This is a genomic window from Rhodococcus sp. NPDC057529 (assembly GCF_042802055.1).
Taxonomy (GTDB): domain Bacteria; phylum Actinomycetota; class Actinomycetes; order Mycobacteriales; family Mycobacteriaceae; genus Rhodococcus_F.
Genome location: NZ_JBHVEY010000002.1, coordinates 352,429 through 410,099 on the forward strand (window position 1 = coordinate 352,429; position 57,671 = coordinate 410,099).

General features: G+C 69.1%; 46 protein-coding genes (1 of these 46 running past the window's edge). 22 read left to right on the plus strand and 24 right to left on the minus strand.

All coding sequences use genetic code 11. From position 1 onward, the window contains the following. Window positions 1-123: 123 nt before the first annotated feature. Window positions 124-1,443, minus strand: a complete 1,320-nt coding sequence (locus tag ACFU5V_RS04705) for a hypothetical protein (protein WP_378697260.1) — start codon at window positions 1,441-1,443, stop codon at window positions 124-126. A gap of 224 nt (window positions 1,444-1,667) precedes the next feature. On the opposite strand from ACFU5V_RS04705, the gene ACFU5V_RS04710 reads away from it, so the two are divergent. Continuing rightward, entirely contained in the window at window positions 1,668-3,191 is a 1,524-nt protein-coding gene (locus ACFU5V_RS04710; protein WP_378697262.1) for an Hsp70 family protein, read from the plus strand. Window positions 3,192-3,247: 56 nt separating this feature from the next. Here the strand turns inward: ACFU5V_RS04710 and ACFU5V_RS04715 are convergent, their stop codons facing one another. After that, window positions 3,248-6,499, minus strand: a complete 3,252-nt coding sequence (locus tag ACFU5V_RS04715; protein ID WP_378697264.1) for a heterodisulfide reductase-related iron-sulfur binding cluster — start codon at window positions 6,497-6,499, stop codon at window positions 3,248-3,250. Between the two features lie 619 nt (window positions 6,500-7,118). On the opposite strand from ACFU5V_RS04715, the gene ACFU5V_RS04720 reads away from it, so the two are divergent. From ACFU5V_RS04720 to ACFU5V_RS04735, 4 genes are all read left to right on the plus strand, one after another. Continuing rightward, window positions 7,119-7,565, plus strand: a complete 447-nt coding sequence (locus ACFU5V_RS04720; protein ID WP_378697266.1) for a hypothetical protein — start codon at window positions 7,119-7,121, stop codon at window positions 7,563-7,565. A 292-nt stretch (window positions 7,566-7,857) separates the two neighbouring features. Beyond that, window positions 7,858-8,535, plus strand: coding sequence for an ammonium transporter (locus ACFU5V_RS04725; RefSeq protein ID WP_378697268.1), 678 nt, complete (start codon window positions 7,858-7,860; stop codon window positions 8,533-8,535). A 302-nt stretch (window positions 8,536-8,837) separates the two neighbouring features. After that, window positions 8,838-9,578 carry a hypothetical protein gene (locus ACFU5V_RS04730; protein WP_378697270.1) on the plus strand — a complete coding sequence of 247 codons (741 nt, stop codon included), beginning with the start codon at window positions 8,838-8,840 and terminating at the stop codon, window positions 9,576-9,578. Next, entirely contained in the window at window positions 9,575-10,276 is a 702-nt protein-coding gene (locus ACFU5V_RS04735; protein WP_378697272.1) for a hypothetical protein, read from the plus strand. Before ACFU5V_RS04730 ends, ACFU5V_RS04735 begins: the two co-directional genes overlap by 4 nt. Window positions 10,277-10,359: 83 nt before the next feature. On the opposite strand, the gene ACFU5V_RS04740 is transcribed toward ACFU5V_RS04735, so the two are convergent. The 5 genes from ACFU5V_RS04740 to ACFU5V_RS04760 form a co-directional block, all read right to left on the minus strand. Further along, on the minus strand, window positions 10,360-11,670 hold the full coding sequence (locus ACFU5V_RS04740) for a S1 family peptidase (protein ID WP_378697274.1): 1,311 nt from the start codon (window positions 11,668-11,670) through the stop codon (window positions 10,360-10,362). A 258-nt stretch (window positions 11,671-11,928) separates the two neighbouring features. Further along, window positions 11,929-13,248 carry a S1 family peptidase gene (locus ACFU5V_RS04745; RefSeq protein ID WP_378430159.1) on the minus strand — a complete coding sequence of 440 codons (1,320 nt, stop codon included), beginning with the start codon at window positions 13,246-13,248 and terminating at the stop codon, window positions 11,929-11,931. Window positions 13,249-13,360: 112 nt separating this feature from the next. Next, window positions 13,361-14,530 (minus strand): hypothetical protein, encoded by a 1,170-nt coding sequence (locus tag ACFU5V_RS04750; RefSeq protein WP_378697276.1) that lies wholly within the window; start codon window positions 14,528-14,530, stop codon window positions 13,361-13,363. A 120-nt stretch (window positions 14,531-14,650) separates the two neighbouring features. Beyond that, window positions 14,651-16,609, minus strand: a complete 1,959-nt coding sequence (locus tag ACFU5V_RS04755; RefSeq protein WP_378697278.1) for a LuxR C-terminal-related transcriptional regulator — start codon at window positions 16,607-16,609, stop codon at window positions 14,651-14,653. Between the two features lie 7 nt (window positions 16,610-16,616). After that, window positions 16,617-18,476 (minus strand): Hsp70 family protein, encoded by a 1,860-nt coding sequence (locus tag ACFU5V_RS04760; protein ID WP_378697280.1) that lies wholly within the window; start codon window positions 18,474-18,476, stop codon window positions 16,617-16,619. A gap of 358 nt (window positions 18,477-18,834) precedes the next feature. Between ACFU5V_RS04760 and ACFU5V_RS04765 the strand changes: the two genes are divergently transcribed. From ACFU5V_RS04765 to ACFU5V_RS04775, 3 genes are all read left to right on the plus strand, one after another. Further along, the gene (locus tag ACFU5V_RS04765) at window positions 18,835-22,212 is read left to right on the plus strand and encodes an IniB N-terminal domain-containing protein (RefSeq protein ID WP_378697282.1); all 3,378 of its coding nucleotides are present in this window, start codon (window positions 18,835-18,837) and stop codon (window positions 22,210-22,212) included. Window positions 22,213-22,382: 170 nt separating this feature from the next. Then, the gene (locus ACFU5V_RS04770) at window positions 22,383-24,227 is read left to right on the plus strand and encodes a dynamin family protein (RefSeq protein ID WP_378697284.1); all 1,845 of its coding nucleotides are present in this window, start codon (window positions 22,383-22,385) and stop codon (window positions 24,225-24,227) included. Then, window positions 24,224-25,720, plus strand: a complete 1,497-nt coding sequence (locus ACFU5V_RS04775; RefSeq protein ID WP_378697286.1) for a dynamin family protein — start codon at window positions 24,224-24,226, stop codon at window positions 25,718-25,720. The genes ACFU5V_RS04770 and ACFU5V_RS04775 overlap by 4 nt, the downstream gene beginning before the upstream one ends. A 6-nt stretch (window positions 25,721-25,726) precedes the next feature. On the opposite strand, the gene ACFU5V_RS04780 is transcribed toward ACFU5V_RS04775, so the two are convergent. Genes ACFU5V_RS04780 through ACFU5V_RS04810 form a run of 7 tightly spaced genes read right to left on the minus strand, consistent with a single transcriptional unit; the run spans window position 25,727 to window position 34,414 of the window. Continuing rightward, a complete protein-coding gene (locus ACFU5V_RS04780; RefSeq protein ID WP_378430152.1) occupies window positions 25,727-27,046 on the minus strand; it encodes a DUF2252 domain-containing protein in 1,320 nt (439 codons plus the stop codon). Between the two features lie 27 nt (window positions 27,047-27,073). Beyond that, a complete protein-coding gene (gene galE / locus ACFU5V_RS04785; protein ID WP_378697288.1) occupies window positions 27,074-28,066 on the minus strand; it encodes a UDP-glucose 4-epimerase GalE in 993 nt (330 codons plus the stop codon). 16 nt (window positions 28,067-28,082) lie between these two features. Next, window positions 28,083-29,165 carry an ABC transporter ATP-binding protein gene (locus ACFU5V_RS04790; protein ID WP_378430150.1) on the minus strand — a complete coding sequence of 361 codons (1,083 nt, stop codon included), beginning with the start codon at window positions 29,163-29,165 and terminating at the stop codon, window positions 28,083-28,085. 27 nt (window positions 29,166-29,192) lie between these two features. Further along, window positions 29,193-30,383, minus strand: coding sequence for a galactokinase (gene galK / locus ACFU5V_RS04795; RefSeq protein ID WP_378697290.1), 1,191 nt, complete (start codon window positions 30,381-30,383; stop codon window positions 29,193-29,195). Then, window positions 30,380-31,546, minus strand: coding sequence for a galactose-1-phosphate uridylyltransferase (galT, locus tag ACFU5V_RS04800; RefSeq protein ID WP_378697291.1), 1,167 nt, complete (start codon window positions 31,544-31,546; stop codon window positions 30,380-30,382). The genes galK and galT overlap by 4 nt, the downstream gene beginning before the upstream one ends. After that, the gene (locus tag ACFU5V_RS04805) at window positions 31,533-32,339 is read right to left on the minus strand and encodes a DeoR/GlpR family DNA-binding transcription regulator (RefSeq protein WP_083395591.1); all 807 of its coding nucleotides are present in this window, start codon (window positions 32,337-32,339) and stop codon (window positions 31,533-31,535) included. Before ACFU5V_RS04805 ends, galT begins: the two co-directional genes overlap by 14 nt. After that, window positions 32,336-34,414, minus strand: coding sequence for a beta-galactosidase (locus ACFU5V_RS04810; protein ID WP_378697293.1), 2,079 nt, complete (start codon window positions 34,412-34,414; stop codon window positions 32,336-32,338). The genes ACFU5V_RS04805 and ACFU5V_RS04810 overlap by 4 nt, the downstream gene beginning before the upstream one ends. Window positions 34,415-34,643: 229 nt before the next feature. Between ACFU5V_RS04810 and ACFU5V_RS04815 the strand changes: the two genes are divergently transcribed. Genes ACFU5V_RS04815 through ACFU5V_RS04830 form a run of 4 tightly spaced genes read left to right on the plus strand, consistent with a single transcriptional unit; the run spans window position 34,644 to window position 40,102 of the window. Next, window positions 34,644-35,939 (plus strand): ABC transporter substrate-binding protein, encoded by a 1,296-nt coding sequence (locus ACFU5V_RS04815; RefSeq protein ID WP_378697295.1) that lies wholly within the window; start codon window positions 34,644-34,646, stop codon window positions 35,937-35,939. 55 nt (window positions 35,940-35,994) lie between these two features. Further along, the gene (locus tag ACFU5V_RS04820) at window positions 35,995-36,918 is read left to right on the plus strand and encodes a carbohydrate ABC transporter permease (RefSeq protein ID WP_378697297.1); all 924 of its coding nucleotides are present in this window, start codon (window positions 35,995-35,997) and stop codon (window positions 36,916-36,918) included. Then, window positions 36,918-37,853, plus strand: coding sequence for a carbohydrate ABC transporter permease (locus ACFU5V_RS04825; RefSeq protein WP_378430144.1), 936 nt, complete (start codon window positions 36,918-36,920; stop codon window positions 37,851-37,853). Before ACFU5V_RS04820 ends, ACFU5V_RS04825 begins: the two co-directional genes overlap by 1 nt. Continuing rightward, the gene (locus tag ACFU5V_RS04830; protein WP_378697302.1) at window positions 37,850-40,102 is read left to right on the plus strand and encodes an alpha-galactosidase; all 2,253 of its coding nucleotides are present in this window, start codon (window positions 37,850-37,852) and stop codon (window positions 40,100-40,102) included. The genes ACFU5V_RS04825 and ACFU5V_RS04830 overlap by 4 nt, the downstream gene beginning before the upstream one ends. 75 nt (window positions 40,103-40,177) lie before the next feature. On the opposite strand, the gene ACFU5V_RS04835 is transcribed toward ACFU5V_RS04830, so the two are convergent. Next, window positions 40,178-40,720, minus strand: coding sequence for a DinB family protein (locus ACFU5V_RS04835; protein WP_378697304.1), 543 nt, complete (start codon window positions 40,718-40,720; stop codon window positions 40,178-40,180). Between the two features lie 315 nt (window positions 40,721-41,035). On the opposite strand from ACFU5V_RS04835, the gene ACFU5V_RS04840 reads away from it, so the two are divergent. After that, a complete protein-coding gene (locus ACFU5V_RS04840) occupies window positions 41,036-41,296 on the plus strand; it encodes a hypothetical protein (protein WP_378430141.1) in 261 nt (86 codons plus the stop codon). Window positions 41,297-41,315: 19 nt separating this feature from the next. On the opposite strand, the gene ACFU5V_RS04845 is transcribed toward ACFU5V_RS04840, so the two are convergent. After that, a complete protein-coding gene (locus ACFU5V_RS04845; protein WP_378430140.1) occupies window positions 41,316-41,882 on the minus strand; it encodes a hypothetical protein in 567 nt (188 codons plus the stop codon). Window positions 41,883-42,230: 348 nt separating this feature from the next. Between ACFU5V_RS04845 and dnaK the strand changes: the two genes are divergently transcribed. Genes dnaK through ACFU5V_RS04865 form a run of 4 tightly spaced genes read left to right on the plus strand, consistent with a single transcriptional unit; the run spans window position 42,231 to window position 46,336 of the window. After that, window positions 42,231-44,075 (plus strand): molecular chaperone DnaK, encoded by a 1,845-nt coding sequence (dnaK, locus tag ACFU5V_RS04850; protein WP_072937401.1) that lies wholly within the window; start codon window positions 42,231-42,233, stop codon window positions 44,073-44,075. Continuing rightward, the gene (grpE, locus tag ACFU5V_RS04855) at window positions 44,072-44,722 is read left to right on the plus strand and encodes a nucleotide exchange factor GrpE (protein WP_378430139.1); all 651 of its coding nucleotides are present in this window, start codon (window positions 44,072-44,074) and stop codon (window positions 44,720-44,722) included. Before dnaK ends, grpE begins: the two co-directional genes overlap by 4 nt. A gap of 22 nt (window positions 44,723-44,744) precedes the next feature. Next, window positions 44,745-45,929 carry a molecular chaperone DnaJ gene (dnaJ, locus tag ACFU5V_RS04860; protein ID WP_378430138.1) on the plus strand — a complete coding sequence of 395 codons (1,185 nt, stop codon included), beginning with the start codon at window positions 44,745-44,747 and terminating at the stop codon, window positions 45,927-45,929. After that, a complete protein-coding gene (locus tag ACFU5V_RS04865; RefSeq protein ID WP_378430137.1) occupies window positions 45,929-46,336 on the plus strand; it encodes a heat shock protein transcriptional repressor HspR in 408 nt (135 codons plus the stop codon). The genes dnaJ and ACFU5V_RS04865 overlap by 1 nt, the downstream gene beginning before the upstream one ends. Window positions 46,337-46,426: 90 nt before the next feature. Here the strand turns inward: ACFU5V_RS04865 and ACFU5V_RS04870 are convergent, their stop codons facing one another. Together ACFU5V_RS04870 and ACFU5V_RS04875 are read right to left on the minus strand one after the other, a co-directional pair. Continuing rightward, window positions 46,427-46,573, minus strand: a complete 147-nt coding sequence (locus ACFU5V_RS04870) for a hypothetical protein (RefSeq protein ID WP_378697306.1) — start codon at window positions 46,571-46,573, stop codon at window positions 46,427-46,429. 47 nt (window positions 46,574-46,620) lie between these two features. Beyond that, complete coding sequence (locus tag ACFU5V_RS04875; RefSeq protein ID WP_206006068.1) at window positions 46,621-47,097, minus strand: hypothetical protein; 477 nt, start codon at window positions 47,095-47,097, stop codon at window positions 46,621-46,623. A gap of 263 nt (window positions 47,098-47,360) precedes the next feature. Here ACFU5V_RS04875 and ACFU5V_RS04880 point away from each other — a divergent pair, with 263 nt between their 5' ends. Together ACFU5V_RS04880 and ACFU5V_RS04885 are read left to right on the plus strand one after the other, a co-directional pair. After that, window positions 47,361-47,996 carry a response regulator gene (locus ACFU5V_RS04880; RefSeq protein WP_378430166.1) on the plus strand — a complete coding sequence of 212 codons (636 nt, stop codon included), beginning with the start codon at window positions 47,361-47,363 and terminating at the stop codon, window positions 47,994-47,996. Window position 47,997: 1 nt separating this feature from the next. Beyond that, window positions 47,998-49,185, plus strand: coding sequence for a sensor histidine kinase (locus ACFU5V_RS04885; protein WP_378697308.1), 1,188 nt, complete (start codon window positions 47,998-48,000; stop codon window positions 49,183-49,185). Window positions 49,186-49,200: 15 nt separating this feature from the next. Here ACFU5V_RS04885 and ACFU5V_RS04890 read toward each other — a convergent pair whose 3' ends face one another. From ACFU5V_RS04890 to ACFU5V_RS04905, 4 genes are read right to left on the minus strand one after another with little or no spacing between them, the layout of a single operon-like run. Continuing rightward, complete coding sequence (locus tag ACFU5V_RS04890; protein ID WP_378697310.1) at window positions 49,201-49,764, minus strand: type 1 glutamine amidotransferase domain-containing protein; 564 nt, start codon at window positions 49,762-49,764, stop codon at window positions 49,201-49,203. Between the two features lie 25 nt (window positions 49,765-49,789). Beyond that, on the minus strand, window positions 49,790-50,971 hold the full coding sequence (locus ACFU5V_RS04895) for a zinc-dependent alcohol dehydrogenase (RefSeq protein WP_378430133.1): 1,182 nt from the start codon (window positions 50,969-50,971) through the stop codon (window positions 49,790-49,792). Continuing rightward, complete coding sequence (locus ACFU5V_RS04900) at window positions 50,968-51,375, minus strand: ChaB family protein (protein ID WP_378430132.1); 408 nt, start codon at window positions 51,373-51,375, stop codon at window positions 50,968-50,970. Before ACFU5V_RS04900 ends, ACFU5V_RS04895 begins: the two co-directional genes overlap by 4 nt. A 58-nt stretch (window positions 51,376-51,433) precedes the next feature. Further along, the gene (locus ACFU5V_RS04905) at window positions 51,434-51,928 is read right to left on the minus strand and encodes a CinA family protein (protein WP_378430131.1); all 495 of its coding nucleotides are present in this window, start codon (window positions 51,926-51,928) and stop codon (window positions 51,434-51,436) included. Between the two features lie 173 nt (window positions 51,929-52,101). Between ACFU5V_RS04905 and ACFU5V_RS04910 the strand changes: the two genes are divergently transcribed. Together ACFU5V_RS04910 and ACFU5V_RS04915 are read left to right on the plus strand one after the other, a co-directional pair. Next, the gene (locus ACFU5V_RS04910) at window positions 52,102-53,679 is read left to right on the plus strand and encodes an AMP-binding protein (protein WP_378697312.1); all 1,578 of its coding nucleotides are present in this window, start codon (window positions 52,102-52,104) and stop codon (window positions 53,677-53,679) included. A gap of 111 nt (window positions 53,680-53,790) precedes the next feature. Then, complete coding sequence (locus ACFU5V_RS04915; protein WP_378430129.1) at window positions 53,791-54,957, plus strand: FAD-binding oxidoreductase; 1,167 nt, start codon at window positions 53,791-53,793, stop codon at window positions 54,955-54,957. A 10-nt stretch (window positions 54,958-54,967) separates the two neighbouring features. Here the strand turns inward: ACFU5V_RS04915 and ACFU5V_RS04920 are convergent, their stop codons facing one another. Both ACFU5V_RS04920 and ACFU5V_RS04925 read right to left on the minus strand, forming a co-directional pair. Beyond that, window positions 54,968-55,720 (minus strand): FAD-binding oxidoreductase, encoded by a 753-nt coding sequence (locus tag ACFU5V_RS04920; protein ID WP_087561387.1) that lies wholly within the window; start codon window positions 55,718-55,720, stop codon window positions 54,968-54,970. A gap of 60 nt (window positions 55,721-55,780) precedes the next feature. After that, window positions 55,781-57,001 (minus strand): globin domain-containing protein, encoded by a 1,221-nt coding sequence (locus tag ACFU5V_RS04925; protein WP_378697314.1) that lies wholly within the window; start codon window positions 56,999-57,001, stop codon window positions 55,781-55,783. A 193-nt stretch (window positions 57,002-57,194) separates the two neighbouring features. On the opposite strand from ACFU5V_RS04925, the gene ACFU5V_RS04930 reads away from it, so the two are divergent. Continuing rightward, on the plus strand, window positions 57,195-57,671 hold the start of the coding sequence (locus ACFU5V_RS04930; protein WP_378697316.1) for an alpha/beta hydrolase. It continues 561 nt past the right edge of the window; only the first 477 of its 1,038 coding nucleotides appear in the window; the start codon lies at window positions 57,195-57,197; the stop codon falls past the right edge of the window.

A 57,671-nucleotide genomic window follows, 5' to 3' on the forward strand; every position in this document is an offset into this window, starting at 1 on the left:
CTCTCGGTGGTCGTCTTATCATTAAAGGGGGGGGGGGGGGGGGGGTGGGGGGGGGGGGGGGTGGGGGGGGGGGGGGGGGGGGGGGGGGGGGGGGGGGGGGGGGGCGCCCCCCCCACGTCGAGGTCAGAACATGTGCTGGTCGACGGTCGTCGTCGCAGTCAGGCTCTGATCGTGGGTGTCGACAGTGCTGCCGGAATCGGCGGTCAACCCCGACGAGAGGCTTGTCGCGCTTGTCGCGTCGAGCGACGTGCCGGTGTCGTACGTGGTGCTCGAGTCGTACGTGGTGGCCGAGTCGTACGTGGTGCTCGAGTCGAACGTCGTCGCGGTGTCGGTGCCTGCGGTGTCATGGCTGAGACCGGTGTCGGACGCCGTGTCCGTGAGCGTGCCGACCGCGGAACCGTGGTCCGCCGACGAGAGATCATTGCTCGTCGTCGTGGTGGCGGTCGCGGTGGCTGCCTGGGACTGGCCGAGGTCGGCGGCCGGCGCGGTCGCCGTGGTTGTGGTCGTCGCATGGTTGTCGGTGTTGCCGGTCGTTGCCGTTGCCGCCTCGGTTCGTCCGAGATCCGCGGTGGGTGCCGTCGCGTTCGGCGTGGCGGCGTCGGTCTGGGTGGCGTTGGTCGGAGTGTTATCCGTCGACGCTGTTCGCGTCCCCTCGTCGCCGGTGACCGAGGCGGCCTCCGCGGTCCGCGTGCTCTGCTGGTCCACGACCTGATTCTGATTCCTGTCCGTGTCGGACGTCGCCGTCGCCGAGGTAGGTTCGGTGTTCGTCTGCCTGATCGTCGTGTCGAGAGGCTGCGACGTGACCGCCGAATCGGAATGGGTCGACACCGGGGTCGCCGTGATCGGCTGGGCCGCGGACGCGCCGCCCGAGTTCACTGCCGACTCACCGCGGCTCGGGTTGCCGAACGACGTCGACGGGTTCGAGAGGGCGTTCTGATGGCTCGCGACGTTGTTGCCGTCGGTGCGTCCGTCGTGGTTGATCGTGCTGTCGTTCTCGTGGGCCTGGTTGCCGGGGGCGGTGCTTTGGCGACCTGCGTTGTCCCGGTGGCCGGCGTTGTCTTGGTGGTTGGTCTCGTCGCGGCCGTTGTTGTTGTCTCGCGAGGAGTCGGCGGCGTGGTTCTGTCGGTCGCCGTCGGTGTGGTTGTCGTGACGGGTGTCTGTGTTGTTCTGACGGCCGGTGTTCTCGAACCCGCGACTGTCGTTGTCGTGCGAAACGTCATGCGAATTCTTTTGCTGCTCAACGTGCTGAGCAGGATGATCGCCGGTCGAGTTCGCCGGGCGGAGGTCGCGTAGAAGTCCGTCGAGTCCGTCGCGAAGGAGGTCCGCCGCATGGGGCGCGCCGCCCAGGTCGGGCTGAGGTGCCCGTGCGTCGATTCCGGCGTGCGGGGCGGGTACGTCGTGGTGGTCGAGGACGGCCGACGGGTGGATTTCGCTTCTCGTCATGAGTGCTCCTTCATCTCGGGTTTGCCCCTTCGAGGCGACTGCCGACGACGTTATGGACCATTCCTGGGAAGACCATGGGAGGACGCTGCACCTTCGCTAGGGGCGTTCGCCGCCACGCACACAGGAACATCGCAGGAAGCGCACAGCGGTCGGTACAGGAAGGCGGTCTAGCGTTTCGACCGGCAGGAAATCCGCCTGCCGCACCACGGAATGGAGATCACGACATGCGGACATCGATGGGGATCAGCATGGGTTCCGACTCGTTCGTGTCCGCACAGATGCACGGTGAATCGCAGGGGCACCACGAGCACGACGGATTCACGGTGGTGCGGCACTCTGCCGAACTCGCGCTGTCGTCCAGCAGCGCGCCGACGCTCGGGCCGCACCGTTTGCTTCCGCAGGGCAGCATCGTCTTTCGTGGTTTCATCGACAGAGTCGGTGACCCTGTTCCGGTGATCGGCGACGACGGGACCCGCACCCCGGCCGTACAGTTGGTGACCACCGCGCTCGACTGTCTGATCCGGGGCCGCACCCCGGCGCCCGACCATGTGGTGGTCGCGGCCCCAGCGGGCTGGTCGGGATACGCGGTGGAGGAACTCGAAGACGAGATCCGCCGCTGGGGTCTGCTGCAGAACCGCACCGTCACCGTGATCCCCGAAACCGCTGCGGCACTCACGTGGGTCGCCCGGGTCGAGAAACTCGACGACTGCGACACCGTGCTGCTGTGTGACGTCGGAGCCCACTCCCTCGACCTGACGGTGGCCACCCGGCGCGGCGACGAATTCGATGTTCTTCGGTCGGTGCGGAGCACCGACTTCAGCGGAGATCACGCCGATCGACTACTGATGGGGCGTGTGGTCGCGCTGGTGCAGAACGCGAACCCGGACTTCGACGTCGACCATCCCGCTCACCGCGCGGCCCTCGCCGAACTCGCGGCCCGCTGCCGGATCGCGAAGGAGCGGTTGTCCCAGGACACCTCTGCCGTGGTGACCGTCGAGCTTCCCGGCATCCGACGCCAGATACGTGTCATGCGTTCCGAATTCGAGGACGTCATCCGTGGCTCGCTCACCCACGCTGCGAACGCGGTGGCACGGGAACTCGAACGTCTCGCCGAGACCGGAACCCCCGTCGACGCTGTCGTCCTCCTCGGCGGCGGAGCGGCGGTTCCACTCGTGACCGAACTGCTGTCGACCGCCGTGGACGTCCCCCTCGTCGTCTCGCCCGAACCGGCGACGGCATCCGCCCGCGGCGCGGCGGTGATCGCCGAGAGGGCATCGCTCCGGCAGTCGGGTTCCCGGGTGATGTCGGCGCCGGGACCGCGGGTGAAGCCACCGGCGGCGCCGCGACCGATCGCGGCGGCAACGTCGCGTGTACTGCCTCCCTCCGCATCCGCCGGGGTGCCGACCAGGCCCGTTTCCCCGCCCACACCGGCTGTCACACAAACCGTCGCCACTGCCGCGAAGACACCGAAGTCGGGTATCCGAGGCTGGATGGTCGCGGCGAGTGTCGCCGCCCTCGTCCTCCTGGGCGGCGGCGCGGCAGCGACCCAACTGATCGGCCAGGACGACACGCCCTCGGCAACGACGACCACCACGTCGTCCGTCGACCAGGCCTCGTCCGCCGACCAGACCGCGCAGGACGACACCGCTGGGAATGACACGGTACAGGAATACACCGTGCAGAACCCGGCGCCCGCTCAGCCGATGGGCGGCGGAGCGGGCGGACGCGGCGGCGCCGGACCGCGGTAGAAAACAGCAACGCCCCCACCGTGATCGGTGGGGGCGTTGCTGGTCACTGCTGTCGGCTAGCTCTTCCGGCCCGGTGCCTTCGCGCCGGCCTTGAAACCGAGTCCACCCGGCTTGGCCTGCGGCGGGGCCTGCGCCGTCTCCGGTGCCTTGCCGTTGGACCCGTCGCCGTTCGACTCCTCTACCTTCGGAGCCTCGGCCGCGGGTGCTTCGGCTTTCGGTGCCTCAGCCTGGGGTGCTTCAGCAGGGGACGCCTCGGGTGCCTCGGCCTTCGGTGCTGCGGCTTTGGGAGCCGCAGACTTGCGGGCCCCGGGAGCCTTGGCGCCGCTCTTGAAACCGAGTCCACCGGCCTTCGCCGCCGGAGGAGCCTTCGGAGCCTCGGCCGCGGGAGCTTCCGAGGCGGAGGAGGTGTCGACGACCTCCGGTTCGGCAGCCGGGGGTGCGGCAGCCTGGGATTCGGCGACCGCCGGCTCGGCCGGAGCGGCGGCCTTCGCGCCGGGAGCCTTCGCCTTGCCCTTCATCTGCAGGCCCTTGCCCGGTGCCTTGGCGCCGGACGCGAGTCCGAGTCCCTTCGGCTTCGCTGCGGGCGCGTCCTGAGCGGGCGTTTCGACGGCGGGAGCCTCCGCGGCCGGTGCCGGAGCGGCGGCCTTCGCGCCGGGAGCCTTGGCGGCACCCTTCATCTGCAGACCCTTGCCGCCCGGTGCCTTCGCGCCGCCGGCGAGCCCGAGGCCCTTCGGCTTGGGTGCCTCCGCTGCCGCAGCGTCGGAGCCTGCGTCAGCCGCCGCGGCGGGAGCAGCCTTCTTGGCGCCGGGAGCCTTCGCCCCACCGGCCATGCCGAGACCCTTGCCGGGTGCCTTGGCGCCGGGGGCTTTCGCCCCGCCCGCCATGCCGAGACCCTTGCCGGGTGCCTTCGCTCCGGGTGCCTTGGCCAGGCCCTTCATCGCCAGGCCCTTGCCTGCGGGAGCTTCCGTGGCGGCCGGAGTTGCGGCGGCCGCCTCGACCTCTTCGACGCGTTCCTTCTCGACCACCGCTGCCTTGGCTTCGGCTGCCGCCGGTTCGGCCGGCTTCTCGCGGGGGATGACCTTAATGTTCTCGGTCAGCTTCTCCGGCTCGAGACGCGTGATGGACGAGAGCATCAGCTGGGCGACGTCGACGACCTCGACACCCTCACCCTGGCCGGACTCCTGGCGAGCCGTGACGCCGTCGGTGAGCATGACGCGGCAGAACGGGCAGCCGGTCGCGATCTTCTTCGGATCCGTGCTGAGCGCCTCGTCGACCCGGTCGATGTTGATGCGCTTGCCGATGTTCTCTTCCATCCACATGCGGGCACCACCGGCTCCACAGCACATGGACCGTTCGCCGTGACGGGGCATTTCCTTCAGCTTCGCGCCGGAGGCCTCCATCAGCTCGCGGGGAGCGTCGTACACCTTGTTGTGGCGGCCGAGGAAGCAGGGGTCGTGGTAGGTGATGTCCTCACCGACGGAGGCGACCGGAATCAGCTTCTTCTGGCGGACCAGGCGGTTGAGCAGCTGGGTGTGGTGAACCACCTCGTAGTCTCCGCCGACCTCCGGGTACTCGTTGCCGAGCGCGTTGAAGCAGTGGGCGCAGGTGACGACGATCTTGCGCTTGCGCTGCTCGACGCCGTCGAAGACCGAGTTCAGCAACTCGATGTTCTGCATGGCGAGCTGCTGGAACAGGAATTCGTTGCCTGCGCGGCGAGCGGAGTCGCCGGTGCACGTCTCGTCGGCGCCGAGCACCATGAACTTCACGCCCGCGGTGGCGAGGAGTTCGGCGACGGCCTTCGTGGTCTTCTTGGCCCGGTCCTCGTAGGCGCCGGCGCAGCCGACCCAGAAGAGGTACTCGTAGTCCTCGAAGCTGTCCGCGTCCTGTCCGAACACGGGGATCTCGAAGTCCATCTCACTGATCCAGTTGAGACGGTCCTTGGAGTTCTGACCCCACGGGTTGCCCTTGTTCTCGAGGTTCTTGAACAGGCCGGCCAGCTCGGACGGGAACTCCGACTCGATCAGCACCTGGTAGCGGCGCATGTCGATGATGTGGTCGACGTGCTCGATGTCGACGGGGCACTGCTCGACGCACGCGCCACAGTTGGTGCAGCTCCAGAGCGTCTCGGCGTCGATGACCGGGGCGAGTTCGCCTTCGACGGTCTCGCCGACCAGCTTGCGCTCGGCCTCCCGGCGGGCAGCCTCGGGGATCGCCGCCAGCTTGGCGTCGTCGACGGCGCCTTCGCCGTTCACCAGGCCGACCTCGTCACCGCCCATGTCCTTGCGGCCACCGGCGAGCAGGTACGGCGCCTTGGCGTAGCCGTGGTCGCGCAGCGACGTGATGAGGAGCTTCGGGGACAGCGGCTTGCCGGTGTTCCATGCGGGGCACTGAGACTGGCAGCGCCCGCACTCGGTGCACGTGGTGAAGTCCAGCCAGCCCTTCCAGGAGAAGTCCTCGATGTTGCCGGCGCCGAACGTGTCGGTGTCGGGATCGGCGTCCTCCATGTTGATGGGCTTGCCGCCGGACATCATGGGCTTGGCGGCGCCGAGGGCGACGTCGCCGTCGTCCTCACGCTTGAAGTAGATGTTCGCGAACGCCGCGAACCGGTGCCACGCCACACCCCAGGTGATGTTGCGGCCGACGACGTAGAGCCAGATCATGCCCGACATCAGCTTGACGAAGGCGAAGAACGCGACCATGTTCGGGCTCGCGGGCAGCAGCTTCGCGAGGTTCATCGTGAAGAAGTCGGTCCACGGGTTGGAGTGGCCGTACGTGGCGATCTTCCCGGCCTTCACGAAGATCATGCCCAGGCCCTCGATGAGGACGACCGCCTCGACGAAGTAGGCGGCCCTGAAGTCGGAGCCACCGAAGCGGGACAGCCGCGCGGGTACGCGGGGGTGATTGAGCTGGCGGATCACGATCAGCGTGGTGATACCGATGACCGTGCCGAGGCCGAGGATCTCGTCGACGAAGTGGTAGACGGCGGTGTTACCGACCAGCGGCCAGTGGAACTCCGGGTCGAACGTCTGCCCGTAGGCCTCGAACCAGACGACGGCGCCGAGCATGAAGCCGACCATCACGAGCCAGTGGGCCCAGCCGACGGTCCGGAACTTGCTCATCCGGGTGTGCGCAATGAACTCGATGCACATCTGCTTGAAGCGCGGGAAGAACGGACGCCACCGGTCCGGGGCCGACTGGCCGATCCGGACGACGTTGACCATCTTCAATGCGCCTGTGATGAAGGAGAACCAACATACGAGGCTCAGCAGCACGCCGATGGTGCCCAACGTGATCGTCAGGGCATTCATGTCGCGGCCTTTCGTTTCAGGGCGGCAGGGCGGCCACCTCGGGACTGCTCGTGATCCTAACGCTTGCTAAGTTACCCGCTAGTAACTTATTCAGGCTACCTGCGGGTAACTTAGCCCTGGTCAGAAGCATTTCCGCAGCTGGGGCGCCGATGCGGCATGTGGCGCATGCCACAATCGGACTTTCTGTTCGCCACGTTAAAGGGTCGGAATTACCGCCTTCACCCAAGGTCGCCCTAACTTCGACCGATGGTCGCGCGGGGCCGTCCGCGAGGTCACTGGCGTGCGCTCCAGCCGCCATTTCGGTCACGAATTCAGCGCGGTTGTATTGCGGCGGGATAACGATGGGCAAATTGCCCGTTCGTCGATGTCGTCACGGACGAAATTTCGCCGCCGGACGTAAATTCAATCGATGTAATTCATGTGAATTACGTCGCGATCGGCCGGCTGCCGACCGGTTCTGCGCGGCCCGATGAATTTTTCGTCAATGAACATTTCGGCCGTGATTCCGCTGTTACTCTGAGCGTGTTTTCCGGCCCTGGTCAGCGGTCGTAACGGGGGTCGTGCAGTGCGCTTCCATCACATCGGTACTTCGTCGCGTCGGTCCTGAAATGAGGCATCAATGATCGTGAGAAGAGCTGCAGTTACGGCGGGCATGGCGGTCGCCGCCATGGGTCTTGCCGCCGGGGTTTCCCACGCGGGGCCGGCGGTGGCACCCGCTCCGGTGGCGCCCGCGCCGACAGTGTCGGCGCCCGCCGCGCTCCCGCTGCCGTTCCACGACGTCGCGTCCCGGGAGGAGAACGACAGGGCGTTCGGCCAGTTCGGTGCGCAGGTGGGTATCGCCGTCACGGTCGGCAGTCTGATCGGGACCATTGCCGGCGCCGGAATCGGTTGTATTGCAACACTTCCCGCCGGGTGTGTCGCGGGTCTCGTCACCGGGGCGGGTATCGGTGGGGTAGTGGGAACCATCGTTGCCGGCGGCCCCACTCTCGGTGTCAGTGCCTATCAGTTGTGGGAGACGTACAACGCCGCCCCGGGGACGTCGATCTACGCGGACAGGGACGAGTAGAGCCCCTCGCCTCAGCGTCCGGCCCCGTCGTGCTCTGCGCGACGGGGCCGAGTCGTATCCACACGCCTCAGGAAGAAACCGACCGGTTCCCCGCTTTGTGTGGTAATTACTACATGAATGTTTGGTGCCATTCTTGAAATTCGGTCTCGACGCCGTTCTCGATGCGCACTTTCATGGCCCCTCGCCGACTATTGGTGACGTTCCCTTTCTCGAGTCGAAACTCAATTGGGATCTGTCACAGCAGCAAGTTACTGTTTAGCAGCGGATGGGGTTGGAACCTTAAGGGGATGGAATGAAGTTGCGTCGTTTCGTTACGACTTCGGCACTTTTGGTGGGTGCCCTCGCGGCCGGATCCGGGGTGGCGGTCGCGGAACCGGCGGCCGAGCCCGGAGCCGACATCGGATACGAGACCCGTGTGGAGGATCGGGCAGTCGTCACGAAGATCGATGCGGGCGCGTTCGTGGTGTCGTCGGATCGCAAATCGGTGTCACTCGAAGACGGCGCCGGAAACGCCGTCCTCTCGCTGCCTCTCGCGTACCGCTTCGACGATCTGCAGTTCCCCTTCGAGGAGAAGATCAGCGAGGACGGCAAGACTCTCACGTTGACCCCCGTCGTCGATCGCGCGAAGGCGACGCCGATCGCAGACACCGATCTTCCGCTGAGCGATGTTGCTTCGGTCGAGGAGAACACCCGCGCGCAGGCGAATTTCGGTCAGCAACTTGCGCTCGCCTCGGCGGTCGGTGGACTGGCCGGCACCGTCGTCGGAGGTGCGATCGGATTGGTCGGCCTGATCGCGGGGCCCGTTGCGCTGGCGACCGTCCCGGTGTTCGCCGCGGTCGGCGCGATCGCCGGAACCGTCATTGTCGGTGGGCCGACCCTCGTTATTGCGGGAATCCAGCTGGCCCAGACACTTACTGCGCCCGATGGCACGACGATTTGGGCGAAGAAGATCGACAAGGGCGCGAAGTAGCTCGTCAGGGGCGGATGCGCCACAGAGAGGTAAGGGAATCATGGCGGGACTGTTCGGAATTTTGGCCGACATCTTCGGCTACGTGATCACGATCGTGACTGTCGGACCGAAATTGTTCTGACGTCGTCAAGCACAGGCGACGATGCCCCGCCCGCCCGTCCTCCTCGCGAGGGCGGGCGGTTCGCCGTCGTATGGACTTTCCGAACGTGAACCTCGTCACAGCGGCGGAGCTGGCCTGCCGGAATTGCGAATGCTTAGGCTAACCTTCGTCCGTCACAGCGCTGCTCTCGGAACGGATCTCGATGAACCTTCGAAGGTTTACTGCCACATCCCTGCTCGTCGTCGCGGCGATGGGCGTCGGGACGGGCACGTCGTATGCCGATCCGGCCGCCGCACCCCAGGCCGGTGCGGAACAGGGCATCCCGAACGTCAACTACCAGACGTCGCGTGACGGTGACGCCGCTGTGGCCACCCTCGACGCCGGCGCGTTCTCGCTCAACGCCGCGAACGGGACCGTCGACGTGGTCGACGACGGTGGACGGGTCGTCGCCGCCATCCCCACATTCTTCCGGGTCGACGACCTGCAGCACCCCTTCTCCGTGGCGATCGACGAAACCGCACGCGTTCTGCGGCTCGTCCCCGACATGGACCCGTCTGCCGCGACCCCCGTCCCCGTGTCGGAACGGCTGACTCTCGACGACGTCGCCGCACCCCAGGACAAAGCGGAACGCGACGAGCGCGCACTCGACGACTTCCAGCAGCAACTCGGAATCACGACCGCGATCACCGCGATCGTCGCCGCCATCATCGGCGGGGCGATCGGCTGCGCGGTCGGTGTCATCCCCGGCACGGCGGCGCTGGTGGTGCCGTTCCTCGGCCTCGCGGGACCGGTGGCGGGATGCATCGGAGGGGCGCTGATCGTGGCGCCCGTCGTCGCGCTCGCCGGCACCATCGTGGTCGGCGGCGGCGCCCTGGTCGTTCTGGGAATCCAGTACTTCAACACCATCAACAGCCCGTTCGTCGCACCGGCACCCGCGGCATGAGCGGCCGGTTCGCACGGAACCTGCGGGCCGTCACCGGGGCAGCGTTCCTCGTCGTCGCCTCCCTCGGAATCTCCGCAGGGACAGCTCATGCAGCGCCGCTGACGCAGCAGGATTCGCCCGACATCGGGTACGAGGCGCACGCCGAGGGTGAGTCCGTGATCACGTCGATCGACGCGGGCGCGTTCCGGATCACCGACACCCGGGAAGCGATCGAGGTGGTGGACGGCAGCGGCAAGGTGGTTGCTGCGCTGCCCCTCACGATTCGGCTCGGCGATGCCGTGTATCCGATCGACGCCGACCTCGACGGCCGTACGGTCACACTCACGCCGCAGGTTCCCGACGACGTTGCAGCGTCACTGAAATCGGTGGCGCAGGACGGATTCGACACGCAGAAAGAGCGCGACGACGTCGCGCTGGCCGACTTCAACAGCTATCTCGGCTACGCGACGCTGATCGGCGGCCTCATCTTCGGGGTGATCTTCGGCGTCGTGGGTCTCGCCGTCGGGTGCGGGCTGCTCGCCGTGACCGTGATCGGCACTCCCGTGGGATGCCTCGGCGGCCTCATGGCGGGATTCGCCGCCGGCGGGCTGGCCGGAACCATCTTCGTCGGTGGCGCCGCACTCGTGATTCTCGGAATCCAGTACCTGATCACCATCAACACGCCGTTCGTTCCGCCGGCGCCGGAACCCACCGCCTGATCGGTTCGTCCGCAGCCACTGAGTGCGCCGACGACAACGGCCCGCCTCCCCGAAGGGAAGCGGGCCGTAGTCGTCTGTGGGTGTTACGAGGTGCGCACGCGCAGACCCGGGTTCTCCGCCAGCACCTCGTTGATCGGTGTGGCGAACAACTCGGGGCTCTCGCCGAGGACGAACGTGACGACGTCCGCGACCTGGCAGATCGGGTACTGCCCGACATTGGACGCGCTCGAGATGCCGAGGGCCAGCGTGCCGGTCACGATCGTGCCGCCGCTGTCACCCTGCAGGGCGCACATGCTCGTCGAGAAGCTGTCGGCCAGCGTGCGCTCACCGACCGAGACGGTCTGCGCGACGGACGTGACGCGACCGCAGGTGAAGCCGGTCGTCAGACCCGACTTGCACACCGGGGCGCCGACGACCGGGTCGGCGGTTCCGGTGATCGCAACCGGCGCCGCGCCGGGAACCCGGACACCGTTGTTCTCGAACCGGCGGGCGGCGTCGTCGTCGGCCCGGATGATCGAGTAGTCGTGGATGTCCAGGCTGGTCTTCGCGAACGTGCCGATCCGCGGACCGGTGCCACCCGGCACCAGAGAGAACGCTTCCGACGCCTCCGCGCTGCCTGCAGCGCCCCGGTTGGGATCGCAGTGCCCTGCGGTGATGTTCACCGGCCTGCCGGAGCCGTCGGTCCCGTTGAACCCGAGCGAGCAGCGCAGCCCGATTCCGCCACCGAGCGAGCCGTACGCGTCGCCGCCCAGCAGGGCGTCGGCGGGCAGCGGTTCGGCGATGGGAGTGAGGTCGGTGGACGGCAGCGGAGCGGCCGTCGCAGGCGACTGCACGACGCGGGCGCCCTTCAGGAAGTCCGGAAGCTGCAAACCGCCCACGTTGTCGGCGCGGAGCACGAGATCGTTGTTCACGATGTCGATGGCGACGCCGCGAACGAGATCCGCGACGGCGGGCGGCTGGGTGTCGAGCCAACCGTCGAGCGACTTCACCTGCTCCTGCAGGCTGCTCTCGCTCTGCGCCACATCCTTCACCTGGAAGCCGGACTTCTCGACTGCGGCGACCGCAGCCTCCTTGTCGGCGCCGTCGGCGAGCCCGACGATCGGGGTGCCTGCGTTGTCGAGCCACGTTCCGGCGAAGGCGTCCGGGAACTGGGTGCGGGCGGTCTTCGCGAACTCGGCCAGCTTCTGGCCCAGCTCGGAGTGCTCCAGGTACTGGTCCGGGCTCAGCGACAGATCACGCGAAATTGCGTCGATCAGTTCCGCGGGCAGCTTGGCGGCCTGGCCGGACGCTCCCGGCTCGACCGGATCGGCCTGAGCGGAGGCGGTGACCGGACCGAGGAGCAGCAGCGCGGCAGAGCCGAACACGGCGGCACGACGTGCGATGGAGCTTCGCATGGGGGCCTTTCTATGTTGTTTGTTCGCAGTTGCCTCGCGGGCGCACGCGAATACGACCCCCCTGACAGGTAAGGCCGTACACAGTCGGAGTCGACTATATGGGTTCGCCCCGTCTATTCCCACCTGTAACACTTCCGGCGGACGACTCAGCTGGACAAAGCGGACACCGGGGCCATCCGGGCGCTCTGCCGCGCACACGACTGCGCCCGGTGTCCGAGACGAAACGGGCACCGGGCGCAGGGTGAACGCGGTGGAGAACTAGTCGGAGACGGTGCGCACCCGCATCCCGGATCCCACCGTGTCCACGATGTCCGCGACCGGGATGCCGAGGCTGGCCGTGCCACCCTCCGGAGCCAGCACCAGGTTCGCCTCCGTGCAGTTGGGGGCGCCGCTCGCATTGGAACCACTGGTGATCCCCAGCGCGAGGGTGCCGGTGACGATGGCGCCGCCGCTGTCACCCGCGAGAGTGCAGGCGGTCCCGGCGAAACCGTTGATCACGCGACTCGAACCGTCGGCCACGAACAACTGCGTCTCGACGTGATCCGCCGCGACCACACCACACGTGAACGACGACGTCTGACCCGACTTGCAGATCGGGGCACCGACGACGGGACGGGCGGTGCCGGTGATCTCCAGCGTGGTGCCGTTCGCGCCGCGCACAGCGGGACGGTCCAGGCCGGCCTTGACGCCCGCGTCGTTCAGCGTGATCACCGAGTAGTCCAGCTTGTCGGCGGGGTTACCCACCGATGACTTCGAGAACGCACCGATCTGCTGGCTGTCGTCGACGTTCTGGTGATTGGGGAGGAACACCGGCGACGGCTGACCCTCGGCGGGGTTGCAGTGCCCGGCGCTGATGTTGACGGCCTGGCCGCTGTCGTCGACGGCGTTGAAGCCCAGCGAGCAGACGGAGATCTCCGAGATCGGCGTCTTCGGCAGCTCACCCGCGGTGGTGATGTACGTGTCTCCGGCGAGGGGACCCCGCTCCACCGGACCGCCGCCGCCGGGGCTCAGCATCACCTTGACGTTGGCGAGCAGGGTCGGCAGGTTCAGCGCCTGGCCGACGGGGCTGTTGACGACGTCGATGACGACGCGGTTCTCGAGAACGTCGATCGACGCGGAGTTGACCTGGGAAGCCACATCCTTCGGCAGTCCCGCGATCCAGCCGTTCACGTCGGAGAGGGTCTTCTCCAGGCCGTTCGCGGACACCGGCGCAATGCGGGTGTCGTACCCGGCCTTGGCTGCGGCGTCGGCGGCCTCGTTCGTGGTGACCGCGACGACGGGATTGCCGTCGAGGCCGATCCATGCCCCGGCGAAGTCGTCGGGATGCTGCTCCCGGAAGTCCTCGGCGTAACTACCCAGCTCCTGTGCCTTCGCGGCGCGATCGAGGTATTCCTGCGGGCTGATCTTCAGGTCGCGGGTGATGGCCTCGACGAGTTCGGCCGGCAACTTGTCGGCGCTCAGCTGCGTGGTGTCGGGCTGCGTAACAGGGTCGGCCTGGGCGGCAGTGGAAAACGGAAAGAGAAGAAGCATTGCCGAGGCGCCTACAACAGCGGCGCGGTGCGCCAGCACGTTACGCATGAAATCCCTTCTGCACGGAATCCGTTCACTGGGGATTCCTTCTGGGGTGGGTATCAGCGCCCCACCTTAAGCTACGGACGGGTCGACCCGTCGGGGAGGTGTGGCCGAGGCCTCACTGACCTGGCGTTTTCAGCGCAGGCCGTACCGGAGTCGTCGTCGTGGTGGTCGCGGCCAGCGATTGCGTCGTCGTCGTGGACGTGGTGGTGGTGGTGGTGGTCGTCGCCGGCGCAGTCGTCGTGGTCGTCGCGGCGGTCGTCGTCGTGGTGGTCTGGGGGACCGTGGTGATCGAGGGAAGCGTGATCACCGGCGTCGTCGTCGGCGGCGGCGGGGGAGGGGGCACGAACACGGATGTCGTCTCCACCGGGGCGGGCGGGGGCGCGACCGGGATCGGGGCCTCCACCTCCGTCGTCACGGCCACCTCCTGCGTGCTCGCAGTCGGGAAGACGGCGGGCGCGACCGGTGTGGGTCGAACGGTCGTCGTCGTCACCGCCGCGGTCTGGGCGTCCTGGATCGACGGGACCGCGGTGCTGCCGTTGCCGGTGAGTGCGAACGCGACCGCCCCACCGGCCACCACCAACACGGCCGCGGCGACACCGGCGATGATCAGCGGTCGGCGGTCGGGGCGCTTGGCGGGGGCGGTCGATGCGCTCGCCGGAGTGGACGCCTCGGTCTCGGCCGACGGAAACGCGTCGGCGGCCGCAGCAGCAGCGGCCGCGGGCACCGCCGTCACAGCGGAGTACGCGGTGTGCAACGGGGCCTCGACGACGGGAATCGACTCCGTGTCGGCGCTCGTGTCCTCGTCGGTCAGGGCCAGCCCGGCCGCCAGCAGCGCGGCGCCGTGGGCGGGGGACTCCGGCGACGCGGCGAGCGCCACCGACTCCGGGATGAGAGTCGCCTCGCCCAGACCCATGTAGTCGAGCGATTCCCGCAGCTTGGTGACGATCTCCGGCGCCCAGTCCGACGGGTGGGTCGCGGTGACCTTCACCGTCCCGGACAGTCCGTCCGACGCCTCGCGGAACAGGCAGAACATCGCCGTCGCGACGAGGTCCTCGGCGCGGGTCAGAGACCCCGCGTACTCGATGCCCGTCGGCTCCCCGACGCGTGCGAGGAAGTCGCGGACGGCGCCGGTCGACTCCGTGCCGGGGTCGCCGAGCTGAACGGTGCCGTCCGGGGCGGTGAACAGGACGGACGGGTGTTCGATCGTCCTCACGTCGGTTCCGGAAGCGGTCACGACCGCTGTGGAAACCGAATCGCCGACGGTGAGTCCGACTCCGGTGGTCATGGAAAATCCTTACTGGCACGGTTCAGAGGGGTGCATCATCGCACCATGTGCACAGTGTGTCGCCTCCCGCGGTCGAATGGTTACATGCCCCACCCGTGAGTACTTGTCAACCGCCGGCGGTTAAGAAGTACTCACGGGCGCCGAAGGCGCAGCCCCGTGGCCCATCGCACGCAGCATCGACAGCAGTTCCGACCGCGACCCGGCGCCCAGCCGCCGCCGGATCCGGGCCACGTGGTGCTCGATCGTCTTCGCGGAGATGTAGAGGCGCGACCCGATCTCCCGGTACGTCAGCCCCTGGACGAGCAGTTCGGCGACTTCCGCCTCGCGGTCGGTGAGCGACCCCGGCGTGTTCGGGCTCGACACGACCGCGGAGTCGGCGCCGTTGCCGTTGGACGTCGGCTGGCGCAGGGCCCTCGCGACCTGCAGCAGGGTGGTCGCCACCCTGGTGTCGGAGGCGCGCAGCGCGGCTTCGCCGGCGAGGCGCGCGCCGTCCCACGGCAGGCCGATCCGGTCGAGGGTGCGGGCCGCGTCCTCGACGGAGGCGGCGTCGATGTCGCCCTGCAGCACGCGCAGCCAGGCGCGACCGGCGGTGGCGAGCCCGGAGGCGTACGTGCTGACCTTGGCGGCCTCGCCGAGTGCGCGGGCGTGCGGCATCAGATCGGCGGGGCATTCGGCGAGGATCGAGGCCTGCACGCCGTACCAGTGCAGCGCCGACCCCCACATCGCCGGTTCGCCGAGGGTTCGCAGCAACGACTGCGCGTCCTCGACGAGGTGGGTGATCCGGCCGGGTTCGCCGACGCGGATCGCGGTGAGCCACAGCTCGCCGAGCGGCAGCAGGCTCAGCAGGTCCACCGAGTACTCGGCGAGCACCCCCTGCGCGCCAGCCCAGGCCTGGAGCAGTGCGGCGTTGTCGCCGGTGCGCCGTGCCAGCCCGACCCGCAGTCCGTGGACGAACAGCAGATCGCGCTGGTGCATCGACGCGGCGTCGAGACCGTCGAGCCGGGACTGCGCCGACGTGAGGTCGCCGCGGACCATCGACGTCCAGGCGGTGAGCAGTTGGTGCCGGTTCGCGGTGACGCTGCCGGGTCGCTCGGCTTCCCGGGCCCGGGTGAGGACGGCGTCGGCGTGCGCGAGTTCGCCGCAGTGGAGTGCGGCGAGCGCGGTGATCGCGGCGGGGGAGTCGGGCAGCATCCTGGCCCGCGACGCGCGGCCGGGCAGCGACAGAGCACGGGTCAGTGAGTTCAGCGCGGCATTCGCGGACGCGGTCACCGACTGCACGAGTCCGGTTGCGACGAGGGCCGCGCCTGCGGTGGCGGCGGTGGGGGGTGCGCCCGCGCTCGTCGCGAGGACGGCCTCGGCGTCGTCGAGCCTGCCTGCGACCACGAGGACGGAGGCGGCGACGGAGGCGTCGGCGCCCGCCCGGTCCGCACCGAGCCAGGCGTACAGTTCGGCGCTGCGGTCGATCATCCCGCAGAACGCGGCACCTGCGGCCGAAATGCGGACGGCCGCAGCGAGTTCCGGACCGTCGACGGCGGCGGACCGTTCGAGGACCGAATCGGCCAGGCCGACCGCGGTGTCGAGGTCACCGTTCAGGGCACTCGCCTCGGCGTGCGCGACGACGGCGGCGTCACCGAGCCTGCCGACCCGGCCGGCTTCGGCGTACAGCGCGACGGCGACGGCCGGTTCGGCGAGTTCGGCCTGGGCGCAGAGGAATTGGCTCAATTCCTCGCTGGGTGTGCCGGTCGCGGCCACCGCGCGGGCGACAGGAAGCGTGAGCGTTCCGCGGTCGACGTGATGGGCGAGCAGGCGGCGGGCCAGCGTGTGCAGGCGGTTCTCGCCGAGCGTCGTCGTGAGATGCGTGTGGTCCGCGAGAGCGAGCGTGTCCCGTTCGTCGACCCAGCCGTCCGAACGGAGCGCGTCGACTGCCGCGCGGGCGCGGTCGGGTTCGACGTCGAGTACCCGGGCGACCACGGTCTCGTCGAGGTCGCTGCCGAGCAGAACTAGTGCGAGAGCGGAGAGTTGCGGGCCGTCGAGGTCCGCGAGTTCGGTGGGAGGAAGCGGTGAGGGCAGCGTGGACACCGGCGCCCTATCCGCCGTTGCCGAGGACGCCCGGCACCAGGCCGGTGACTCCGCCGACGACGCCGCCGACCGTGCCGCCGACCCCGGTGACGGTGTCACCGACCGCGCCTGCGCCACCGACGATGGTGTTGGCGATCGCGGCGCCGCCGTCGGACGGGACGCTCGGTGCCGGAGCGGGCGCAGGTGCCGGCGCGGGCGCAGCGGGTGCCGGTGCGGGAGCAGCGGGGGCAGGCGCCGCAGCGACGGGGGCAGGGGCGGTGCCGGGAGCCGCGGCAACCGGTGGGGCCGCGGCAGGTGCGACGGTGCCGGGTGGGACGGTGCCGGGTGCGGCGACCGGAGTCGCGACACCGGCCGCGGTGCCGGGGACACCGGTCGCGGCGGCGACACCCGCAGCCTCGGTGCCGGGTGCGACGGCGCCGGTCGCGGCGGCCTCCGCCGGAACACCGGACGTCGAGGCCGCACCCGCCGACGTGCCCGACGACTGCGAGGTGGTCGAACCCGAACTGGACGCCGGTGCGACGTCGAAGGCCGTGCCGAGCGACAGCCCGCCCGCGGCGAGTACGGCGATGGCGGCGACGGATGCGGTGATGATCCCGGCCTTCTTCTTGCGCGACATCCCGGTGGGGGCGGGGTCGACAGGTCGCGGTGCGGGAGGCCGGGCGGCGAGGACGACGGTGTCCGGTTCCGACTCGACAGCCGCGTCCGACTCGAGAGCCGCGGCGGCGGGCGCTGCCGTCCCCGGCGCGGCGGTGGGAACGACGACCGGCATCCGCGCGACGGTCGGGGCGGCGGCACGTCCCGCATCCCGGTCGGCGGCGAGCAGCGCCGCACCCAGGGCGGCGGTGTGGCCCGGACGTTCGGCTGCGACGACGGGAACCCGCAGCTCCGCGGACAGGAGTTCGGCGACGAGCGGGATGGCGGCGCTGCCGCCGGTGAGCACCACCTGCGTGACGTCGCTGGATTCGAGACCGGCGGCGTGGATGCTCTCGCGGACCAGCGTCACTGATTCCTGCAGGGGTTCGCGAATGAGGTCTTCGAGCTCTGAGCGCACCAGCCGCACGTCGGTGGAGATGCCGGGCAGTTCGATGCCGATGGTGGCCTCGGTGTCGGAGGACAGTGCCTCCTTCGCCGCGGTGCACCGGGTCCGCAGGCGGGTCAGCGCGGCGACGGTGCCGGGGTCGAACGGGTCGATGTCGCCGAACTCCTCGGCGACGTTGCCGAGGACGTACTGCATGGCGGCGTGGTCGAAGTGGGCGCCGCCGAAGTCCTCGGACCGCACGGGCTTGCCGAGGACGCCGGTCTCCGTGCCGTGGGCGTCCGTGCGGAACAGGGTGATGTCGAGTGAGGTGCCGCCGAGGTCGTAGATGACGGTCAACGCGTCGCCGAGGGTGCCGCGGGTCCGCTCGAGCCACGTCATCACCGCCTGCGCCTCCGACACGAGGGTGGCGTCCGCGACGCCGGCCTGCTCGAGCGCGTCGGCGAGGACGCCGACGGTGTACGTCGGCCAGACGGTCGGGTGGGCGACGACGGTGGCCGGGAGACCGTGCCTGCCGGATGCCGCCTCGTGCACCATGCAGCTGACAGCGGTGGCCACGAGGTCTTCGCCGGAGTAGGTCGAGCCGTCGTCGGTGAGGATCCCGACCGGGTCGCCCACACGGTTCGCGAAGTCGGACACCGTCACCGCGTCCGGTTCGCCGCCGTCGCCGCCGTCGCCGCCGAGTACGGGTGCGCGGTCGGGGGAGAGGTGCAGAACACTCGCGCGGGACAGGACGGTGAGGTCGGCGGCATCCGTCACGCTCGCCCCGTCCGTGTCGACGGCGGCCACCGTATTGACCGATCCGACACCGATGCCGAGCGCTGCAGCCATGTTCCACTCCTGTGGTCCGGGCGGGCGTCACGCCGCCTGTGTCAGACGGACGGTACCGCCGTCGTATGTGACGGCCGGGGCCGTCGTGGTCACTCGAATTGTCGCGTGCGGCGGCCGTTTCGTTACGCCGATGCGCAGGTCGACGGCAGTTACGGGGCCGATCCCCTAATGCCCCCCTATCCCCTAACGGCGGGGGCCCGACCCCCGATGGGAGATCCCCGATACCGGGTTCCGTGAGTAGGGGGCGCCGCCCCGTTGGGAAGGGGGCCGCCGATCCATAACGTGTATTTCACTCGCCGTCACAGCAGTTGTGGTGGCCACCCGAACTCCCCGAACCTCGACCACAGGAGAGATTGCCATGGCTACCAACGCCGTCCTCGACTTCATCCTCGGCCTTCTTCGCGACGAGCAGGCTGCGGCGGCCTACTGCGCCAACCCGACCGACGCGCTGTGCGCTGCCGGTCTGCAGGGTGTGAGCCACGCGGACATCGTCTCCGTCGCCCCGCTGGTCGCGGAGTCGGGACTGTTCGCGGGCAGCGGAGCCGACCTGGCCGCGATCGTGAACGCCGGTGCCGACGTCGCCGGTGATGTCGCCGGCGGTCTCGGCGCGGGTGTCGGCGGCGGTCTCGGTGGCGGATTGGGCGCCGGCCTCGGACTCGGTGGCGGCCTCGGCGGTGCGGTCGGTATCGGTGCCGGCGCGGGCCTCGGTCTGGGCGCAGGCCTGGGCGGCGACTTCGACTTCGCCGCGGAACTGGCGGCCGGTCTGAGCGCCGCGCTCGGTGCCGCGCTGGAGATCGGCGGCGAGATCGGTGCACAGCTCGGTGCCGCGCTGGGTGCGGCCCTCGACGCGGCACTCTCCCTCACCGGTGGCCTCGACCTCGGCAGCGCCCTCGACCTCGGCGCCGTGATCAGCGGTGCCCTCGGCGGCGTGCTCGGGCTGGGCACCGACCTGACGGCGCAGCTCGGCACCACGCTCACCGCGGCGATCACGGCCCTGCCGGTGGTCGACGTGGCCGGTGGTCTCACCGGGATCCTCGCGCCGGCACTGGCCATCGGCGGCGACCTCGGCGCCGAGCTGGGTGCGGCTCTCGGTGCCGCCCTCGGCAGCGTCGTCGACCTCGGTGGCAGCGTGGACGGTGACATCCTCGCCGGACTCGGTGCCGGCCTCGACCTCGGCGCCGTGCTCGGAACGACCCTCGGCAGCGTGCTCGGTGTCGACGCCGGTCTCGGTGGCTCGCTGGGCGGTGCCCTCGACGCGGCGATCGGAGCCGGCGGCGGATTGGGCGCGACCCTCGAAGGCCTGCTCGGCGGTGACCTGCTCGGCGACGTCGCCGGTTCGCTCGGCGGAGTCCTCGGCACCGACCTCAGCGCGGTCCTCGGTGGCGCGCTCGGCGGTGTCCTCGGTGCGGGTGGCGACCTCGGCGCAGACCTCGGTGGCGCCCTCGGTGCGACGCTCGGTTCGATCGCGGACCTGGGCGGCGGACTGGACCTCGACGCGATCCTCGGTGCGGGCGGCAGCCTCGGCGGTGCCCTGAGCGGTCTGCTCGGCGGCGAACTCGGAGTCGGCGGCGACCTCACGGCCGGTCTCGGCACCGCGCTGGACGCCGTGCTCGGTGCCGGCGGCGGACTCGACCTCGGTGCCGTGCTCGGAGCCGACGGCGGCCTCGGTGGCGCGCTGAGCGGCATCCTCGGCGGCGTCCTCGGCGCCGGCGGCGACGTCAGTGGTGACCTGGGTGGAGCCCTGGGCGGTCTGCTCGGCGGCGCCCTCGACCTGGACGGCGGCCTCGGCGGCGCACTGTCCGGTGCACTCGACAGCGGTCTGGGACTGGACGCCGCACTCGGCACGGTCCTCGGCGGCGCCCTCGGCCTGGACGGTGGCCTGGCCACTCAACTGGGCAGCACCCTCGACGCCGCGCTCGGCGCCGGCGGCGTGACGGGCCTCGACCTCGGCGGCCTGTTGGACGGCGGTCTGGACCTCGGCCTGGGCGGCGACCTCGGCCTCGGCGGCGAACTGACGTCGGAACTGACCACGGCGCTGAGCGGTGCCCTCGGTCTGGGCGGCGAGGCCGGCGCGAACCTCGGAACGGTCCTGGGCGGCGCACTGGAGAGCGGCCTCGGGCTGGGCGGTGTCCTCGACACCGGTGCCGATCTGGGAACCACGATCAGCAGCGCGCTCGGCGGAGTGCTCGGAGTCGACGGTGACGCCACCGCAGGCCTGGGCGCGGCGCTCGACGCGGTGCTCGGTGCGGACGGCGGGGTCGACCTCGGTGGCGCGACCGACCTGGGTGGTCTGCTCGGCGGTGCGTTCGGTGCCGGCGGCGCCGCGGGCGCCGATCTCGGCGCGGCCCTCGGCGGAGTGCTCGGCGGTGCTCTGGAGACCGGCGGCGCGCTCGACCTCGACAGCGTCCTCGGCGGGGAGGGAAGCATCGGCAGCACGCTGGGCACCGCTCTCGGCGGCGTCCTCGGCGCGGACGGCGACCTCAGCGCGACCCTCGGGTCGGCACTGGAGACGGCGCTGGAGGCCGGTGGCGGCCTCGATCTCGACTCCGCTCTGGACGCCGACCTCGGACTCGACGCGGCAGCCGGTGTGGGCGGCGCCCTGGACGGTGCGCTCGACGGGGGCACCGGTCTCGCGGGTGGCCTGACGAGCGGGATCGACGGCGCGCTGGGCGGGCTGCTCGACGTGGGCAGTGACGTCACGGGCAACGTGGGCGGCGCCGTCGGCGGCGGTGTGGCGGGCGGCGCGGACGCTGCGGCCGGCATCGGTGCCGGTGTCGCGGCGGGTGTCGGTGCGGTTGCCGACGCCGGCGCGGACCTGGGCGGCAGCCTCGGAACCAACCTGGTCGGCGGACTGGACACGGCCGGTGGCCTGGGCGCCGGTCTGACCAGCGGCCTCACCGGTGGTCTCGGCGGAATCTTCGACACCGGTGCGGGCCTCGGCTCGGCACTGACCGGCAGCGTCGGCGGTGCCGTGGACGCGGTCGGCGAGGCAGGCGCCTCGGTCGGCGCGGTCGCCGACGCCGGTGCGAGCCTGGACGCGAACCTCGGCGGTGCCCTCGACACGGCGGCCAACCTGGGTGGCACGGTCGGAGGCGCCCTGGACACGGCCGCGAACGTCGGCGGAAGCCTCGGCGGCACCGTGGACGCCGCTGCCGGAATCGGCGGCGACGTGGCAGGCGGACTCGGAGGCAGCGTGGACAGCGCCGTCGACGCGACCGCCGGTCTGACCGGTGGCCTGGACGCCACCACCGACGCGGCCGCCGACCTCGGCGCCGGACTGTCCGGTGGCGTGGGCGGCCTCGGATCGCTCGGCACCTCGGTCGGCGGCGCCCTCGACGGGGCCGTCGGTGGAGCGGTCGACGGTGCGGTCGACGGCGGAGCCGCGGTGGGCGGCGCCCTCGACGGCGCAGCGTCCGCCGGTGGATCGGTAGCGGGTGGCGCCTCCGCAGGCGGTTCCGCCGCCGCGGATGCCACCACGGACGGGTCCGCCGACCTCGGAGCGGTCGGCGGCGCCGTCGCCGACACCACCGGTTCGATCACCGGCGGCCTGGGATCCACCCTGGGCGGGGCCGTCGACACCGGGGCCGACACCTGGTCGTCGATCGACGCGGACAACGCGTTCGGCGCCGACTCGGGCCTGCACGCCGACACCGACAGTTCGCTGTTCGGTGACACCGACTCCTCGGTGGACCTCTCGCACGACGTCACGGGCGTGGTCGATCACCTCGAGCCGTGATGAGACGGCGGTTCCGGCATCCCCCAGACGGGGCGGCCGGGACCGCCGTACGATGTAACGAAATCAGCCCCGGACGCGTTATGCGTGCGGGGCTGTTTTCCACAGTCGGGTGTCGGGGCACCGAACAGGTGCCCGCACGAGGTCGGAAGAATTGCGGGTCAACGAAGCTCATGGACAGTGCAGCCGCCGAGAAGAGTCCAGCCCGATCCCAGTCGATGACGGCGCTGCTCGAGCAGGCCCTGGACGTGGCGAAGCGGTTCGGCCGCGGCGACCTGGCGCAGCGTCTCGACTCGGCCCGGGGCCGGGTGCAGGACCCGCGGATGCGGATCGTGGTGGTCGGGCCGCTCAAGCAGGGCAAGAGCCAGTTCGTGAATTCGCTTCTCAATCTCACCGTGTGCTCGGTGGGCGACGACGAGACCACCGCGATCCCCACCGTCGTCCAGAACGCGGAGACCGCGTCGGCGGAACTGGTCCTCGCCGATCCGGGCGCCGACCCGATCCGGGTGCCGCTGCCGCTCGACGAGTTGAACGGCATCACCCCGGCCTCGCCCCGCGCCGGGGGCCGGGAAGTACTGCGGGTGGAGGTGAACGTCCCGAGCCCGCTGCTCGCCGACGGGCTGGTCCTCGTCGACACCCCCGGGGTGGGCGGCGCGGGCAACCCGCACGCCGCGAGCACGCTCGGTCTGATTCCGGCGTCGGACGCCGTGTTCGTCCTGTCCGACGCCAGCCAGGAATTCACCGAGCCGGAACTCGGTTTCATCCGCCAGGTCACGAGCCTGTGCCCGTCGGTGGCCTGCCTGATCAGCAAGACCGACCTGTACCCGCACTGGCGCGAGATCGTCGAGGCCGACCGGGGGCACCTCGCGCGCGCCGGCCTGGACGTTCCCCTGATTCCGATCTCCTCGGTGCTGCGTTCGCACGCGCTGCGCCTGCAGGACGAGGAACTCAACACCGAATCCGGTTTCGTCGAGCTGTACGCGTTCCTGCGCGACCGGGTGGTGGCGCGCGCGGAGGCGAACACCCGCCGGGCCGTGTCGCTGGACGTGTCGTCGGCGGCCGAGCATCTCACCCTGGGGATCGGCAGTGAGCTTGCCGCCCTGCGTGATCCGGCGAAGGGCGTCGCCGCGGTCGCGGAACTGCAGAAGGCGAAGGCCGCCGCAGAGGAACTGCACAAGAAGACGTCGCTGTGGCAGCAGACGCTCGGCGACGGCATCGCCGACCTGGCCGCGGACATCGACCACGACTTGCGGGACCGGTTGCGCCGCGTCACCCGGGAGGCGGAGGAGACGGTGGACGAGGGCGATCCCGGTAAGGACTGGGACGCGCTCGGGCAGTGGCTCGAGCAGGAGTTCGCCACCGCGATCGGCGACAACTTCGTCTGGGCCCACGACCGCGCGCTGTGGCTGGCCGAGGTGGTGGCGCAGCACTTCGCGGAGACGGGGTCCGTCGAACTCCCGCACCTGGACGTCGCGAACGTGGACGGGGTCCTCGAACCGGTGGCCTCGCTCGCGGACCTCGAGGCGGGGCGCATCGGGATCACCCAGAAGGTCCTCGTCGGGATGCGCGGCTCCTACGGCGGCGTCCTCATGTTCGGTCTGATCACCACCATGATGGGGATGGCACTGGTCAATCCGATCTCGATCGGCGCCGGAGTCCTGCTGGGCACCAAGGCGTACCGCGAAGACCGGGAGAGCCGGATCCTGAAGCGGCGGGCGGAGGCGAAGACCGCGATCCGCCGGTTCGCGGACGACGCCAGCTTCCAGGTGGGCAAGGAGTCGAAGGATCGGCTCCGGTCGATCCAGCGGTTGCTGCGCGACCATTTCACCGCGATCGCCGAGCAGGCTCTACGGTCGATCAACGAGTCGCTGCGGGCCGCGCAGGAGGCGGCGAACCTCGAGTCCACCGAACGGACCCGTCGCATCGCGCAACTCGAGAAGGATCTGCACGTCGCTTCCGAGCTGAAACAGCAGGCCGCGCAACTCGTCGCAGGCGACGCGGGAGCGGTCACGGCATGACCGCCGCTCCGCTCCACGAAGCCCGGGCACTCATCGCGTCCGCCCGGCAGTTGTACGCAGGTCGCCCCGAGATCCGGGATCAGCTGACCGAATGCGCCCGGCGACTGGAACAACCGCTGCGGGTGGCGCTGGCCGGTTCGCTGAAGGCCGGCAAGTCCACGCTGCTCAATTCCCTGGTGGGGCAGGACATCGCGCCCACCGACGCGACCGAGTGCACGCGCGTCGTCACCTGGTACCGGAGCGGGTCGACGCCCACCGTGACGGCCTGGTACCAGCCGGACCCGGGCACCGGCGGCCGGCGTTCGGCGAACGTCCCGGTGCTGCGCCGGGACGGACATCTGACGTTCGACCTCGGACACCTCACCGCCGACCAGGTGGACCGCCTCGACGTGGAGTGGCCGTCGTCCGCGCTGGCGCACACCACGATCATCGACACCCCGGGCACGTCCTCGCTGTCGCGGGACGTCTCGGCGCGCACGCTCGAGATGCTCACCCCGGACAACGAGGCGTCCGGCGCGGACGCCGTGGTCTACCTGCTGCGCACCCTCAACGCGACCGACGTCCAGTTCCTCGGTCAGATCGGCGACCACGTCGGCGACGAATCGGGACCGCTCGGTGTGGTCGGGGTCGTGTCGCGGGCCGACGAGGTGGGGGCCGGACGCCTGGACGCCATGATGTCCGCGAAGGAGGTGGCGTCCAGGTTCGCCGGCGAACTCGAGCGCACCGGGCTGTGCCAGGCCGTCGTCCCCGTCGCGGGTCTGCTGGCGCTCGGGGCCCGCACGATGCGTCAGGCCGAGTTCGCGGCGTTCCAGCATCTGGCCGAGGTCCCGGTGGACGACCTGAACCTGGCGATGCTCTCGGCCGACCGGTTCGCGCGCGAGGACAGTCCGCTTCCCGTGGACGCCCGGATGCGCGCCCAGCTGGCAGACCGCTTCGGGCTCTTCGGGATCCGGATGGCCGTCACCCTGATCCGGCTGGGCACCAAGGACTCGCCGACGCTGGCGGCCGAACTGGTGGCACGCAGCGGGCTCGACGAACTGCGGCAGGTGATCGACATCCAGTTCGGGCAGCGGGCCGATCAGTTGAAGACCCACTCGGCGCTCGTGGCACTCAAGCGGGTCCTCACGGCGCATCCGGTGCCGGGGGCGGGCGAGATCCTGATGTCGGCCGAACGACTGCTGTCCGACGTGCACGGTTTCCAGGAACTGCGCCTGCTCGGGCGGCTGCGGTCCACCGACGTGGGGCTGCCCGCCGACGACGTGGCCGAACTGCAGCGCCTGATCGGCGGATTCGGCATCCAGATCTCGGAACGACTGGGCACCGATGGCGACGACTCCGTGGAGTTGCAGCGGATGCGCGCACTCGCCGCGGTACGGAAGTGGCGCGAACGGGCACGCCACCCGTTGCTCGACCAGTTCACGGCGAGGGCCTGCACCGTCGCCGCCCGCAGCGCGGAAGGTGTTCTGGAGGAACTGAACACCGTGCGTCTGTAGTTCGGGTCAGGTGGCGGACACGCCCGCGATCTCGCCCTCCCGGAACGCGTCCACGAACAGCTGGTGGTCCTTGCGGCTGACCTCGGCGTAGGCGATGCCGAAGTCGACGATCTCGCCGACGAACTCGTCCAGCCTGCCGTCGACGACGTTCTGGATCGCGTCCTCGGTCTGGAACGTCACCAGGGTCTGGTCGCTGTCCTCGTCCGAGACGCAGTGCACCTTCGCCGTCGCCCGGCCGAGGTCCTCGAGCAGCGGCGCGATGTCCTCCGGTTCGGTGAGGTCGGACCAGTCGAGGTCCAGTTCGTACGGGGAGAGTTCGGCGACGACGAAGCCGGTGCCGTCGATCTCCGTGTAGCCGAGCAGCGGATCCGTGTGGACCTGCAGGGCGCGCTGACTCACCGCGGTGCGGTGACCCTCGTGCTCGAAGTACTCCCGGACACCGGGTTCGTCGACGATCCGGCTCGGAGCGGCGACGTTGCCCTGCTTGAGGGACAGCACGATGTCGTTCTCGAGCGCCTGGGACGCCCCTTCGATGAGCACGTTGTACGCGGGCAGACCGGCGCTTCCGATCCCGAAGCCCTTCCGTCCCACCACGTCCTTGATGCGGTAGAACACCGGGCGAGTGGACCGCTTGCTGCGGGGGACCCGCTCGACGTACTTCTCCACCGCCTCGCGGACCGTGGCGCGTTCGGCCTCCTCCAGTTCGCGGACCCCGCGCCCGCGGCGGAAGTGCCGGTCGAAGTCCTCCAGCACCGTGACGGATTCGAGCAGGCTCACCCGGGTGGCGAGGCGCGCGCTCAGCAGGAGGTCGTGAATGGCGCCCCGCGAATTGTCCAGGCGCAGCGCATACGCCTCGTCCTCCTCCTCCCGCGCGTACTGCAGGACCTGCTCGACGTAACTGCGCAGATACGTCTCGGCGAGTTCCCGGACATCGCTCTCGGGGAGCGCCTTCTGCCAGCCCATCAACGCCAGGCTCGCGACGAAGCGCCGCAGATCCCAGCTGAAGTGCCCCACGTACGCCTCGTCGAAATCGTTGACGTCGAAGACGAGCGTGCCCTCCGAGTTCATGTACGTGCCGAAATTCTCCAGATGCAGATCGCCGTGAATCCACACGCGGCCGGTGCGCTCGTCCGCCCACGGATCGTCGAACTCACGCAGATCGTCGTAGAACAGGCACGCGCTGCCCCGGTAGAACGCGAACGGGTTGGCGGCCATCTTCCGGAACTTCGTGCGGAACGCGCTCGGGTCCGCGTCCATCAGGTCGGCGAAGGTCTCGACGAGGACCTCCACGATCCGCCTCCGCCTCGTGGAATCGGCGTCGTCCACAGCAGCCTCCTTCTCGCGGCAGAACCGTCACGACCGCACCGAACCACGGTAACGCTGCTGCCCTGCTGGTGACTGCAGATACGCCCACGCATCGGCCACGATCTCGTCGAGATCGGCGTGTTGCGGGCGCCAGCCCAGTTCGGCCTGCACCCGGGCGCCGGACGCGACGAGGACCGCCGGATCGCCGGCGCGGCGCGGCGCGTCGCGCGTGGCGACCGTCCGGCCCGTCACACGTTCGCAGGACGAGATCACCTCCCGCACACTGAACCCGGTGCCGGTGCCGAGGTTGTAGATCCGGTGCGTTCCGGGTCGCGAGGATTCGATCGCGAGGACGTGCGCCTCGGCCAGGTCGCGGATGTGGATGTAGTCGCGGACGGCGGTACCGTCGGGAGTGGGCCAGTCGGTGCCGAACACCGAGATCTCGGCGCGGTGCCCGGCCGCGACCTGCAGCACCAGCGGGATCAGGTGGGTCTCCACGCGACGGTTCTCGCCGAGACCGGCGTACGCGCCCGCCACGTTGAAGTACCGGAGGCTGCACGCCGCCAGTCCGTGGGCGTGCGCGTACGACGTGATCGCGTGGTCGATCGCCAGTTTGGTGGCGCCGTACGGGTTGGTCGGCCGGGTCGGTGCGTCCTCGGTGATCGGCACGGAATCCGGTGAGCCGTACGTCGCGGCCGTCGAGGAGAACACCAGCCGGCCGGTGCTGGAGGAGCGTATCGCCTCCAACAGCGTCAGCGTCGTGACGACGTTGGCCTGCCAGTACGTTTCCGGGGTCTCCACCGACTCGCCGACGAGTGAGCGGGCGGCGAAATGCAACACGCCGTCGACATCCCCGGCGCCGAGGACCCGGTGGGCGGCGTTCGCGACGTCGTCCTCGACGAACTCCGCCCCGGCGGGCACCGCGTCGGCGTTGCCGGTCGAGAGGTCGTCGACGATCACGACCGAGTGGCCGCACTCGAGCAGCCGCTGTGCGCAGACGCTGCCGACGTATCCGGCACCGCCGGTGACGAGAAGTTTCACCGTTCTCCTTCGAGTATCAGTCGCCGAGCCGGGCGCCGGTCGTGGGCGAGAAGAAGTGCAGGCGGGCCGGGTCCGGTGCCAGCCGGATCACGTCGCCCTTGGCTGGGGAGGCGGAGTCGCTGACCCGGGCGACGATGTCGTGACCACCGAGTTCGCCGTCCCGAACGAGGCGCCCGTACACGTAGGCGTCGGCGCCGAGTTCCTCCACGACGTCGACCTTGACGGCGGTGCCGGTGCCGGCCGCGCGCCACGATTCGGGCCGCACGCCGACGACCACCCGGTCCGTGCCGAGCTCGTCGAGGACGGCGCGGGGCACGGGTGTGGCCAGTGAGCCGATCTGCGCGGCGCCGCCTTCGATGTCGACCTCGAACAGGTTCATGGCGGGCGACCCGATGAATCCGGCGACGAAACTGTTGACCGGCTTCTCGTACAACGTCTTGGGGCTCGCGCACTGCTGGAGGAGGCCACCCTTCATCACCGCGACGCGGTCGCCCATCGTCATGGCCTCGACCTGGTCGTGGGTGACGTACACGGTGGTGGTGCCCAGCCGCCTCTGCAACAGTGAGATCTGGGTGCGGGTCTGCACGCGGAGCTTCGCGTCGAGGTTGCTCAGCGGCTCGTCCATCAGGAACACCTGCGGGTTGCGGACGATCGCCCGGCCCATCGCGACCCGCTGGCGCTGCCCGCCGGACAGTGCCTTCGGCTTTCGGTTCAGGTAGTCGCCGAGGTCGAGGATCTTCGCGGCCTCCTCGACGCGGCGGCCGATCTCGGTCTTGTCCATGCCGGCGATCTCGAGGGCGAAGCCCATGTTCTTCGCGACAGTCATGTGGGGGTACAGCGCGTAGTTCTGGAACACCATCGCGATGTCCCGTTCCTTCGGGGCGAGCGCGGTGACGTCGCGTTCGCCGATGCGGATGGCGCCGTAGTCGACGTCCTCGAGACCGGCGAGCATCCGCAGCGACGTCGACTTGCCGCAGCCGGACGGGCCGACGAGGACGAGGAATTCGCCGTCCTCGATGTCGAGGTTCAGCGAATCGACGGCCGGCACATCGGAACCTGGGTACATCTTGGTGGCTGCGTCGTACGTGACTTGTGCCATGGTGTTCTCCTGGTCGTGGAAGGGATCTCAGAGTCGGTGTGCCGAGCCCGACGGCTCGGCGGACAGGAACTGGGGGACCGGCAGGCCGGCGGAAGCGGCCCGGCGGACGACGGTCTCGACGACGGCGTCGACCCGGCCGGCGGGCACCAGGGCGATCGCGGAGCCGCCGAACCCGCCCCCGGTCATCCGGGCACCCCAGGCGCCGGCCGCGAGGGCGGCGTCGACGGCGGAGTCGAGTTCGGCGGAGCTGACTTCGTAGTCGTCGCGCAACGAGGCGTGCGAACGGTTCAGGGCGTCGCCGATGTCGGCGATGCGCCCGCGGTCGAGCAGGTCGGCGACCTCCCGGACACGGCGGATCTCGCCGAGCACGTGCCGGGCACGCTGCGCTACCGGGGAACTGAGCGCCGCGACCGCCGCGTCGGCGTCGGCGACGTCGCGCAGGGTGGCGACGCCGAGGTCGGCGCACGCCTTCTCGACGGCGGCGCGCCGGTTGCCGTACTGGCCGTCGACCAGTCGGTGCGGCGCGTTCGTGTCGATGACGATCAGCCGGGCGCCCGCGGAGCCGAAGTCGAGGGGGACGTGCCGGGTGGCGCCGTCCCGGCAGTCGAGGAGCAGAGCGTGGCCGGGGCGGGCGAGCATCGCCACCGACTGGTCCATGCCGCCGGTAGAGGCGCCGGCGATCTCGTTCTCCGCGAGGACGGACGCCTCGATCAGTGGCCGGCGGCCGTTCGTGTCCGTGGGTAGTCCGGTGAGGTCGGCGACGGCCAGCGCGAAGGCGCACTCCAGGGCGGCCGAACTCGACAGCCCGGAGCCCACCGGAACCGTCGAATGCACCGCCACGTCGAAACCCGTTCCCGCCGTGAGATGTCCGGACCGGCGCAGTGCCCACACCACCCCGGCGACGTACGCCGCCCAGCCGGACGGTTGGCCCGGGGCGACGTCGACGAGCGCGCCCCGCCAGGTGTCGGTGGTGTGCGTGGACACGGCGTGCAGGATCCCGTCGTCGCGCACCCGGACGGCGACCACGGTCCCGTACGGGAGGGCGAACGGCAGGACCAGCCCGCCGGCGTAGTCGACGTGCTCGCCGATGAGGTTGACCCGGCCGGGCGCGGTCCAGACACCGTCCGCGTCGCCGCCGAACGTGTTGCGGAACAACGCCTCCGCGGTGTCCGCGACCGCGCGGACGTCGACAGGGGTGACCCAGTGCGGTGAACTCACGACGCCACCTCCCGCAGCCGGTCGGCGATGCGCTCGGGGGTGGTGTCGTTGACCCACGCCCCCATCCCGGACTCGGATCCCGCCAGGTACTTCATCCGGCCAGGGGAGCGCATCATCGAGAACAGCTGCAGGTGCAGGCGTCCGAGCGGGCGGTCGTCGCCGACGGGCGCCTGATGCCACGCGGCGATGTAGGGGACGGCGTCGACGCCCTCGAAGAACCGGTCGACCCGCCGCAGCAGTTCGAGGTAGACGTGGGCGAGTTCATCGCGTTCGTCGTCGGTCGGTTCGGTGAGGTCACGGATGTCGCGGTGGGGTGCGAGGTGCACCTCCAGCGGCCAGCGCGAGGCGGCGGGAACGTACGCGGTCCAGTGTTTTCCGGTCAGGACCACCCTTCTGCCGGAGCGTGTTTCGGCGTCGAGGACGTCGGCGAGCAGCAGCCGCCCGGTGCTCTCGAAGTGCTCGCGGGAGCGCCGGATCAGCGCGTCCGTGCGCGGCGGCAGATACGGGTAGGCGTAGATCTGACCGTGCGGATGGGTGAGGGTGACACCGATTTCCTTGCCCCGGTTCTCGAAGCAGAACACCTGCCGCACCCCGGGCAGCGCCGACAGCTCGGCGGTGCGGTCGGCCCAGACGTCGACGACGGTGCGAACCCGGTCGACACTCAGGGTGGCGAACGCGGCATCCGGGTCGCTGGTGAAGCACACCACCTCGCACCTTCCCGCTCCCGGGGCCAACGGCCACAACGCTTCCCCGTCGACGCAGTCGGGGAGGTCCTGCTCGGTGGCGGCCGTCGCCAGCGACGGGAAGCGGTTCTCGAACACCACGACGTCGTAGTCGTCGGCCGGAATCTCGGTGGGCGCCTTGCCCGGCCGGCTCGGGGCGAGCGGTGACGCGTCCGGCGGTGGCAGGAACGTGCGGTCCATCCGCTGCGCCGCGATCACCACCCACTCACCCGTGAGCACATCGAACCGCATCTGCGACTGCGACACCGCCGGCGGCAAGGGGCGCGAATCCACCAGTTCCCGGGTGGCGTCGCCCGACACGTACGGCTCGGAGTCGTCGAAGTAGATCAGTTCGCGGCCGTCCGCGAGCGTTGTCCGGGTCTTGCGCATCCGGACCCGCGCGGGGGCCTCCCGCGCCTCCTGTTCGTCACGCACGGTCATCGTCAAGTCCTTCCCGGTTCTCCCGTGTCACCACGAGATCGCCGACGTGGTCGGCGAGGGCTTCCTGGGCGGCGCGCTCGAGCCCGGCGTCGGTGATGAGGATGTCGACGTCGGACAGTGGGATCGTGTTGGCCAGCGCGGTCACCCCCCACTTGGTGTGATCGGCGAGCACCACGACCCGCCGCGACGACGCGACGAGCGCCTGATTGGTCTGTGCTTCCATCAGATTGGGGCAGGTGAGCCCCGAGTCGATCCCCATGCCGTGGGTGCCGAGGAACAGCATGTCCACGTGGATACCGCGGAGGGCGGCGACCGTGAGCGGCCCGACCAGTGCGAACGACGGGGTGCGCTGACCGCCGGTGAGGAGGACGGTCTGGTCGTCGCGGCCGCCCTCGTGGAACGCGTCTGCGACGGGCAGCGAATTGGTGACGACGGTGATGTCGGGGACGTCGAGGAGTTCGCGTGCGAGCGCGTGTGTGGTCGTGCCGCCGGAGATGCCCACCGACGTGCCCGGGCGCACCAGCCGGGCGGCGGCGCGGGCGATGGCACGCTTGGCCTCGCGGTCGAGTTCGGACTTCGCCGAGAACCCCGGTTCGTGCACACTCGCCGACCGCGGCAGCGTGACTCCGCCGTGCACCCGTTCGACGAGACCCTGTTCGACGAGTTCGTTGATGTCGCGCCGGATGGTCATGTCGGAGACCCCGAGGGTCGCGCCGAGGTCGACGACCTTCACCGCACCGTGCGCGGTGACTTCGTCGAGGATCACCTGCTGGCGCTGACGAGCGAGCATCATGCGTCCGCCTTTCGTGTCCGGGCGCCGCGGCCGGCGCTGCCTTCGCGAATCACAGCACAGCTGCCCGGTTCCAGGGCGAGCGGTCCGTCGACCACCCGTTCGGTCACGAGGTCGGTTCCGGACACGTCCACGGTCACCTTCTCGTTCGTGTGGTTGAGGACGAACAGCCACGACCCGTTCTCGCCCCGCCTGCGCACGATCTCGACGTCGGAGTGCCGTCCCGCGTGAAGGTCGAGACCGGCTGCGGCGCAAATTGTCTCGGCGAGCCTCGCCCAGCCCCGCGGGTCGGGGACGGTGGCGAGATACCAGGCCGCGCCGTCGCCGACGGGGCGCCGGGTGAGGGCGGGCACGCCCTGCAGGTGTCCCTCGGTGTGGCGGGCGAGGACGTCCACATCCTCGGAGACCGTCAGGTATTCGGTCCAGATGCCGGCGGCGGTGCCGTCGTCGAGGACCACGGTCTCGTCGTCGGCGAGCGGGAAGAATTCCTCGGTGCGGACGCCGAGGAGATCGCGGAACGCCCCGGGATAGCCGCCGAGCCGGACGTGATCGTCGCGGTCCGCGATCCCGGAGAACGCGGTGACCAGCACCTGGGCGCCCGCCCGGGCCGCGGCCTCGATCCGCGCGGCGTCCTCGTCGCTGCACAGGTACACGGCCGGGACCACCACCACGGCGTATCCGCTCAGATCGGCGTCCGGGGGGATCACGTCACACGTGACGCCGGAGAAGGCGTGATGGGCGCGTTCGGCGATCGCCATCGGCTGCATCAGCCGGGACGGATGCCCGTCCTGCTCGCACGCCCACTGCGACTCCCAGTCGAACAGCACACCCACCGGCGCCTCCACACGGCTGCCTGCCACCGGCTCGAGGCGGCGCAGGACGGCACCGAGCTGGACGACCTCCCGCCAGCGGGCGGAATCGGTGCCCGCGTGCGGCACGAGGGCGGAATGGAACTTCTCGGCGCCGGCCTGCGAGGCACGAAACTGGAAGTAGGCGATGCCGTCCGCTCCGCGGGCCACGTGAGTGAGGGAGTTGCGCAGCATCTCGCCGGGCGCCTTCGCCCGGTTGACCGGCTGCCAGTTGACGGCGCTCGTCGAATGCTCCATCAGCAGCCACGGCCGCGACCCGGCGATCCCGCGGGTGAGGTCCGCGGAGAACGACAGCCGGTGGTGGGCGGCGCCGTCGCCCGTCGCGGGCCCCACCAGGTAGTGGTCCGTGGAGACGAGGTCCTGTTCGGGCGCCCACTGCGCGTAGTTCATGTCGCCGGCGAGCGACTGCGGTGAGCCCATCCCCACCATGAAGTTGGTGGTGACGGGGATGTCGGGGGTGATGCGCCGCAACACCTCCCGCTCCGCGAGGTACTGGTCGAGGAGGGCGTCGGAGCAGAATCGGCGCCAGTCCAGCAGATGGGTGGGGTTGCCGAACGTCGTGCTCACGGCGGGCGGCACCACCTCGTCCCACGCGCTGTAGCGCTGGCTCCAGAATGTCGTGCCCCACGCCCGGTTGAGTTCGGTGAGGTCGCTGTAGCGACGCTGCAGCCACCGCCGGAACGCCCGCGCGCTGTCGGGGGAGTAGCAGCGCGAGTTGTGACAGCCGAGTTCGTTCGACACGTGCCACAGGGCGAGCGCCGGGTGGTCGCCGTAGCGGACGGCCATCTTCTCGACGAGGACGAGGGACAGGTCGCGGTAGACCGGGGAACTCGGGCTCCAGGTCTGCCTGCTGCCGATCTCGTACCGGTAGCCGCGCTCGTCGACGGGCCGGACCTCGGGATGCGCCGCCGTCAGCCACGGGGGCGGGGACGCGGTGGCGGTGGCCAGGTCGACGCGGACACCGCCCCCGTGCAGGAGATCCAGGACGCGATCGAGCCAGCCGAAGTCCCAGGTGTCGGGGGTGGGCTGCAGCCGCGCCCACGAGAACACGCCGACGGTCGCGAAGTCGACACCCGCCTCGCGCATGAGTTCGACGTCGCGCCGCCACACCTCTTCGGGCCACTGCTCGGGGTTGTAGTCACCGCCGAAGGAAATGCCCCGGGTCGGCCACCTCAGGGGCCGCCCGCCGGAGTCGCTCGCTGTGTGCATGCTCACAATCTGTCGGATCTCCGTTCAAAAGTCAACACGAATGAACATTTCTGCACTTCCGCAGGTGAAAGCGTATCGATCCGGTTGACAATGCGCGGATGGTCGTGATTTTGTAACGTGCATCACGTAGCGGCGTGAGGCGACAGCACCGAAATGTGATCGAAGTTGTTCGATTTCGATCAAGTGGTGAGCGACTCCGCCCACCGGGTACTCAATCGAAAAGGGCACCATGAACCGAAACGAGCTGCCGCACACGTGGCAACCCTCCCGGCGCACCTTTCTCAAGGCCGCGCTCGGCGCCGCGGGCGCCCTGTCGACGGCGGGCCTGCTGTCCGGGTGCACGAGCGGTGTCGACCCCCACCTGATCACCCTCGGATCGCGGCTGTCGGACAAGAACGCCAAGCTCGGCGTCCAGGACGTCGTCGGGATGTTCCAGCAGCAGACCGGCGCCGCCGTGCGCATCAACTCCGTCGACTCCACCTCGTTCCAGGAAAACGTCAACAACTACCTGCAGGGCACACCGGATGACGTGTTCACCTGGATGTCGGGATACCGGATGAAATACTTCGCCGACAAGGGCCTCGTCGACGACGTCAGCTCGGTGTGGCAAGCACGCGGCAGCGGTTTCAGCGACAGTTTCCGCGAGGCGTCCACCGGAACCGACGGCAGGCAGTACCTGATCCCGTTCTTCTACTACCCGTGGGCCGTGTTCTACCGGCCCAGCCTGTGGCAGCAGCGCGGCTACGTGCCGCCGAAGACGTTCGACGAATGGGTGATCCTGTCGAAACGCATGCAGACAGACGGTCTCACCCCCATGGGGTTCGGTGTGCGCGACGGCTGGCCGCCGTTCGGCACGTTCGACTACCTCGACCTGCGCCTCAACGGCGTCGACTTCCACCGCTCCCTGCTCGCGGGCGATGTGAGCTGGACCGACAACCGCGTCCGGTCGGTGTTCGACACCTGGCGTGAGATCCTGCCGTTCCACCAGCCGCAACCGCTGGGCCGCAAGATGTCCGAGGCGCAGCAGGCACTCCTCAACAAGGAGGTCGGCATGCTGGTGGCCGGCATGTTCGTCGCGCAGAGCTTCCCCGCGGGGTCCGACCGGGAGGACCTGGACTTCTTCGCCTTCCCCGAACTCGACTCTGCCGTCGGCACTTCGGCGGTCGAGGCGCCGATGGACGGTTTCATGATGCGCAAGGACCCGCGTAACCTCGGCGGGGCGCAGCAGCTCCTCTCCTTCCTCACCAGCGCCGACGCCGCGGTCGCGTACGCGAAGCAGGACCCGCAGGCGATCCCGGCGCATCGCGGCGCCGACCTGTCGAGTTTCCCTCCGCTCGTGCAGAAGTCGGCCGCCCTCGTGCAGGGCGCCGGGGCGATCACCCAGTTCCTCGACCGGGACACCCGCCCCGACTTCGCGTCCGTCGTGATGATCCCGGCGATGCAGCAGTTCCTCGGCAACCCGAACGACGTCGACGGCCTGGTCCGCAGCATCGAGCGGCAGAAGGCGGCGGTGTTCGGGCAATGAACGCACACGAGCAGACAACGACCATCATCACGGTCCCGACAGGTCAGGTGAATTCATGACCAGCACAGTTCCTCCCCAGACCGGAACCGAACCCCGGACCCCGGCGCCGAAGGTCCGGCGCAGCCGGGGTGACCGGTGGACCATCGCCGTCATGCTCGGGCTGCCCGCCGCGATCGTGATCGGGCTGGTGTGGATTCCCACCGTGTTCACGGTGATCCTGTCGTTCGCACGCTGGGACGGCATCGGCGGCACGTCCACCATCGAGTGGATCGGCCCGCAGAACTACGTCGACGCCGTCCAGGCGTACCCGCCGTTCCAGCAGGCCCTGCACAACAACGTCCTGTGGCTGGCGTTCCTGTTCGTCTTCCCGACGATCCTCGGCATCTTCCTCGCCGTCCTCCTCGACCGGGGTCTGAAGGGGAGCCGGCTGTACCAGAGCATCTTCTACATCCCCGTGGTGTTGTCGATGGCACTGGTCGGGTTCGTGTGGCAGCTGATCTACTCCACCGACGGCGGCGTGCTCAACACCATCCTCGGCACGGACGTCGACTGGCTCGGCAACCCGGACGTCAACATCTGGGCCGTCATGGTCGCCGCGAGCTGGCGGCACACCGGCTACATCATGCTGTTGTACTTGGCGGGCCTCAAGGCCATCGACCCGTCGGTGCGCGAAGCGGCCCTCATGGACGGCGCCGGGCCGATCCGCACGTTCTTCCGGATCGTGTTCCCTCTGATGAAGCCCACCAACCTGCTGATCATCGTCATCACCGTCATCGAGGCCCTGCGCGCCTTCGACCTCGTGTGGGTGATCAACAAGGGTCGCAACGGACTCGAACTCATCTCCGCCCTCGTCACCGCCAATGTCGTGGGCGAAGCGGGCCGGGTCGGATTCGGTTCGGCCCTGGCGACGATCATGCTCGTGATCTCGCTGGTGTTCATATCCTTCTATCTCTGGATCGTGTTGCGGAGCGACGACTGATGACCATGACCACACACCCCACCGACCACAGTGTGCCCGTCGACCGGGCCGGGCCCCGCAACAAGGCGGCGGTCGCGAACCGGCGCCGGCTCGGTACCGCGCACGCGGCGATGTACCTCCTGCTCACCGCGCTGGCGTTGTTGTGGATCTTCCCGCTCCTGTGGGCGCTCTACAACTCGTTCCGCGACTACGACTACGTCCTCACCCACGGCTACCTGTCGGTCGGCGGATTCACGCTGAGCAATTACACCGAGTCGTGGGAGGTCGGCGGAATCCCGCACTACTTCCTCAACTCGATGCTCATCACCATCCCGGCGGTGCTGCTGATCCTGTTCATCGGGTCGATGGCCGCGTTCGTGCTCGCCCGGTTCCCGTGGAAGTTCAACGTGATCATGCTGGCCGTGTTCATCGCGGGCAATCTGCTGCCGCAGCAGACGCTGCTGACCCCGTTGTTCCGCCTGTACAACGCGATTCCGTTGCCGTACTGGATGAGTTCGTCGGGCTCGCTCTACGACAGCTACTGGGGACTGATCCTCGTGCACGTCGCGTTCCAGACCGGGTTCTGCGTGTTCGTGCTGAGCAATTACATGAAGACGGTTCCGCCGGAACTGCTCGAGGCGGCAACCGTGGACGGCGCTGGACTGTTCCGCCAGTACTGGCAGGTGGTGCTCCCACTGTGCCGTCCGGCGCTGGCCGCGCTCGCGACGCTCATGATCACCTGGATATACAACGATTTCTTTTGGGCTCTCGCGTTGATGGTCAGCGGCGACAAGCTGCCGGTCACCACCGCGCTGCAGAATCTGCAGGGCAGCTTCTTCACCGACACCAACCTGCTCGCCGCCGGATCGGTGCTCGTCGCATTGCCGACGGTGCTCGTATTCGTCGCGCTGCAGCGGCATTTCGTTTCCGGACTGACGATGGGAGCCAACAAGTGAGTGCGACAATCCCCCCGCACGCGTACGTTCACCTCACCGCCGGCGGCGTGTCCGTCGTCCTCGACCTCACCGAAGGACGACTGCCGGCGATCGTGCACTGGGGTGCGGCGCTCGGCGACCTCACCCTCGCCGACGTCGAGGCCCTGGCGCAGGCGAACATCGAGCCCCCGGCGGGCAACGTGGTCGATCTCCCGGTGCGCCTGTCGGTACTCCCCGAACACCACACCGGGTGGGTGGGGAAACCCGGGATCGCCGGCCACCGGGACGGCGCCGACTGGTCGCCGCTGTTCACGACGACCACGCTCACGGTCGACGGATCCGAGCACCGGGCGGGACTCGTCGCGGTCGGTGCCGGTGAGGTCCGGGTCGCCGCACACGACCCGGTGGCCGATCTCGGTCTGGTCCTCGACATCGAACTGCTGCCGAGCGGCCTGCTGAGGGCGCGCGCCGAGGTCACGAACGCGGGCGACACGTTCTACGCTCTCGACGACCTCCAGCTCGCATTCCCGGTCCCGCCGCAGGCCCGGGAGATCCTCGACTTCGCGGGCCGGTGGGGGAAGGAACGGACCCCGCAGCGCCGCGAGCTCACCGTCGGCATCCACGAACGCGAAGGACGGAAGGGACGCACCGGCCCGGACGCGGCGACCGTACTCTCCGTCGGCGTGCCCGGTTTCGGCTTCGACCGTGGCGAGGTGTGGGGCACCCACGTCGCGTTCAGCGGCAACCATCGGCACTACGCGGAACGCCTGTTCACCGGTTTTCAGGTGGTCGGCGGCGGGGAGCTGCTCCTGCCGGGCGAAATAAGGCTGGCGGACGGCGAAAGTTACACGACGCCCTGGATCTACGGTGCCTACGGCGACGGACTCGACGCCCAGGCGCATCGCTTCCACGACTACCTCCGGTCGCGGCCCACGCATCCGCGGCGTGCGCGCCCGGTCACGATCAACGTGTGGGAGGCGGTCTACTTCGATCACGACCTCGCCCGGTTGACGGACCTGGCGGATCGCGCGGCGAAGCTCGGCGTCGAACGCTACGTGCTCGACGACGGCTGGTTCCGGTACCGGCGCAACGATCTGGCGGGCCTGGGGGACTGGCACGTCGACGAGACGGTGTGGCCGAGCGGTCTGCATCCGCTGGTCGATCACGTGCGTTCCCTCGGCATGGAATTCGGCCTGTGGTTCGAACCGGAGATGATCAACCTGGATTCCGATCTCGCACGGGAACATCCCGAGTGGGTCATGGCGACCGGCGGGCGCACCCCGGTGCCGTCCCGGAACCAGCAGGTGCTCAATCTGGGGATCCCCGAGGCGTACGACCACATCCTCGAACGGATGTCCGCGATCCTCGGCGAGTACGACATCGCCTACATCAAGTGGGACCACAACCGCGACCTGATCGACGCGGGCACCTCCCCGCTCGGACGGGCCGGCGTCCACGACCAGACTCTCGCGACGTACCGGCTGATGGACGAATTGAAGCGCCGCTTCCCGGGTCTGGAGATCGAATCCTGCTCGTCGGGCGGGGCCCGGGTGGACCTCGGAATCCTCGAGCGCACCGACCGGGTCTGGGTCTCGGACTGCATCGACCCGCTCGAACGTCAGCAGATGAACCGGTGGACGATGCAACTGCTTCCGCCCGAACTGCTCGGCTCCCACATCGCGTCCGGGGTTTCCCACACGACCGGCCGGTACCACCGCCTGTCGTTCCGGGCGGGGACGGCGCTCTACGGTCACCTCGGGATCGAGTGGGACCTCGCGACCGCCACCGAAGACGAAAATGCACAGCTCGCCGTGTGGATCGACCTGTACAAGCGGCACCGGGAACTGCTGCACACGGGAACGATGGTGCGGGCCGACGAGATCGATCCGACCCTGCTCGTCTACGGCGCGGTCGCGCAGGACCGGGCGGAGGCGCTGTTCTTCCTCGCGTACGTCGGGCGATCCGAGGTGTCGCCGCGGGGCAGGTTCACGCTGCCCGGGCTCGACCCCGACCGGCGCTACCGGGTGCGCCCCGTCTTCGCCGGCGAACCGGACGAGGGGATGACACCGCCGGTGTGGTTCAACGTGCCCGCGCAGGATCAGCCGACCGTCACCACGGCACCCGGGGGCGGACGCGCCGACGGACTGTCCGCGGGGAGCGAAGTTCCGGGCGTCTCGCTGACGGGCCGGGCCCTCGCGGTCGTGGGTCTGCAGACACCCGCGTCCTTCCCCGACGACGTGATCGTGCTGTCCGTGACCGAGGAGACGTAACCGCGCACCGAGACGAGAAACACCTCACCGGAACCCGAAGCCGGTGAGGTGTTTTCGTCTGTTCCGGCGGGTGGGTCAGAACTCCATGCCCGCGTCGGCGCCCATCTGCCTGGTCGTGTTTCCGCCGTCGAGGGATTCCCGGATGATGTCGGCGTGTCCGGAGTGATGGGCGGTCTCCCGGATGATGTGCAGCAGGATGCGGCGGGCGGTCCACCACTGCCGCTCGGGCGCCCAGGGGGCGGTGGGCAGCGGGACGAGCACGTCCAGGTCGTCGAGTCCGGCCACGGCGGCCTCCGTCGCGCGGGCCACGTCGGCGTACTCGGCCAGCAGTCCCTCGAGGGTTTCGTCGTCCCGCATGTAGTACTGCTGCATCGACCACTCCATGTCGAACTCCGCGTTCTCGTCGGGTTCGAGAATGGTCTCGATCCAGTGCTTTTCGGTGTGCGACACGTGCTTGATCAGACCCCCGAGCGTCAGGTCGCTGACGGTCGAGCGCTTCCGTGCCTGTTCGTCGTCGATACCGCGGATCGTGATCAGCAGGGTGGCGCGCTGCTCCTGCAGGATCTGGAGGAGGTCGGCGCGTTCGCCGGTGGCCGGGGACTTCTGCGAAGTGGTCATGAGAAGAACGATAGAAGCGATTGAGGTCAGAAACGGTCCTCATTAGGAAGGGCTTCTCAGGGTTTTTCCCGGGGACCGAGTTGGGTGCCTTCCTGGATGTGCGGAAAGTGCCCGGCGAGAAGGATTCTCGGTATGAACATTCCCTTCGCCGGCGCCGGCAACTCGTCCCCTCGAGGAGGTGCCCGGAACACTTTTCACGCGCCCCGATCTGGGTACCCCCTCGGTGACGCACCACGACGTCGTGGGGCGCGGCGCTGCAGAGGCAAGGGAAGTTTTCTTCTCCGTCCGCTCAGCCCACCGATGAAAGGACTCACCATGATCCGCACGACGATGACCGCACTGGCAGCAGTGGCTCTCGTGTTCGGCGCCGCGTCCGTGACCCAGACCGCCGCAGCCCACCCGGCCTGCAACTCCTCCTACGAGGGCACCACCAACGACGAGTACGACCCGGACCCCGACTTCACCGGGACGACCAACGACGAATACGACCCCGATCCCGACTACTCGGGCACGTCCAACCGCGAGTACGACCCGGATCCGGAGTTCCAGCACAGCACCGCCCCGTGCCAGGCGTGAGTCCCGTCGGCGACTCCGGTCAGCGACCCGGGCGCAGCCACGGCGACACACCGGGGGCGAACAGCGCGAGCACTCCCACCGCGACGAGGGCGCTGTAGGCGAGCGGCGCCCACTGCAGCACTCCGGCGGTCGCGTCCCCGGCGTCGGACAGCAGCGTCCACAGGCCCACCCCGCCCGCGGCGCTGAGGACGCCGACGACGGCGAGGGTGATCCGCCCCGCCGTCTTCCGGGCGCGCAGCAGTTGTATGCCCAGCAGGCCGAGCAGGATCAGGACGACGGCGATGGCGCCGCTGCCGATCAGCGTCAGGTTCACCGTGTCGGTGATGTCCGTCGCCGAGTCGCCGGGATTGTCCGCGGCCACCGACGCCTCGAGGGCGTCGCGGACGGCGCCGAGGTCGAGGGCGATGGCCCCGGCGATGCCGGCGAGGACGACGAACGAACCCACCCAGGCGGACAGCGACACCGCGACAGCCTTCGGGGTGGCGTCGGTGGGGGCGGAGCGCAGCGGGGTGACCGCGAACTCCGGGCGCGGCGGGACGGGTCGCGGCGGTGCCGGCCGGCGTGGCGGCTGTTCGGGTGTCGTCACGCTGCGATCCTATCGAGCGGCCGCGTGTAAGTTGGCCGACGCGCACGGGCCGCGTCGGCGGAGCCGACACGACATCCGGGCGGCGGTGCCGACACGAGATCCGGGCGGCGGTGCCGACACGACATCCGGGCGGCGGTGCCGACACGAGATCCGGGCGGCCGGGAACAAATCTCCTCACCCCTCCGTTGAGCCTTACGACAAGATTGAGCGTGCTCGACTCAAGTTCGAATTGACTCCGGATGGTCCCGGAGTGCAAACTTGAGCGGAGGGCGCTCACTAAGCGCCAACATCGCAGTTCAGTACTGAACAACCTGCCCACAGGACTGCAAAACGAAAGTGAGGAACACTATGGCTCGTGCCGTCGGTATCGACCTCGGTACAACGAACTCGGTCGTGTCTGTACTGGAAGGCGGCGAGCCCGTAGTGGTCGCCAACGCCGAAGGTTCACGCACCACCCCGTCGATCGTCGCCTTCGCCAAGAACGGCGAGGTGCTGGTCGGCCAGCCCGCCAAGAACCAGGCCGTCACCAACGTCGACCGCACCATCCGCTCCGTCAAGCGCCACATCGGCACCGACTGGAACGTGGAGATCGACGGCAAGAAGTACACGCCGCAGGAGATCAGCGCGCGCACGCTCATGAAGCTGAAGCGCGACGCCGAAGCCTACCTGGGTGAGGACATCACGGACGCCGTGATCACCGTCCCCGCGTACTTCGAGGACGCCCAGCGTCAGGCCACCAAGGAAGCCGGCCAGATCGCCGGCCTCAACGTCCTGCGCATCGTCAACGAGCCCACCGCGGCCGCACTGGCCTACGGCCTCGACAAGGGCGACAAGGAACAGACCATCCTGGTCTTCGACCTCGGTGGCGGCACCTTCGACGTCTCGCTGCTCGAAATCGGCGACGGCGTCGTCGAGGTCCGCGCCACCTCCGGCGACAACCACCTCGGTGGTGACGACTGGGACGAGCGCATCGTCACGTGGCTCGTCGACAAGTTCAAGGCTCAGAACGGCATCGATCTGACCAAGGACAAGATGGCCCTCCAGCGTCTCCGTGAAGCTGCCGAGAAGGCCAAGATCGAACTGAGCTCGTCGCAGAGCACGTCGATCAACCTGCCCTACATCACCGTCGACGCGGACAAGAACCCGCTGTTCCTCGACGAGCAGTTGTCCCGCAGCGAATTCCAGAAGATCACGTCCGATCTCCTGGACCGCACCCGCGCGCCGTTCCAGGCCGTGATCAAGGACAGCGGCATCGCCGTCAAGGACATCGACCACGTCGTGCTCGTCGGTGGTTCCACCCGTATGCCCGCCGTCTCCGACCTGGTGCGCGAGCTGACCGGTGGCCGTGAGCCCAACAAGGGCGTCAACCCGGACGAGGTCGTCGCCGTCGGCGCCGCCCTGCAGGCCGGCGTCCTCAAGGGCGAGGTCAAGGACGTGCTGCTCCTCGACGTCACCCCGCTGTCCCTCGGCATCGAGACCAAGGGTGGCGTGATGACCAAGCTCATCGAGCGCAACACCACCATCCCGACCAAGCGGTCCGAGACCTTCACCACGGCTGACGACAACCAGCCCTCGGTGCAGATCCAGGTGTTCCAGGGTGAGCGCGAAATCGCCTCGCACAACAAGCTGCTCGGCTCGTTCGAGCTGGCCGACCTGCCGCCCGCCCCGCGTGGCGTGCCGCAGATCGAGGTCACCTTCGACATCGACGCCAACGGCATCGTGCACGTGACCGCGAAGGACAAGGGCACGGGCAAGGAGAACACGATCAAGATCCAGGACGGCTCCGGTCTGTCCAAGGAGGAGATCGAGCGGATGGTCAAGGACGCCGAGGCGCACGCCGAGGAAGACAAGGCCCGCCGCGAGGAGGCCGAGGTGCGCAACCAGGCCGAGTCGCTGGTGCACCAGACCGAGAAGTTCATCAAGGACAACGAGGACAAGGTGCCCGCCGACGTCAAGGAGAAGGTCGAGGCTGCCATCAAGGAAGCCAACGACGCTCTCGCAGGCACCGACATCGCGGCCGTCAAGACTGCGGTCGAGAAGCTGGCCACCGAGTCGCAGGCCCTCGGCCAGGCGATCTACGAGGCCAGTGCCGCCGAGGAAGCCGCCAACACCGACGGCTCCGGCGCGAGCGGTGCCGACGACGTCGTCGACGCCGAGGTCGTGGACGAGCCGTCCGACGCGGAGAAGAAGTGACGTCCGACAACACCGAGCAGGAACCGGTCACTTTCGTGGACAAGCGGAAGATCGACCCCGAGACCGGTCAGACTCGGGACGCGGAACCGGTAGTGGAGCCCCTCTCGGGCACCGCTGCCGCTCCGCAGCCCGGCTCGGTGGACGAAGGGGCCCTGCCGGAGACGGCGGCACCGGAGACGGACGAGTTGGCGGAGCGCACCGCCGACCTGCAGCGACTGCAGGCGGAGTATGCGAACTACCGTCGCCGCGTCCAGCGCGACAAGCAGGCCGACATCGCGAACGCGAAAGCGTCCGTCGTCGGTGAGCTCATCGCGGTGCTGGACGACCTCGACCGCGCCCGCAGCCACGGCGACCTCGACTCGGGGCCGCTGAAGGGTGTGGCGGACAAGCTCACCGGCACCCTCACCTCGCTCGGTCTGAGCGAGTTCGGTGCCGAGGGCGACGCATTCGATCCGGCGCTGCACGAGGCGGTGCAGCACGAGGGCGAGGGTCACGACCCCGTTCTCGGCACGGTGATGCGAAAGGGCTACAAATTCGGTGATCGCGTCCTGCGGCATGCGATGGTAGCTGTGATCGACCGCGCCGGTGATGCCGACGCGAACACCCCCGACGGGGCGGCGAAGCCCGCCGCGTCGGAACAAGAGTAAGAGCGAGAGGAGGAGACGCCCAGTGAGCCAGCGGGAGTGGATCGAAAAGGACTTCTACAAGGAGCTGGGCGTCTCGTCCAACGCATCCGCGGACGAGATCAAGAAGGCGTACCGCAAGCTCGCCCGCGACCTGCACCCCGACGCGAACCCCGGCGACACGAAGGCCGAGGAGCGTTTCAAGTCCGTCAGCGAAGCACACGCCGTGCTGTCCGATCCGGCCAAGCGCAAGGAATACGACGAGGCCCGTCGGCTGTTCGCGAGCGGCGGCTTCGGCCAGGGCGGCGGCGGATTCAACCCCGGGGCCGGCGGTTTCGGTCAGGGCGGATTCGACATCAACGACCTGTTCGGTGGCGGCGGCGCGGCGGCCGGTGACGGCGGCCTCGGCGACATCTTCGGCGGGCTGTTCAACCGGGGCGCCGGCGCCGGCAGCGGCACCCGCACCACCAACCGTCCCCGCCGTGGCAGCGACGTCGAGACGGAGACGACCCTCGAATTCCGCGAGGCCACGCTGGGTGTCACGGTCCCGCTGCGGCTGACCAGCCCGTCGCCGTGCACCACCTGTCACGGCAGCGGTGCCAAGCCGGGCACCAGTCCGCGAGTCTGCCCGCGCTGCAACGGGACCGGGATCGTCAGCCGCAACCAGGGCGCGTTCGGGTTCAGTGAGCCGTGCGACGACTGCCGCGGCACGGGATCCATCATCGACTCGCCGTGCGAGGTGTGCCACGGCAACGGCGTCACCAACCGCACCCGCACCATCACCGTCCGCGTCCCCGCGGGTGTCAGTGACGGGCAGAAGATCCGGTTGGCAGGCCAGGGCGAGGCGGGCCTGCGCGGCGCGCCGTCCGGCGACCTGTTCGTGACGGTCCGGGTGCGTCCCGACAAGGTGTTCGGCCGCAACGGCGACGACCTCACCCTCGTCGTCCCCGTCAGTTACGGTGAGCTCGTGCTCGGAACCACCGTCTCCGTCCCCACCCTGGAGGGCCGGGTCGGTGTGAAGATTCCGGCGGGCACGGCGGACGGCCGGATCCTGCGCGTGCGCGGCCGGGGCGTCCCCAAGCGTGCCGGTGGCGCCGGTGACCTGCTGGTCACGGTCAAGGTCGCCGTTCCGCAGAAGCTCGACGACCCGGCCACCGAAGCACTGAAGACCTATCTGGAAGCAGAGAAGGCCAGCGGATTCGATCCGAGGGCCGGGTGGGCTGGTGCCTGATGAGCGACACGACCGAGGATCCACGCGAAACCGCCGTTGATCCGGATGCCCAGATCTTCGTGATCTCGGTGGCCGCGGAACTCGCGGGGATGCACGCCCAGACGTTGCGCAACTACGACCGGCTCGGGCTCGTCACCCCGCACCGCACGTCCGGGGGTGGGCGACGCTACTCGCCGCGGGATGTGGCGTTGCTCCGCGAGGTGCAGCGACTCTCCCAGGACGAGGGTGTCAATCTCGCCGGGATCAAGCGGATCATCGAACTCACCAACCAGGTGGAGGCTCTGCAGCACCGGGTTCGTGAGCTGGCGGAGGAGATCTCGAAGGTCCACGCCGGTTACCGGCGCGACCTGGTGCCGATCCCGCGGAGCAACGCGCTCGTCGTGTGGAAGCCGCGGCACCAGCGCTGACCGGGCGTTCCGCCGTGTGAACCGGAATCGGTGTCGCACTGATCTAAGTCGGAGTGGATCAGTGCGACACCGCATCCCCAGCCCCCCGGCTTATCGGTCGCGGCTGCCCCAGCGGGGGCCGCGGCGGGTGTGTGAGCGTGGAATGTCCATCTGCTCGAGTCGTGCCTTGATCTCCTCGGTGCTCCACAGTGCCTTGGAGACGGTGGGGGTGGGGGTTTCGGTGACGTGCATGATCATGGTCTCGGTCCTTCGGCGAGTGTTCGGTGGTTGGGTGTGGTCGTCGATCAGGGCTGTCCGTACAGGTGGTAGCCGGCGTTCATGTTCGGGTAGCCCGAATCGATCCAGCTGCTGATGCCGTAGCCGTGGCCGAAGTTGCCGTCGATGCGGGTCCCGTCCACGTCGGTCATGTTGTTGTAGTTGTCGGCGCGGAACACGGCCTGGGCGCCACCGGGCAGCGCGTAGGTGGCGTCCACCTCGACGCCGTTCGGGTCGTTGGAGTATGCCTTCACGATCTGGCTGCTGTGCGGGGCGAGGTAGTCCGACGGCGCCTGCATCCACTGCCCGTACGGGTTCGACGATCCGGCGAGGACCATCGGCAGGTCGGTGTCGTTGCTGATCGTCATCGCGATCGTCGGTCCCGACGTCGGCATCGTGCCTGCGGTGGCGACCCCGGCGGCCGCGACGGCGAATCCGGTGACGGCCAGCGCGGTGGCGGGCAGTGCGATGAAGAGGGCGATGCGGCGGCGGGCGTTGGTGCGCATGATGGCTTCTCCTGAGTTGTGGCTCTTGGGGGGAATGTCTGGGGCCGTGGGGGTTTCGGTTTCCGATCTCCCCGTTTTCCGGTGTGCATCAACTATGTCGCGTATGCGCGCCGCAGTCTGTCCACCGACGGGACCGAGGGCGGGATGAATCCGGTGTCCTCCGATCAGGGGACACCGGCGCCGCGAAGTGCTCCGCGCGGGCCCGGTCTCGTGAGAAAGTGAGCAATGGACTTCGCCGGAGTCGACCCGGACCGGACCGCGCCGTGACCGGCGTGCGGGTAGTGGTGGGAGACGACCACCCGATCTTCCGGGACGGTGTCGTCCGTGCCCTCCTCGCGAGCGGCGACATCGACGTGGTCGGTGAGGCGGACGACGGTGCGGCGGCGCTCGCCCTGATCCGCGAACTCGCCCCCGACGTCGCACTGCTCGACTATCGGATGCCCGAACTCGACGGTTCGCAGGTGGCGGCGGCCGTGCGTCGTGCCGAACTCGCCACCCGGGTGCTGCTGCTGTCGGCGCACGACGAGTCCGCGATCGTCTACCACGCATTGCAGGAGGGGGCGGCGGGATTCCTGCCGAAGGAGTCGACGCGGGCGGAGATCGTGAAAGCGGTCCTGGACTGCGCGCAGGGCCGCGACGTCCTGCCCGCCTCCCTCGCCGTCGGGCTGGCCGGCGAGGTGCGCCGCCGCAGCGAACCGGTGGGGCCGGTGCTGAGCGGCCGGGAGAAGGAGGTGCTGGCGCTCATCGCGCGCGGCCAGAGCATTCCCACGATCGCCGGCGAACTGTACCTGGCACCGTCGACGGTCAAGACCCACGTCCAGCGGCTGTACGAGAAACTCGGGGTGAGCGACCGCGCGGCCGCCGTCGCCGAGGCGATGCGACGCGGTTTGCTGGAGTGACGTGCGCGAGACGTCGCAGAGTCGCGTAGTTCGCCGCTACACCACCGAGGCGGTCCGGGTGACCGCCATTCTCCGGCTCCCCCTGATCGGGCTGATGGCGTTGCTCGGGCCGGTGATCAGCGTGACGCACTGGCAGCCCGACGTGTTCGCCGGGCTGCTGATCGCATATGCGCTGCTCGCGGCCGGCTGGCTGATCTTCGTCCTCGTCCGGGACGTCGGGCCGTGGGCAGGCTGGGTGTCCACCGCCGCGGACGTCTCGGCGGTGGTGGCGTTGTGCATCGCGTCGGGCGGCGCGACGTCGGTGCTGTTGCCGGTGTTCTTCCTGCTGCCGATCTCGGTGGCGTTCCAGTACCGGCCGCGGCTGACGGCGATCGTCGGGGTCTGCACGGCAGTCGGGTACCAGGTGGTGTGGGTCGTCTACTCGAAACGCGACGACCTCGTGGGGTTCCCCGACGAGGTGTACCTCTACTTCGGTTTCCTGTTGTGGCTCGCGGCCGCGACGACGGCATTGTCGTACGTGCTGGTGCGCCGTTCCGCGACCGTCATCTCACTGATGGATGTACGCAGGCAGCTGATCGCGGAGTCGATGGGCGCCGAGGAACGCGAGCGACGGCAACTCGCCGAGCACCTCCACGACGGGCCCCTGCAGAATGTCCTCGCGGCCCGGCTCGATGTGGAAGAGGCACTGGAGCGGAACCCGGACGCGCAGCTCGACGCCGCCGAGGCCGCCCTCCGCGAGACCGCGGCGCAACTGCGCTCCACCGTCACCACCCTGCATCCGCAGGTACTCGCGCAGCTGGGCCTGACCGCGGCGCTGCGGGAACTCGCGGACCTGTTCTCCCGGCGCGGTGAGATCGAGATGTCGGTGAGCCTCGACGACGTCGGTCACCCCGACTGCCAGGAGCTGCTCTACCGGGTGGCGCGGGAACTGCTCACCAACGTCACCAAGCATGCGCGTGCCACGAAGGTCGAACTCGCGCTCACCCGCGCCGGCGGGCGTACCACGTTGACGGTCGCCGACGACGGCACCGGATTCGATCCCGCCGTCGTCCCGGAACGGGTGGCGCAGGGGCACATCGGACTGGCGTCGCACATCGTGCGGGTCGAGAGCCTCGGCGGCACCTTCGACGTCACGTCCTCGCCCGGATCGGGCACCCGGGTGGTGGTGACGGTCCCCGATGCCGGATGACGACCAGCGGATGGATCACCGCGGGTGGCGGCCCTCGGCGAATTCCTCGACGATCTTCGCGCAGAACGCGGGGAGGTCGTCCGGGTTGCGGCTGGAGACCAATCCGTTGTCGACCACCACTTCCTCGTCGACGACGGTTCCGCCGGCGTTGCGGATGTCCGTGCGCACGCTCGGATACGACGTGAGGGTGCGGCCGCGGACGACATCGGCTTCGACGAGCGTCCACGGTCCGTGGCAGATCACGCCCACTGGTTTGCCCGAAGTGACGAAGTCGCGGACGAATCCGACGGCCGACGCGTCCATCCGCAGGTGGTCGGGGTTCGTGGTGCCGCCCGGCAGGATCAGTGCGTCGAAGGCGGCGGCGGACACGTCGCCGACGACGGCGTCGACGGCATAGGTGCCTGCCTCGTTCACGTCCGAGGTCATCGCCTGGATCTTGCCGGGGGCCAGCGAGAGCAGCTGGACCTGCGCGCCGGCCTTCTCCACGGCGGTGCGGGGTTCGACGAGCTCGACTTCTTCGACGCCGTCGGTGGCGAGGATCGCGACCTTCCGGCCGCGCAGTGTGTCTGCCGATGTCATGGCAATTCCTTTCGACGAGAAGGTGTTACGGCTTCAGGAGGATCTTCACCGCGCCGTCCTGCTTCTTCTGGAAGATCTCGTACGCGTGCGGTGCGTGGTCCAGGGGCAGTTCGTGAGTGGCGAACGTGTCGACGCCCAGGGGGTCGGCGTCGGTGAGCAGCGGCAGGATGTCGGGTGCCCACCGCTTGACGTTGGCCTGACCCATGTGCAGCTGAATCTGCTTGTCGAACAACGTGAGCATCGGGATCGGGTCGGCCATCCCGCCGTATACCCCGCTGAGCGAGATGGTGCCGCCGCGCCGCACGATGTCGATCGCCGAGTACAGGGCGTGCAGGCGGTCGATTCCCGCCGTCGACATCAGCCTGCCCGCGACGGCGTCGGGAAGGAACGAGGTGACCTGTTGCAGGAGCTTCGCGGTGGGGGAGCCGTGCGCCTCCATGCCGACGGCGTCGATGACGGAATCGGGACCGCGGCCGTGGGTCATGTCGCGGATCACGCCGCCGAGTTCGCTCCCGGCGTCGTTCAGGTCGACCGTCTCGATCTGCCGCGCCTTCGCTCGGGCGAGACGCTCGGGTACGAGGTCCACGCCGATGACGCGAAAACCCTTGTGTGCGGCGATGCGTGCCGCCATGTCACCGATCGGCCCCAGTCCGAGAACGACGACGGAGCCGCCCTCGGGCACGTTCGCGTATTCGACGGCCTGCCATGCCGTCGGCAGCACGTCGGACAGGTACACGAACCGCGAATCCGGCGGGCCCTCGGGGACCTTGATGTGGGTGTTCTTCACGTGCGGCACCCGGAGATACTGGGCCTGACCGCCGGGGACGCTCCCGTACAGCTTCGAGTACCCGAACAGTGCCGCACCCATGCCCTCGTCCCGGATCTGCGTGACCTCGCATTGGGTGAACAGTTTCCGGTCGCACATATGGCAACGGCCGCAGGATATCTGGAACGGAATGACCACCCGGTCACCGATCTTCACGTCCGTCACCTCGGACCCCACCTCGCGGACGATGCCCATCGGCTCGTGCCCGAGGATGTCGCCCTCGCTCATGAACGCGCCGAGCACCTCGTACAGGTGCAGGTCGGAACCGCAGATGTTGGTGGTGGTGATCTCGACGATCGCGTCCGTCTTCTGTTCGATCACCGGGTCGGGCACGGTGTCGACGCTGACCTTCCGTCTGCCCTGCCAGGTGACCGCTCTCATCGTGCTCTCCGGTTCGCCTTCACGAGGGCTTCGACGAGTTCGTCCTTGGTCATGGTCGACCGGCCGTGGATGTCGAGTCTCTGCGCGAGGTGCATCAGGTGCTCCTTGCTCGCGTTGGCGTCGACGCCCTCGGCGGTCTCGCCGGACGGGTTCGGGCCGCCGCTCTCCGCACGTTCGTCGGAGGGGCCCTTCTCGGCCTTGGCCTCCCAGTGGTCGCCGACCTTCTCGTAGCTGTGTTTGAGGGCATCGAACGCGACGCGATGCGCTCGTTCCTCGTCCCCGTACTGGTCCATCGCGGAGTCGTACACCTTGGCGAACGTGCGCTGCGCCTTCTCGGACGACTTCTTCAGGGTTTCCGGGAGTTCGCTCTTCTTCGGCTTGCCGCTCTCGGTGGTCTTCGGCACGGGAATCCTCCTCGGGTGTGGCGGTGCCCTCGCGGACGATTACCCGACTCCCGGAGATTTACGCGACGGGCGGGGGCACGCCGCCGGGCACCGGGGCCAGCGCCTGCTCGAGCAGGCCCAGTGCGTGTTCGGTCGTGGCGGTCACGACGTCCTGCGGTTCACCGTCGAAGTGCCGCATCTCGGTGTCGATGCGGCCGTGGGCGAAGAGTCCGAACCAGACGGTGCCCGGCGGTTGCCCGTCCTGGGGGTCGGGGCCGCCCGCGCCGGTCACCGCGACGGCGACGTCGGCGCCGAGCAGTTCCGCGACCGCCCCCGCCATCGCGCGGGCACTGGCTTCGCTGACGACGGGACCGTCCGGCACCTTCAGCACCCGGTGTTTCACCTCGCTGGAATAGGCGACCACGCTGCCCCGGTACCAGTCGGAGGACGCGGGTGCGGCGCCGAGAAGGCACGAGATCTGTCCGCCGGTGAGGGATTCCGCTGTCGCGAGGAAGACGTGCGCACTCCGGGCCGCTGTCGAGATTCGTTCGGCAACCCGATCCTGCGGAGTCATGGATCTCACGTTATCGGACGTGACCCGGCCGGGTGGGGCGGCCGACACCCCAACGGGAGTGGAACAGGTTTCAGTTTTGTGGGTTTCCGGTTAGGGTGTCGGTGACCCAGGACACAGAAAATCCAGGCCGTCGGACGACGCACCCCGGCCTCGCGGGAGTAGAAGGATCACAGATGACCGACGAGTTCGCAGATCTGCATCGACCCGCCTTCGCTGCAGACCTCCTCATCACTGCACTGGACCGCAATTCCGACAAGCCGGCGCTCTATCTCGGCGACGTCGTTCTCACCGGCGGTGAGATGCGCGATCAGATCAGTTGCTTTGCGCAGGCACTGGCTTCGCTCGGGATCGGCAAGGGGACGAGCACCGCCATGCTGTCCAAGAACCGGCCCGAGGTGCTCATCAGCATGGGCGCCACCATGATCTCCGGATGCCGCGCCAGCGCGCTGAACCCGATGGGCTCGCTCGACGACCACCTCTACATCGTCGGCGACGCCGCGATTCAGACCCTGATCTTCGATCCCACCGCCTTCGAGGGGCGTGCCGCCGAACTGGTGGCGCAGTCGCCGTCGATCGAGAACGTGTTGTCGTTGGGGCCGTCGGAGGTGGGCACCGACATCCTGGCGCTCGCCGAGACGTTCACCCCGCAACGCCTGCGGGCGGCGGACGTGGCCGCCGACGACAACAGCAGCATGGTCTACACCGGCGGCACGACGGGCAAGCCGAAGGGCGTCGTCGGCTCCTACCAGTCCGGCGCGACGTTGAATCAGATCCAGATGGCCGAATGGCAGTGGCCCGACGAACCGCGCTTCCTCATCTGCACGCCGCTGTCGCACGCGGGCGCGGCCTTCTTCATTCCCACCTTGCTGCGCGGCGGCGCGCTGATCGTGCTGCCCGCGTTCGAACCCGGCGCCGTCCTCGAGGCGATCGAGAAGCACAAGATCTCCGCGACGATGCTCGTCCCCACCATGATCTACCTGCTGATGGACCATCCCGACCTGCCGAAGCGGGACGTGTCCAGCCTGCAGACGCTGTTCTATGGCGCGTCGGCGATGTCGCCTGCCCGGCTGAAGGAGGGCATCGAGAAGTTCGGCCGGATCTTCTTCCAGTTCTACGGGCAGACCGAATGCGGAATGACCATCGCCGTGCTGCGGAAGGAGGAGCACCTGCCGGACGACCCCAGTCGGCTCGCGACGTGCGGACGTCCCGTGCCCTGGCTGAACGTGGCGCTGCTCGACGACGACCTGAACGAGGTCCCGCAGGGTGAACTCGGCGAGATCTGCGTCCGCGGCCCCCTCGTCATGAAGGGGTACTGGAACAAACCCGACGAGACGGCCGAGGCGTTTCGCGGCGGGTGGCTGCACACGGGCGACGTCGCGCGCAAGGACAAGGACGGTTTCATGACGATCGTCGACCGCAAGAAGGACATGATCGTCACCGGCGGATTCAACGTGTTCCCCCGCGAGATCGAGGACGTCATCTCGGCGCACCCCGCCGTCGGTTCGGTCGCGGTGGTCGGCGTCCCGGACGAGAAGTGGGGCGAGGCCGTCAAGGCGTGCGTGGTGCTGCGGACGGGACGGACGGTGGAGGCCGCCGAACTCGTCGAACGGGTGCGGGCCGCGAAGGGATCGGTGCACGCCCCCAAGTCGATCGATTTCGTCGACACCCTGCCCCTGACCCCGCTGGGCAAACTGGACAAGAAGGCGCTGCGCTCCCGGTACTGGGAAAGTGCAGACCGAGCGGTCGGATAGCACGACCGGGCCGAGAAACAAGGGACCTGGTCTGCGGCGTGGCGGCCGCGCCTATAGTCTGCCCAAGTACTTCGCGGCGGCGCCGCGTTCAGTCGGTGACGAGGATGCGCGGTGGATTCACAGGCAATATCGCTGGTCCGGTCGAGTTTCAAGGCTATCGCGGCAGTGCCGGACGGGCCCCAGACTCTGTCGCGGTCCTTCTATGCCCTGCTGTTCGCCCGGTATCCCGAAGCCCGCGACTTCTTCCCCGCCGCCATGGACGAGCAACGCGATCGGCTGATCGCCGCCGTCCAGTACGTGATCGAGCGGCTCGAGGAGGACTCCGGGCAGATCCTCGCCTACCTCGCCCAGCTCGGCCGCGACCACCGCAAGTACGGCATCGAGGACGCGCACTACGTCGCCGTCGGCAACTCCCTGATCGCCGCCGTCGAGCAATTCCCCTCGACCGAGCCGTGGACCGACGAACTCGAGCAGGCGTGGCGCGACGTCCTCGCGGTCGTCGCCGCCACCATGATGGACGCGGCCAACGCCGAGAGCGGCCCGCCGGCGTGGGGCGCGACCGTGATCGAGCACCTGCAGGTCCGCAAGGACGTCTCGATCATCCGGCTGCAACTCGACGAGCCGATGACGTACACCGCAGGCCAGTTCGTGAGTGTGCAGGTGCCGTCGCGGCCCCGGATGTGGCGGTACCTGTCGCCGGCGAACCCCGCCAACGATCAGGGCATCATCGAATTCCACGTCCGCCGGGTGTCGGGCGGCTGGGTGAGCCCCGCCATCGTCGCCCAGACACTCGTGGGCGAGCGGTGGGTGGTCGGGTCCCCCCTCGGCGACCTCGGAATCCGCTACGACAACGGTCGCGACATCCTGATGATCGGATCGGGGACCGGCATCGCCCCGCTGCGCGCGCAGATCCTCCAGATGTCGCAGCGCGGCCAGGACCGGCGCGTCCACCTCTTCTTTGCCGGCCGGTACCCCTGCGACCTCTACGACCTGGGCACCCTGTGGGCGCTCGCGGAGCAGAATCCGTGGCTGACCGTCGTCCCGGTCACCGAGGACGACGAGGACCCGTGGTGGTACACGGGCCCCAGCAGTGCCGGGATGCCCGGCATGCACCGCCGGCTGACCGGCAAGGTCGGGCAGGTCGTCGCCGACTTCGGGACGTGGGCCGAGCGCGACATCCAGCTCGTCGGCTCCGAAGCCATGATCAACACCACCAAGTTCCGGCTGCACGCGGCGGGAACGCCGCCGGAGAACATCCGGCACGACCCGTCCTACTGATCCGGGCCGCTCAGTACGGGTCGAACTGAATGTTCTCGGTGGGGGTCCCGGTGTCACGGAGACGGTCGAGGGTGGCGCGGACCATCGCCGCCGAACCGCACACCAGCACCTGGTGCTCGGTGAACGCACCGTAGGACGTGACGACGTCGGGCAGCGAGCCCTCGATGAGGTCGTCCTCGGTGAACCCCACGTCCACTCTGGTGCGCTCGTACCACTCGTCCGTCCAGTCCGGATTGGCGACGTTCTCCACCACCGGAATGACCGTGAGCCACGGCAGATTCTGCAGCAGCAGGTACAGCATGTCGGACGCGTAGAGATCGCGCGGCGTCCGATCGCCCGTGAACAGGAACACCCGCGGCGGATTCGGCCTGCGGGACAGGTCCAGCAGGATCGACCGGAACGGGGCGAGGCCGGTGCCGCCGGCGATCATGATGACGTCCGGTCCGTCCTCGTCGACGGACATCGTGCCGCGCGGCTCGAGGATCTGCCACTGGTCGCCCGGCGACGTCCCCGTGACGATGTCGCCGCTGACCCAGCCGCCCGGCACCGTCCGGACGTGGAATTCGAGTTTGCCGTCCAGCGACGGCGGAAGGGCGGGGGAGAGCCTGCGCAGCAGCCGCGGGTTCTGGGGCACGCTGACGTCCACGTACTGTCCCGGCTCGAACGGGACGTAGTCACCGACGAGGCGGACGACGGCGAGATCGTGCCGCAATCGGTGGTGTTCGACGACGGTGCTGGTCCAGGTGGTCTGCGTGGCTTGCATGGCGTGATGCTCTCCCGACGGTCGAACCGGATGGCGGATGGGCAGGGGCTGGCTGCGCGACTAGATCAGGGGATCGTGGCGGATCAGCTCGGGCGGGGTGCCCCCGCCCTGCAGGGCATACACGGTGGTCTTGATCATCGCCGGCGACCCGGAGATCTGGATCTGCCGGTCCGCCCACGACCCGAACCGCGCGACCACCCGGCCCAGCTGGCCCTGGAGTCGCTGATGCAACCCCGGCGGCGCCTCGGGTGCGGGAATCGTGTGCCACCACGGGTCCTCGTCCTCCTCGGAGACGGGAACCACGGTCAGCCACGGATTGCTCAGCGACAGGTGCCACAGGGTCTCGATGTCGTACAGGTCGCACGGGTACTTGCCGCCCACGAACATGTGGACGCGCGGGTTGTTCGACCGCATCGCCATTTCCATCACCTGGGCGCGCAGCGGTGCGATGCCCGTCCCCGAACCGATCATCAGGACGTCCTGCCCGCTCTCGCGGTCCACCTCCAGCCCGCCGAGCGGCGAGCTGAGCAACCAGCGGTCGCCGACCTGCGTCTCGTTCACGATCGCCGGACTGACCCACCCGCCCGACACGCGGCGCACATGGAATTCGAGCTGTCCGTACGGGTTGGCCGGGATGGCCGCCGACAGGTACCGCCACATCCGCGGCCGCTGCGGGATCTGGACGCTGAGATACTGGCCCGCGCCGTACGGGATGGGGGAGTCGGTCTCGAGGCGAACGATCGCGAGGTCGTCGAGGCGGCGTTCGTGATCGACGACGGTGGCGCCCCAGGCGGCGGGCAGGTCGTCGTTGTCCGCGGCGTCGGCCATCGTGTTCAGGAGAAGGTCGAGCAGTTCCGTCCACGCCGCGGTCAGCGACGGCGTCCAGATGGCCTGGGTGAAGGAGCTCTGCACGGCGACCAGCAGCGCATGGCCCGACGCGAAGTAGTGCCTGCCCTCGACACCGTACTTGCGGTGATCACGCCCGAGCTGGCTCAGGAAACCGAGGACCCGGTCCACGTCCTCGAGGTTGTCGATGACGAACTGCAGCGCCTGGAACAGGCGATGGCCCTGCTGATCCAGCGCAGCCGGGAAGAGCGCGCGGAATTCGGGGTGCTCCGCGAACAGGGTGGCGTAGAACGTGGTGGTGAGCCGGGTGTGGCCGTGGTCGGTGGACACGATCGACGAAAAGCTGGCGCGCAGACGCGAAATCACGAGTGGGTCGAGGCAATCTCGTGTCAAGCCGTCCCCTGCCTCCGTGCCTGCTGATTCGAACACCAGCATTCTAGCCGTCCTCGGCGCCGGACCCCGGGGGACGGCGCCGGCCGGTTCGGCCTCCGACCCCGGCGTTTCGGCGGGTCGCTATTGAGCCGTGACCACCGGCAGGGCACGATGTGCATCGATAATCGGACCGGGTTACCGAGGGGGCTCCATGCGAGTTGGTGTTGCGCGGAATCGGGGTCGGTTTCGCCAGGGGATGCGCAGCGCCGGCTCGGTTCGACGCGTGGGCGCCGTCGTGCTGGCGGTCGGCGCCCTGATGGCGTCGAGCGTCGGAACGATCGCCTCCGCGGAACCCCGGGCGACGGTCGAGTCGATCACGGCCGACGAGGCGCCCGACGGTTCGCGGTTGGTCGAGGTCACCCCGGTCGGCGAATCGCAGATGAACTTCACGGTTCACTCGACGGCCATGGACAAGGACGTCACCGTCCGGGTCATCCGCGCCGCGTCCGGGAAACGTCCCACCGTGTACATGCTCGGCGGCGTCGAGGGGAACTCGGAACAGTTCGGCTGGGAGCAGAAGGCGGACGTCGAGAAGTTCTTCTCCGACAAGGACGTCAACGTGGTCATCCCGTTCGGTGGCCAGTCCAGTTACTACGCCGACTGGCAGCGCGACGATCCCGAACTGGGGCGGAACAAGTGGCAGACGTTCCTGACGAAGGAACTGCCGCCCATC

Bases quoted from the DNA above. Each gene is read 5' to 3' on its own strand.
- ACFU5V_RS04705 (WP_378697260.1), bottom strand. From the start codon at position 1,443: ATGACGAGAAGCGAAATCCACCCGTCGGCCGTCCTCGACCACCACGAC.
- ACFU5V_RS04710 (WP_378697262.1), top strand. From the start codon at position 1,668: ATGCGGACATCGATGGGGATCAGCATGGGTTCCGACTCGTTCGTGTCC.
- ACFU5V_RS04715 (WP_378697264.1), bottom strand. From the start codon at position 6,499: ATGAATGCCCTGACGATCACGTTGGGCACCATCGGCGTGCTGCTGAGC.
- ACFU5V_RS04720 (WP_378697266.1), top strand. From the start codon at position 7,119: ATGATCGTGAGAAGAGCTGCAGTTACGGCGGGCATGGCGGTCGCCGCC.
- ACFU5V_RS04725 (WP_378697268.1), top strand. From the start codon at position 7,858: ATGAAGTTGCGTCGTTTCGTTACGACTTCGGCACTTTTGGTGGGTGCC.
- ACFU5V_RS04730 (WP_378697270.1), top strand. From the start codon at position 8,838: ATGAACCTTCGAAGGTTTACTGCCACATCCCTGCTCGTCGTCGCGGCG.
- ACFU5V_RS04735 (WP_378697272.1), top strand. From the start codon at position 9,575: ATGAGCGGCCGGTTCGCACGGAACCTGCGGGCCGTCACCGGGGCAGCG.
- ACFU5V_RS04740 (WP_378697274.1), bottom strand. From the start codon at position 11,670: ATGCGAAGCTCCATCGCACGTCGTGCCGCCGTGTTCGGCTCTGCCGCG.
- ACFU5V_RS04745 (WP_378430159.1), bottom strand. From the start codon at position 13,248: ATGCGTAACGTGCTGGCGCACCGCGCCGCTGTTGTAGGCGCCTCGGCA.
- ACFU5V_RS04750 (WP_378697276.1), bottom strand. From the start codon at position 14,530: ATGACCACCGGAGTCGGACTCACCGTCGGCGATTCGGTTTCCACAGCG.
- ACFU5V_RS04760 (WP_378697280.1), bottom strand. From the start codon at position 18,476: ATGGCTGCAGCGCTCGGCATCGGTGTCGGATCGGTCAATACGGTGGCC.
- ACFU5V_RS04765 (WP_378697282.1), top strand. From the start codon at position 18,835: ATGGCTACCAACGCCGTCCTCGACTTCATCCTCGGCCTTCTTCGCGAC.
- ACFU5V_RS04770 (WP_378697284.1), top strand. From the start codon at position 22,383: ATGGACAGTGCAGCCGCCGAGAAGAGTCCAGCCCGATCCCAGTCGATG.
- ACFU5V_RS04775 (WP_378697286.1), top strand. From the start codon at position 24,224: ATGACCGCCGCTCCGCTCCACGAAGCCCGGGCACTCATCGCGTCCGCC.
- ACFU5V_RS04790 (WP_378430150.1), bottom strand. From the start codon at position 29,165: ATGGCACAAGTCACGTACGACGCAGCCACCAAGATGTACCCAGGTTCC.
- galT (WP_378697291.1), bottom strand. From the start codon at position 31,546: ATGACCGTGCGTGACGAACAGGAGGCGCGGGAGGCCCCCGCGCGGGTC.
- ACFU5V_RS04805 (WP_083395591.1), bottom strand. From the start codon at position 32,339: ATGATGCTCGCTCGTCAGCGCCAGCAGGTGATCCTCGACGAAGTCACC.
- ACFU5V_RS04810 (WP_378697293.1), bottom strand. From the start codon at position 34,414: ATGCACACAGCGAGCGACTCCGGCGGGCGGCCCCTGAGGTGGCCGACC.
- ACFU5V_RS04815 (WP_378697295.1), top strand. From the start codon at position 34,644: ATGAACCGAAACGAGCTGCCGCACACGTGGCAACCCTCCCGGCGCACC.
- ACFU5V_RS04820 (WP_378697297.1), top strand. From the start codon at position 35,995: ATGACCAGCACAGTTCCTCCCCAGACCGGAACCGAACCCCGGACCCCG.
- ACFU5V_RS04825 (WP_378430144.1), top strand. From the start codon at position 36,918: ATGACCATGACCACACACCCCACCGACCACAGTGTGCCCGTCGACCGG.
- ACFU5V_RS04835 (WP_378697304.1), bottom strand. From the start codon at position 40,720: ATGACCACTTCGCAGAAGTCCCCGGCCACCGGCGAACGCGCCGACCTC.
- ACFU5V_RS04840 (WP_378430141.1), top strand. From the start codon at position 41,036: ATGATCCGCACGACGATGACCGCACTGGCAGCAGTGGCTCTCGTGTTC.
- dnaK (WP_072937401.1), top strand. From the start codon at position 42,231: ATGGCTCGTGCCGTCGGTATCGACCTCGGTACAACGAACTCGGTCGTG.
- ACFU5V_RS04865 (WP_378430137.1), top strand. From the start codon at position 45,929: ATGAGCGACACGACCGAGGATCCACGCGAAACCGCCGTTGATCCGGAT.
- ACFU5V_RS04870 (WP_378697306.1), bottom strand. From the start codon at position 46,573: ATGATCATGCACGTCACCGAAACCCCCACCCCCACCGTCTCCAAGGCA.
- ACFU5V_RS04875 (WP_206006068.1), bottom strand. From the start codon at position 47,097: ATGCGCACCAACGCCCGCCGCCGCATCGCCCTCTTCATCGCACTGCCC.
- ACFU5V_RS04890 (WP_378697310.1), bottom strand. From the start codon at position 49,764: ATGACATCGGCAGACACACTGCGCGGCCGGAAGGTCGCGATCCTCGCC.
- ACFU5V_RS04895 (WP_378430133.1), bottom strand. From the start codon at position 50,971: ATGAGAGCGGTCACCTGGCAGGGCAGACGGAAGGTCAGCGTCGACACC.
- ACFU5V_RS04905 (WP_378430131.1), bottom strand. From the start codon at position 51,928: ATGACTCCGCAGGATCGGGTTGCCGAACGAATCTCGACAGCGGCCCGG.
- ACFU5V_RS04910 (WP_378697312.1), top strand. From the start codon at position 52,102: ATGACCGACGAGTTCGCAGATCTGCATCGACCCGCCTTCGCTGCAGAC.
- ACFU5V_RS04920 (WP_087561387.1), bottom strand. From the start codon at position 55,720: ATGCAAGCCACGCAGACCACCTGGACCAGCACCGTCGTCGAACACCAC.
- ACFU5V_RS04925 (WP_378697314.1), bottom strand. From the start codon at position 57,001: ATGCTGGTGTTCGAATCAGCAGGCACGGAGGCAGGGGACGGCTTGACA.